41 protein-coding genes are annotated in these 56021 nt (G+C 68.8%); 20 read left to right on the forward strand and 21 right to left on the reverse strand.

The features are described 5' to 3' along the window. From VN779_RS17810 to VN779_RS17845, 8 genes are all read right to left on the reverse strand, one after another. The coding region (locus tag VN779_RS17810; protein ID WP_325724737.1) for a beta-ketoacyl synthase N-terminal-like domain-containing protein at nucleotides 1-2338 on the reverse strand (2338 nt) is incomplete at its 3' end. Nucleotides 2339-2429: 91 nt separating this feature from the next. Continuing rightward, on the reverse strand, nucleotides 2430-8750 hold the full coding sequence (locus VN779_RS17815; protein ID WP_325724739.1) for a type I polyketide synthase: 6321 nt from the start codon (nucleotides 8748-8750) through the stop codon (nucleotides 2430-2432). Nucleotides 8751-8774: 24 nt separating this feature from the next. Continuing rightward, nucleotides 8775-10058: an FAD-dependent monooxygenase gene (locus tag VN779_RS17820; RefSeq protein ID WP_325724741.1), complete on the reverse strand. Its 1284-nt coding sequence runs from the start codon at nucleotides 10056-10058 to the stop codon at nucleotides 8775-8777. Next, the gene (locus VN779_RS17825; RefSeq protein WP_325724743.1) at nucleotides 10055-10834 is read right to left on the reverse strand and encodes a 2-oxo acid dehydrogenase subunit E2; all 780 of its coding nucleotides are present in this window, start codon (nucleotides 10832-10834) and stop codon (nucleotides 10055-10057) included. Before VN779_RS17825 ends, VN779_RS17820 begins: the two co-directional genes overlap by 4 nt. Next, complete coding sequence (locus VN779_RS17830; RefSeq protein ID WP_325724746.1) at nucleotides 10831-11088, reverse strand: acyl carrier protein; 258 nt, start codon at nucleotides 11086-11088, stop codon at nucleotides 10831-10833. Before VN779_RS17830 ends, VN779_RS17825 begins: the two co-directional genes overlap by 4 nt. Beyond that, nucleotides 11078-13042, reverse strand: coding sequence for an HAD-IIIC family phosphatase (locus VN779_RS17835; protein ID WP_325724748.1), 1965 nt, complete (start codon nucleotides 13040-13042; stop codon nucleotides 11078-11080). The genes VN779_RS17830 and VN779_RS17835 overlap by 11 nt, the downstream gene beginning before the upstream one ends. Next, on the reverse strand, nucleotides 13039-14100 hold the full coding sequence (locus tag VN779_RS17840) for a 3-oxoacyl-ACP synthase III family protein (protein ID WP_325724750.1): 1062 nt from the start codon (nucleotides 14098-14100) through the stop codon (nucleotides 13039-13041). The genes VN779_RS17835 and VN779_RS17840 overlap by 4 nt, the downstream gene beginning before the upstream one ends. Before the next feature lie 181 nt (nucleotides 14101-14281). Next, nucleotides 14282-14620: a DUF2568 domain-containing protein gene (locus VN779_RS17845; RefSeq protein WP_325724751.1), complete on the reverse strand. Its 339-nt coding sequence runs from the start codon at nucleotides 14618-14620 to the stop codon at nucleotides 14282-14284. A 210-nt stretch (nucleotides 14621-14830) separates the two neighbouring features. Between VN779_RS17845 and VN779_RS17850 the strand changes: the two genes are divergently transcribed. The 4 genes from VN779_RS17850 to VN779_RS17865 all read left to right on the forward strand — a co-directional run bounded on the left by VN779_RS17850 (nucleotide 14831) and on the right by VN779_RS17865 (nucleotide 22845). Next, a complete protein-coding gene (locus VN779_RS17850; protein WP_325724753.1) occupies nucleotides 14831-15883 on the forward strand; it encodes an AfsA-related hotdog domain-containing protein in 1053 nt (350 codons plus the stop codon). A gap of 31 nt (nucleotides 15884-15914) precedes the next feature. Beyond that, nucleotides 15915-18620, forward strand: coding sequence for an AfsR/SARP family transcriptional regulator (locus VN779_RS17855; RefSeq protein ID WP_325724754.1), 2706 nt, complete (start codon nucleotides 15915-15917; stop codon nucleotides 18618-18620). A gap of 112 nt (nucleotides 18621-18732) precedes the next feature. Next, entirely contained in the window at nucleotides 18733-21189 is a 2457-nt protein-coding gene (locus VN779_RS17860) for a cytochrome P450 (protein WP_325724756.1), read from the forward strand. A gap of 153 nt (nucleotides 21190-21342) precedes the next feature. Beyond that, nucleotides 21343-22845, forward strand: a complete 1503-nt coding sequence (locus VN779_RS17865; RefSeq protein WP_325724758.1) for an MFS transporter — start codon at nucleotides 21343-21345, stop codon at nucleotides 22843-22845. Between the two features lie 110 nt (nucleotides 22846-22955). On the opposite strand, the gene VN779_RS17870 is transcribed toward VN779_RS17865, so the two are convergent. The 9 genes from VN779_RS17870 to VN779_RS17910 all read right to left on the reverse strand — a co-directional run bounded on the left by VN779_RS17870 (nucleotide 22956) and on the right by VN779_RS17910 (nucleotide 32011). After that, nucleotides 22956-23963: a TauD/TfdA dioxygenase family protein gene (locus tag VN779_RS17870; protein ID WP_325724760.1), complete on the reverse strand. Its 1008-nt coding sequence runs from the start codon at nucleotides 23961-23963 to the stop codon at nucleotides 22956-22958. A gap of 24 nt (nucleotides 23964-23987) precedes the next feature. Beyond that, nucleotides 23988-25394 (reverse strand): LLM class flavin-dependent oxidoreductase, encoded by a 1407-nt coding sequence (locus VN779_RS17875; RefSeq protein WP_325724763.1) that lies wholly within the window; start codon nucleotides 25392-25394, stop codon nucleotides 23988-23990. Between the two features lie 2 nt (nucleotides 25395-25396). Beyond that, the gene (locus VN779_RS17880; protein WP_325724765.1) at nucleotides 25397-26161 is read right to left on the reverse strand and encodes an ABC transporter ATP-binding protein; all 765 of its coding nucleotides are present in this window, start codon (nucleotides 26159-26161) and stop codon (nucleotides 25397-25399) included. After that, complete coding sequence (locus VN779_RS17885; RefSeq protein WP_325724766.1) at nucleotides 26137-27039, reverse strand: ABC transporter permease; 903 nt, start codon at nucleotides 27037-27039, stop codon at nucleotides 26137-26139. Before VN779_RS17885 ends, VN779_RS17880 begins: the two co-directional genes overlap by 25 nt. 5 nt (nucleotides 27040-27044) lie before the next feature. After that, nucleotides 27045-28085 (reverse strand): ABC transporter substrate-binding protein, encoded by a 1041-nt coding sequence (locus VN779_RS17890; RefSeq protein WP_325724768.1) that lies wholly within the window; start codon nucleotides 28083-28085, stop codon nucleotides 27045-27047. Nucleotides 28086-28337: 252 nt separating this feature from the next. Further along, on the reverse strand, nucleotides 28338-28499 hold the full coding sequence (locus tag VN779_RS17895) for a hypothetical protein (RefSeq protein WP_325724770.1): 162 nt from the start codon (nucleotides 28497-28499) through the stop codon (nucleotides 28338-28340). A gap of 84 nt (nucleotides 28500-28583) precedes the next feature. Next, nucleotides 28584-29846, reverse strand: a complete 1263-nt coding sequence (locus VN779_RS17900) for an ROK family protein (RefSeq protein WP_414639703.1) — start codon at nucleotides 29844-29846, stop codon at nucleotides 28584-28586. 294 nt (nucleotides 29847-30140) lie between these two features. Further along, nucleotides 30141-31067, reverse strand: a complete 927-nt coding sequence (locus tag VN779_RS17905) for a glycosyltransferase family 2 protein (protein ID WP_325724774.1) — start codon at nucleotides 31065-31067, stop codon at nucleotides 30141-30143. Nucleotides 31068-31078: 11 nt separating this feature from the next. Beyond that, nucleotides 31079-32011: a glycosyltransferase gene (locus VN779_RS17910; RefSeq protein ID WP_325724776.1), complete on the reverse strand. Its 933-nt coding sequence runs from the start codon at nucleotides 32009-32011 to the stop codon at nucleotides 31079-31081. Between the two features lie 263 nt (nucleotides 32012-32274). Between VN779_RS17910 and VN779_RS17915 the strand changes: the two genes are divergently transcribed. From VN779_RS17915 to VN779_RS17970, 12 genes are all read left to right on the forward strand, one after another. Then, the gene (locus tag VN779_RS17915) at nucleotides 32275-33744 is read left to right on the forward strand and encodes a sugar transferase (protein ID WP_325724777.1); all 1470 of its coding nucleotides are present in this window, start codon (nucleotides 32275-32277) and stop codon (nucleotides 33742-33744) included. A gap of 39 nt (nucleotides 33745-33783) precedes the next feature. Continuing rightward, a complete protein-coding gene (locus VN779_RS17920; RefSeq protein WP_325724778.1) occupies nucleotides 33784-34860 on the forward strand; it encodes a Gfo/Idh/MocA family oxidoreductase in 1077 nt (358 codons plus the stop codon). A gap of 6 nt (nucleotides 34861-34866) precedes the next feature. Further along, the gene (locus tag VN779_RS17925; RefSeq protein ID WP_325724780.1) at nucleotides 34867-35880 is read left to right on the forward strand and encodes an NAD-dependent epimerase/dehydratase family protein; all 1014 of its coding nucleotides are present in this window, start codon (nucleotides 34867-34869) and stop codon (nucleotides 35878-35880) included. Continuing rightward, complete coding sequence (locus tag VN779_RS17930) at nucleotides 35880-37043, forward strand: DegT/DnrJ/EryC1/StrS family aminotransferase (RefSeq protein ID WP_325724782.1); 1164 nt, start codon at nucleotides 35880-35882, stop codon at nucleotides 37041-37043. The genes VN779_RS17925 and VN779_RS17930 overlap by 1 nt, the downstream gene beginning before the upstream one ends. Nucleotides 37044-37054: 11 nt before the next feature. After that, nucleotides 37055-37738 carry an acetyltransferase gene (locus VN779_RS17935; RefSeq protein WP_325724784.1) on the forward strand — a complete coding sequence of 228 codons (684 nt, stop codon included), beginning with the start codon at nucleotides 37055-37057 and terminating at the stop codon, nucleotides 37736-37738. Nucleotides 37739-37741: 3 nt separating this feature from the next. Continuing rightward, the gene (locus tag VN779_RS17940) at nucleotides 37742-38881 is read left to right on the forward strand and encodes a DegT/DnrJ/EryC1/StrS family aminotransferase (protein WP_325724786.1); all 1140 of its coding nucleotides are present in this window, start codon (nucleotides 37742-37744) and stop codon (nucleotides 38879-38881) included. 42 nt (nucleotides 38882-38923) lie between these two features. After that, the gene (locus VN779_RS17945) at nucleotides 38924-40012 is read left to right on the forward strand and encodes a hypothetical protein (protein WP_325724788.1); all 1089 of its coding nucleotides are present in this window, start codon (nucleotides 38924-38926) and stop codon (nucleotides 40010-40012) included. Between the two features lie 266 nt (nucleotides 40013-40278). Beyond that, nucleotides 40279-43977: a DUF4082 domain-containing protein gene (locus VN779_RS17950; protein ID WP_325724790.1), complete on the forward strand. Its 3699-nt coding sequence runs from the start codon at nucleotides 40279-40281 to the stop codon at nucleotides 43975-43977. A gap of 51 nt (nucleotides 43978-44028) precedes the next feature. After that, a complete protein-coding gene (locus VN779_RS17955; RefSeq protein WP_325724792.1) occupies nucleotides 44029-45078 on the forward strand; it encodes a glycosyltransferase family 2 protein in 1050 nt (349 codons plus the stop codon). Next, nucleotides 45048-45512: a DUF1992 domain-containing protein gene (locus VN779_RS17960; RefSeq protein WP_325724794.1), complete on the forward strand. Its 465-nt coding sequence runs from the start codon at nucleotides 45048-45050 to the stop codon at nucleotides 45510-45512. The genes VN779_RS17955 and VN779_RS17960 overlap by 31 nt, the downstream gene beginning before the upstream one ends. Before the next feature lie 32 nt (nucleotides 45513-45544). Beyond that, the gene (locus tag VN779_RS17965; protein ID WP_349260841.1) at nucleotides 45545-46075 is read left to right on the forward strand and encodes a DinB family protein; all 531 of its coding nucleotides are present in this window, start codon (nucleotides 45545-45547) and stop codon (nucleotides 46073-46075) included. 92 nt (nucleotides 46076-46167) lie between these two features. Then, nucleotides 46168-46791, forward strand: a complete 624-nt coding sequence (locus VN779_RS17970) for a hypothetical protein (RefSeq protein ID WP_325724798.1) — start codon at nucleotides 46168-46170, stop codon at nucleotides 46789-46791. Between the two features lie 71 nt (nucleotides 46792-46862). On the opposite strand, the gene VN779_RS17975 is transcribed toward VN779_RS17970, so the two are convergent. Genes VN779_RS17975 through VN779_RS17985 form a run of 3 tightly spaced genes read right to left on the reverse strand, consistent with a single transcriptional unit; the run spans nucleotide 46863 to nucleotide 51769 of the window. Next, the gene (locus tag VN779_RS17975) at nucleotides 46863-47663 is read right to left on the reverse strand and encodes a glycosyltransferase family A protein (protein ID WP_325724800.1); all 801 of its coding nucleotides are present in this window, start codon (nucleotides 47661-47663) and stop codon (nucleotides 46863-46865) included. A 48-nt stretch (nucleotides 47664-47711) separates the two neighbouring features. After that, a complete protein-coding gene (locus VN779_RS17980) occupies nucleotides 47712-50888 on the reverse strand; it encodes an oligosaccharide flippase family protein (protein ID WP_325724802.1) in 3177 nt (1058 codons plus the stop codon). Continuing rightward, nucleotides 50888-51769, reverse strand: coding sequence for a hypothetical protein (locus tag VN779_RS17985; RefSeq protein WP_325724804.1), 882 nt, complete (start codon nucleotides 51767-51769; stop codon nucleotides 50888-50890). The genes VN779_RS17980 and VN779_RS17985 overlap by 1 nt, the downstream gene beginning before the upstream one ends. Before the next feature lie 215 nt (nucleotides 51770-51984). Here VN779_RS17985 and VN779_RS17990 point away from each other — a divergent pair, with 215 nt between their 5' ends. The 4 genes from VN779_RS17990 to VN779_RS18005 all read left to right on the forward strand — a co-directional run bounded on the left by VN779_RS17990 (nucleotide 51985) and on the right by VN779_RS18005 (nucleotide 55364). Continuing rightward, the gene (locus VN779_RS17990; protein ID WP_325724806.1) at nucleotides 51985-52686 is read left to right on the forward strand and encodes a hypothetical protein; all 702 of its coding nucleotides are present in this window, start codon (nucleotides 51985-51987) and stop codon (nucleotides 52684-52686) included. Continuing rightward, nucleotides 52683-53333, forward strand: coding sequence for an acyltransferase (locus tag VN779_RS17995; protein ID WP_325724808.1), 651 nt, complete (start codon nucleotides 52683-52685; stop codon nucleotides 53331-53333). The genes VN779_RS17990 and VN779_RS17995 overlap by 4 nt, the downstream gene beginning before the upstream one ends. A 41-nt stretch (nucleotides 53334-53374) precedes the next feature. Next, complete coding sequence (locus VN779_RS18000; protein ID WP_325724810.1) at nucleotides 53375-54520, forward strand: glycosyltransferase; 1146 nt, start codon at nucleotides 53375-53377, stop codon at nucleotides 54518-54520. Between the two features lie 97 nt (nucleotides 54521-54617). Then, entirely contained in the window at nucleotides 54618-55364 is a 747-nt protein-coding gene (locus tag VN779_RS18005; protein ID WP_414639704.1) for a YqjF family protein, read from the forward strand. A gap of 65 nt (nucleotides 55365-55429) precedes the next feature. On the opposite strand, the gene VN779_RS18010 is transcribed toward VN779_RS18005, so the two are convergent. Continuing rightward, nucleotides 55430-55801, reverse strand: a complete 372-nt coding sequence (locus VN779_RS18010; RefSeq protein ID WP_325724814.1) for a VOC family protein — start codon at nucleotides 55799-55801, stop codon at nucleotides 55430-55432. Nucleotides 55802-56021 lie beyond the last annotated feature (220 nt).

Genomic DNA, 56021 nt, shown 5'->3' on the forward strand with positions numbered 1-56021 from the left:
GGCCGGGCAGTCCGGAATCGGCGAACGCCCGCACTGCGCTGGTGACCGACGCGCACAGTTCAGCGCCTGCTGCGGTGGTGCCTGAGACGTCAGGGGCGTCGGACGACTCTGGTAGCGCCGTCGCCTTCTGAACCAACACGAGACTGACCGGCTTTGCGACGCCCTCAGTGTCCTGAGCGCCAGCCTGCGACCGCTCCGCCCAGACCGCGGACCAGTCGGGGTCCGTCGGGGCGATAATCGCATGTGTTAATCCATTTGCCTCAGCGCTGGCAGCCAATAGCTCAATCAGCTCGGCATCGTCGCCCGCCAGGACGATTTCCCGGGCCGCGCCATCCACTTGCCCCACTGAGCGGGACAGTTCGCGCCGGTCCGAGCCTCCTGCGACTTGCAGTTGTCCCACTGAGCGGGACAACTCCTGCCATCCCAGTTCGTACATGGGGACTGCGGATGTCTCGCTGAGCTGGACAGCCAACTCCGCATCCGCCAAGACCGCCGGTTCCGGCGCGGCTGCCGCCACGTCCAGGTGACCGGCACCGGCACCGCCGCCGCTGATCAGCAGCGGCACGCCTTCCGGCCCCAGGATCTCGCGCTGCCACGGATAGCTCGGCAGCGTGATCACCTGGCGCGGCAGCTCGGCCAGCCCCGCCACCTCCGGCAACTGCGCCGCCGCCGCACCCTCGCCGACCGTCACCGCCTTCGAGTTCTTGCCGGCCGCGAGCGCCCGCAGCGCGGTCAGTGCCTTCGCCGGAGTCGTCGCAGCGATACGCGCCACGACCGGGTGACGGGTTCGGCCGTGTGTGCTCGTGTATGCGAACGCCGCATACTCGTCACTCGGCAGATCTGCGAGACGTTCGGCCAGGCGGCCGGCGAGATCACGCAGCGCGCCCTCACTCTTCGCCGAGAGCTCGAAGCCTGCGACGCCACCTGTCGCGCCGCCAGCCCCGGATCGGGCGGCAGCCGGACCCGCCGCGTCAGCCGGGCCCAGGATCACGTGCGCGTTCGTGCCCACGATGCCGAACGAGCTGACGCCCACATGGCTTCCTGCTGCTGCGCGCTCCCACGGCTGCGCGCTCGCCGAGACAGTGACGCCCGTGCCGTCGAGATCGATGCGCGGGTTCAGGGTCCCGAAGTGCACCAGCGGCGGGACGATTCCCTCACGCAGCACGAGGATCGCCTTGAGTATCCCGGCGATCCCCGACGCGGCCTCCAGGTGACCGATGTTCGCCTTCACCGAGCCCACATGCAGCGGCGCGCCGCCGTTCTTGCGGCCGAGCGCCGCGACGATCGCGTCCATCTCGATCGGGTCGCCGAGCGCCGTGCCGGTGCCGTGCGCCTCGATCAGGCCGATGTCGGCCGCAGTCAGCTCGGCGTCCGCGAGGGCCGCCTCCAGGACCGCTATCTGCGCCAGCACATTCGGCGCGGTGAAACCCGACGAGCGACCGTCCTGATTCGTCGCGGAACCCTTGATCACCGCGTGGATACGGTCGCCATCGCGTATTGCCTGGTCCAGTCGCTTCAGCGCGATGACGCCGGCGCCCTCGCCGCGCACGTAGCCGTTCGCGCGTGCGTCGAAGGTCTTGCATCGGCCGTCGGGAGCGAGCGAGCGGGTCTGCGCGATGAGCTCAGTGGAGCCTGGCGAGAGCACGAGGTTCACGCCGCCGGCTAGCGCGACGTCGATCTCCCCGTGTCGCAGGGCTCGCACTGCCTGGTGGATCGCGGTCAGTGACGAAGAACACGCGGTGTCGAGCGCTACGGCCGGACCAGTGAATCCGAGTACGTACGCGATACGGCCCGCCGCGAAGCTGTGGCCGTTGCCGGTCGCCCAGTACGCGTCCGGCCCGCTGCTCTTCCAGTCCTGATAGTCCTGTCGGCCGGTGATGCCGACGTAAACGCCGACCCGCGCGTCACGCAGGTTGTCCGGTGGGAGCGCCGCATCCTCCAGCGCCTCCCACGCGACCTCCAGCATCAGCCGGTGCTGCGGGTCGATCGCGCGGGCCTCCCGCGGGCTGATGCCGAAGAAGTCCGCGTCGAAGCCGAGCACCTCGTCGAGGAAGCTGCCCAAGTTCGGCAGTTTCGCCCACTGTTGCGCGAAAGGCGCGAGGCGCTGCTGCGGCCGCGGCCGGATCAGGTCTCTGCCTTCCTCCAGCGCGGCCCAATAGCTGTCGAGGTCATGAATGCCGCCGGGCAGCCGCAGACCGGCGCCGACGACCGCGATCGGCGATTTGCCACCCTGACCGGCGTCGAGCTGGGCGCGCAGCCTCTTTATGGTGTCCAGGGCGCGGGACAGCGGGGTGACGGCGCTCGCCGAGCCGTTCTCGGTGCTGGTGCTCGGTTCCATGGCTGACACAGTCCTCGTCTTCAGCGGTGCGGGTGCGGTGTGTCAGGCATCAGATGCCTGTTACGTCTTGAGCAGGTTCGGTCCGGCCCGGTCAGGCGGCCGCGGGTTCGGGCAGCCTTTCGCAGAGCACTTCGGAAAGGGCGCGGGTGCTGCCGTAGGTCCACAGCAGCGTCGGCGAGAGCTTGAGCCCGAACGCCGCCTCCAGGCGGTTTCGCAGCTCAAGGCCCATCAGCGAATCGAGGCCCAGCGCCTTGAACGGGGTCTCCCGGTCGATCGCGGCCGGTTCGAGCCGCAGCACGCGGCCGGCCAGCTCACGCACCTTGGTCTCGGCGAGCGCCGGCCGGTCCTCGGGGGCCGCCGCGAGCAGCGCACTCAGGAACTCGCTGCTGCCGCTCGTCGCGCCGCCGCCGTCCTGCGCCGCTTGGCGCAATGTGGACCAGCTCTTCTGCGCGGCGGTCTCGGGATAGGCGTCGAACCACTGCCGCAGGTTGAGCGGCACGTAGCCGACCACCTGCTGGTCGCGGTCGAGGAAGCGGGCAAGAGCGGGCCATGCTTCCTCAGCGGTGAATCCGCCCATGCCCCGATCCGAGAGCCGCGCGCCACGGTTGACGTCGGCGGCGGCCAAGCCGATGTCCTCAAACGGTCCCCACTGCACGCTCAAACCCGGCAGCCCGCGTCGGCGCCTCGCCTCCGCGAGTGTGTCCATGTACGCATTCCCGGCCGCGTAAGCAGCCTGACCCGCGTTGCCGATCAGCGCGGCGGCGGAAGAGAACAAGACGAATAGGTCCAGCGGGTCGGCGCAGGTGGCCTGGTCCAGATTGCGCGCTCCGTCGACCTTCGGCGCGATCACTCGGTCCAACTGCTCGGGCTGGAGGTTGAGGATCGTCGCGTCGTCGAGCAGGCCGGCCGCGTGGAAAACTCCGCGCAGCGGCGGCAATTCGGTGCGCAGTTCGGCAAGCGCGGCGTCGAGGGCAGCCGCATCGGTGACGTCGACGGCGACCGTTCGCACGTTCACGCCCCGCTCTCGCAGAGCGCTGATGCGCTCGGCCGCCTGCGCACTCGGCGCGGATCGGCCCAGCAGGGCGATGGCACCTGCGCCGCGGTCAGCCAGGTATTGCGCGAGCGAGAGACCGAGCGCGCCGAGTCCACCGCTGAGGACGTACGTGCCATCGGCGCGGAATCGCCCGGCCGGCAACGGCTCGGGCGCGACCGACGTCACCGTTGCGGGATCGACAAGCACGAACTTGCCGATGTGCGAACCGTGCGACATGGCCCGCAGCGCTTCGCCCGCCTCGGCAAAGCTGTACGGGATGGTCGGCAGTGGCTCGATGCCGCCGTCCGCGACGAGGTCCCACACGTCGGACAGCAGCCGGGCGAAGCGCAGCGGCCGGCGAGCCATCAGTCCGGCGAGGTCCACCGTGGCCAGGCTGAGCCCCTTCTTGAACGCGGTCAGCGCGATGGCACGGCCGTTGTAGATGTCTTTCTTTCCGACCTCGACGAAGCGCCCGTCCTCGGCCAGAACGTCCAGGCCAAGTGGGATCGCCGCGCCGGTCAGCGAGTTGAGCACCACGTCGACGCCTCGTCCGCCGGTCGCCGCGAGCACGTCCTCGCCCCAGTCCAGGCTGCGCGAGTCGAAGACATCTGCGATGCCGAGACCGCGCAGGAACTCGCGCTTGGGTTCACTGCCCGCGGTGGCCACAATCCGCGCGCCGATTCGCTGCGCGATGCGGACCGCGGCCAGACCGAGACCGCCCGCTGCCGAATGGATCAGCACCGACTCGCCGGGTTCCAGCCTGGCCAGATCGACCAGGCCGTACCAAGCGGTCGTGACGACCAACGGCAGCGCGGCGGCCTCGGCGTCCTGGATCCCCGCAGGGATGGGCCGCGCGTGGTCGGCGCGCACGGTGACGTGCGAGGCGGCGGCGCCGAAGGCGCAAGCGACGACTCGGTCACCGACTTCGAACTCGGATACGCCCTCACCGAGCGCGGTGACGCGTCCGGCGGCTTCGCCGCCGAGCAAGTCCGCACCGCCTGACGGGTCCGGGTACGTGCCCATCGCCTTCATCACGTCGATGAAGTTCAGCGCGGTGGCAGTGACTTCGACCTCGATCTCGCCCGGGCCGGGCACCCGCCGGGTCAGCGGCCGGTAGACCATGCCGTCCCAGAAACCAGGCCGCGACGCGGCAAGGCGGAAAGGTTGCGCAACGGTGCGCCACGGCACAGGCGGCGCGTCATCCTCGTCGTATGCCACGGCCTCGCCGCGCTCCAACCTGCCGACGTAACGCCGCTCGCCGCGCAACGCGATCTGGTCCTCACCGGAATCGGCGAGCAGCTCCGTCGCGAGGGCTCGGGCTGCGGTCTCAGCGTCATCGGACGCTGACACGTCAAGCAGGCAGGGTTGCAGCTCAGCGTGCTCGCGTCGCAGCACCCTGGTGAAGCCCCAGTACAGTGCCGCACCGGGGTCCGGTTGATCGGACGCGGTCACGGCTTGAGCATCAGTGGTGAGTACGGCCAGGCGCGGTGGGAGCGGCAGCTCAAGCGCGGCGCGGATCAGTGCCGTCAGCGCCAGCAGGGCTTTGCGTTGCTCGATCAGCCCGGCCGCGGCCGGCGGCGCGATGAATACGATGCCGCTCGGTTGACCGCTAGCGCTCAGCTTCTCGCTCCAGGCAGCGCCGTCCTGGGCACGCTCGCCGGTCAGTGCGACTACAACGGCGCTCTGTCCAGCAGCGGACAGCGCTGCGGCCAGTGGCGAGCCGAGACCAGCGCCGTCACAGACCTCTGCGACGCTCCAGTTGCCCGGTTCCGCAGGCCGCGCTTCGCTTTCCTCCGCAGCGGGCAGAGCGTCGGCTCGGAAAGCAAGCCGATGCACACGCTCGGCGTCGCTGTCATCCGAGGTCGCCGACTTCAAGGCCTGGAGCGTCAGACCCTCCATCGTGAGCAACGGCTGGCGGTTCGCGTCGTACACGAACACGTCGATATGCGTCTCGTCCCGGCGCACCGCATAGGACCACGCGTCCAGCACCGGCTCGGCCAAATCCTGGATTACATGTACGCGCTCGACCGCGACGGGCACGACCGTCGCATCGCCGTCAACCAACGCCAATGAGACCTGAAGCGCGGCATCCCACAAAGCCGGGTGCAGGTTGTGTGCGCGGGCGCCGGCGCGGCAGCGGTCGGGCAGCCGGATCTCGCCGAGCGCCACGCCGTCTGCGTCGTCAATCCGCAGGCTGTGCACGCCCTGGAACGCCGGACCGTAGTTGAGCCCGCGTGCAGCGCAGGCGTCGTAGAACTGCGTGACGTCGATTTCGGTCGTCTCGCCGCCACCTGCCAGTCGCTCGGGGAAGTCCCGGGCCAGGGGCGAATCGGATCGTGGCTGCCGGATTCGGGCCGAGGCGTGCTCGGTCCACTGCGCGGCACCCGGCGTCAGCGACTTGAGGATGAAGCTGCCACCTTCGGTCACGTCATCCCGCCACACCGCGCTGAGCTTCGCCGGCTCGCCCGCTAGTGTCAGATCACTGCGGAACGCGAACCCGTCCAGCGAGCCGGGAACTGATCCAGCCCTCGCGCGAGCCGCGCTCAACGCGAGCGCCATCATCGCCGCGCCGGGCACGACCACCGCGTCGTGCACCTTGTGGTCGCTCAACCATGGCTGCTCATCAACGCCGAGGTCCAGCGTGCCGTGCCAGGTGTCCTGCTCCGAGACCGCCGGAGCCAGCGCGAATTCCAGTGCGCCGGGCGCGCCGGCGCGCCGTCGTCCCGCCGCAACCCAGTAGCTCGACTTCTGCCACGGATAGGGCGGCGCCGGAATCGCTCGGCCGACCGGTACCGCGGCGAAAGGTTCGAGCCCTGCGACGTAGCCCCGCGCCAGCGCCAGCGCGAAGTCAGCCGCGGAACCGGTGTCCCGGCGCAGCGTGGACAGGACCGCCGGCGGCTCAGAGCGCAGTGCGGCCAGCTGCTCGATCGCCGGGGCCAGGATCGGGTGCGGGCTGATCTCGACGACGTGAGTTACCCCGTCGTCGAAGAGCTTCGCCATCGAGTCGGCGAACATCACCGGACGGCGCAGGTTGTCCGTCCAGTACTCGGCGTCCATCTCGGAGCCGTTTAGCATCTCGACCCTCACCGTGGACATCAGGGCTATGCCGCCCTTGCGCGGCCGCATCGGTTCGAGGGCCGTGAGCAGATCGGGCCGCAACTCGTCCATCTGCGGGCTGTGCGAGGCGTAGTCGACGTTCACCAGGCGGCAGAAGACGCCCTCGGCGTCCAGAATCTCCTTGAGCGTGAGCACGGCGTCGGTCTCGCCGGAGAGCACACACGAACTCGGGCCGTTGTTCACGGCGAGCGAGACCAGTTCCTCGAACCCTGCCAGAGCCTCGCGGGCACCCTTGACGTCCAGGTCGACCGCGAGCATCCGGCCCTTGCCCGAGGTGCGGCGCGCGATCGAGCTGCGCCGGGCCATCGCCAGCGCCCCGTCCTCGTAGGAGAGGATCCCGGCGAGTGTCGCTGCGGTCACCTCGCCCTGGCTGTGGCCGATCACGACGTCGGGTTCGACCCCTGCTTCACGCCACAGCTCGGCCAGGCCGAGAGACATCGCCCACAGCACCGGTTGGAGCATGTCGATACGCGTAAGCCATTCCTCATCTGACTCACCGGCGATGATCGCGGGCAGGTCCCAGGCGAAGTACGGCTTGAGCGCGTCGGCGCAGCGGTGAATCACGGCCTTGAACGTCGGGTTGTTCGCGTACAGCTCGCGGCCCATGCCGGACCATTGCGCGCCCTGGCCAGGGAATACGAACGCGACCTTGCCGCGCTCGCGGGCGCGACCGCTCACCACGGTCGGGATCTCGGCTTCCGGATCCGCGGCGAACCGCGCCAACGCCGCGCCGACGTCCTGAGCGGCGCCGGCGAAGGCGGCCCGCATCGGGAAGTGGTCCCGGCGGTGCGCGAGAGTGCCGGCCAGGGCACGCAGGTCCGCGGGCGTCTCGGGAAGCGTGGCGAGCAGGTCGGCGGCGCGCTGCTTGAGCACGTCCTCGCGCTGAGCTGACCACGGCAGCAGGACCGGCGCCTGCTTGTCAGCCCCCAGATCCACCTTCGGCACCGGCGTGACACTCGGCGGCGCGGTCATCAGCACTGCGTGCGCGTTCGTGCCGCCCCAGCCGAAGGAGTTCACGCCGACATACACGGGACCGTCCTGCGGCAACTCCAGCGGCTCGCGCACCACGCGCAGGTTCAGCTCATCGAACGGGATATCAGGGTTCAGCTCGTCGGCATGCAAGGTCGGCGGAACGACCCGGTGCTCCAGCGAGAGCACCGCCTTCACCAGGCCGGCCAGACCAGCCGAGGCTTCCAGGTGCCCGATGTTCGTCTTCACCGAGCCGATCCCGATCGGGCCGAGCGCGCGATCCCGGCCCTGTCCAAGGATTCGACCGACTCCGGTCGCCTCAACCGGGTCGCCGCGGCGGGTGCCGGTCCCGTGCGCCTCGATGTACGCCAGGCGGTCCAACGGGATCGCGCCATCGCCGTAGGCCAGCTTCAGCAGCTCTTCCTGGCCTTCGGCGCTCGGCGTGACCAGGCTTTCGCCGCCGCCGTCGTTGTTGACCACGGTGCGCACGATCACGCCGTGGATCCGGTCGCCGTCCGCCAGCGCTTGTGACAGCGTCTTGATGTAGAGCGCGACGACTCCCTCGCCGCGCACGAAACCATCGGCCTTCGCCGAGAACGCGTGGCAGCGGCCGGTCGGTGAGAGGCCGCCGAAGTGGGTGAGGTTGATCGAGACGAAGGGGTCGAGGATGAGGTTGACGCTGCCGACGATCGCGCCGTCGATCTCCTTTTGCCGCAATGCCTGCGCGGCCAGATGCAGCGCGACGAGACCGGATGAGCACCCTGTTTCGACCGCGAGACTCGGGCCGCGCAGCCTCAGGAAATAGGAGACGCGCGCCGCGGCCACGTCGAGCGCGTTGCCGACCGCGCTGTGCTGCGTCGCTCCAGCGCCGCGTTCCTTGCGCACGATCTCGTAGTCGTGCCAGGAGGCGCCGACGTACACGCCCGTCCTGGTCGCGCTCAACTTCGAGGCCTGCTGACCAGCGTCCTCAAGCGCCCGCCAGCTCGCCTCAAGCATCAGCCGGTGCTGCGGGTCGATATCCTCGGCCTCGCGCGGGGAGATGCCGAAGAAGGTCGGATCGAACCGGTCGACCTCCTCCAGGAAGCCGCCGACCGCCTGGATCGACTTCTCCGGGTCGAGTTGCGCCGCCGCGTCCCAGCGGTCGGCCGGGACCGGGCGGATCGCGTCGCCGCGCTCGGTCAGCAACCGCCAGAACGCGTCGGTGTCCGGGGCTCCGGGAAAGCGCCCGGCCACGCCGACGACGGCGATCAGCTGGTCGGGGTCGTGCCCGTCCACTACGGCTTCGGAAGTCATCTTCGCTCGGCTGTCCCCTCGGTTTCAGGCCACCGTCGCAGCCTGCTGATTCGCAGCCCGCAGGTCGATCGGATCGATGGTGTGCTGCGCGTTGATCACCTTGTCGAGCATCCGGTACTTGTTCGGCAAGGAGTTGAGAAGCTGGTACCGTGCGCGCCGGGCGGCCAGCGCCACGGCGCCGGTCTTGGACAGCGCCCGCTCCTGCATCCGCTGGTGCTTGGTGACCAGCGTCTTGTGCTGACGCCGCTCCTCCTCGAACGCGGTGAATCGCGCCGCCGGGACAGAGCCCTTAGTCTCGCTGAGCGCCCGGACGATCACCGGCGTCGCGCACACCACGTCCTGGATGGCCAGGTTCACGCCCTGGCCGAGGATCGGGGTGACGGTGTGCGAGGCGTCGCCGACCAGGACCAGGCCGTCCCGGGACCAGCGCGGCACCTGCGCGGTGAAGATCTCCAGGAAGCTGGTGTCATCCCACGAGGTCAGGTGCGCGCGCAGCAGCGGCCCGAGCCGGGGATCGATGGCTGCGATGCCGTCGCGGAAAGCCTCGAAGCCTTGCGCGCGCAGGTCACCGAGCCCGCGCTTGGGCAGGTTGTGGCCGATCCGCAGGAAGTCGGGGAAGGTGGGCACGACCAGCACGTGCTTGTCCGCGACCGCGACCAGTTCGGCGGCGTCGCCCCAGTGCGCGGGGCGCGGCAGCTTAAAGGAGAGGAAGTCGCGCTCCATCGGCTGGACGTCGGCGGCCAGCCCGGCGGCCTTGCGTACCTTGGAGAATCGGCCGTCCGCGCCGACCACCAGCCGAGCCCTGACGTGGGCGCGGCTGCCGTCCTTACGCTTGAGGACCGCGCCGCGTACCTCGCCGCCCTCCTCAATCAGGGAGCTGAAGGCGGTGCCGGGGACATAGGCGTGGTTGGGGAAGTTGGCCGCCGCGGCGTGGAAGATGCCGATCAGGGCCGGCTGCGGGATGTCGATCGGCAGCGCGCCGAGCGGGAAGCGGCGGTAGTCGATGTGGAAGACCGTCCGCCCCTCCATGCGCATGCTGATTCCGGAGGTCTCCAGGAAGCCGTGTTCGCGCAGCGCCGGGCCGAAGCCGAGCTTGCCGAGGGTGACCACGGAGGGGGCGGCCAGCGACTCGCCGCGGAATTCGCGCTCCAAGTCGGCCTGCTTCTCCACCACGACGACGTCGACGCCGCGCCGCGCGAGCAGGCAGCCGAGCAGCGCTCCGGCCGGGCCGCCGCCGACGATGAGGACCTCGGTCTCCCCCGGCACCTGATCGGTACTGTGCAGCGTGCCGGTACTCAGCGTGCTCATTCGCTTCCCCAGTTCTCCAGTACGTTCTTCGTCGCGGCCAGCAGTTCGGCGGCCTGCGCCCCGTCCAGCAAGCGGTGGTCGAACGCGAGCGAGAGCGTGAACAGTGGGGCGATCGCGATCTCGCCGCCGCGCACCACTGGGGAGTCCACGATCCGCCCGACGCCGAACCCGAGCGCGCCGTTGATCATCGGGAAGATCGCGCGCACCGGCTCCTGGCCGACCGAGGTGACCGAGAAGACGCCTTGCAGCGCGGTACGCCGCTCCGGCTTGCGGGTGACCGCGCGATAGGCCAGGCGGGCCACCGGCAATGGCAGCCGCTGCACCTTCGCCAGTTGCGCCCAGGGACCGCTTGGATCCTCCAGATCAGCGTTCTTGTACGTGTCGATGATCTGCTGGATCTCTTCGACTTCGGCCTGCTCGGCGCGAAAGACGGTCCCTGATACGACGCAGCGCTGGCCGTCCGCGGTCCGCTTGTCGAACAACACCTTCGCGTGCACGTCGCCGACGGTCGCGACCTTGAGCCGCAGGCCGGGCCGCAGCACGGCACGTGCCTCCGGGCTGCTCGCGATCACCTGCGCCGCGGCCTTGACCACGTAGCTGACGAAGCTGATCTTCGAGCCGGCATCCTTGCGCGCCTGCTTGATTCGTGTCGCGTCGACGTCGGTCATCAGGTACACGTGCGCGGTGCCGCGGGCGTCCTTGAGGAACGTGTACGTGCCCTTACGCGCTGCCGGGAACGCGGCGACGGTCGTGCCGTTAGCCGCTGCGGCGCTCATGCCGCAGCCGTCTGCGCGTCGTGCACGACCGCCGCCAGCTCGCCGACCGTGTCCGCCTTTGTGAAGCGCTCGAAGTCGACCGAGCCGCCGACCTCACGCTCCAAATAGACCAGGATGCGCAGAGCGTTGACGGAATCCCAGCCCTCGATCTCGGCGAAGCGCCGCTCGGCGGTCAGGGTGCCGGGCTCCACGTCGAGCAGCTGCCCGACGACTTCCTGCACAAGCTCCACAGAAGGCGCAGTCTCAGAAGGCATTGTCGATCTCCTCTTCCCGGGTGACGCCGATCCAGGTAGGCAGCTCGGCGAGGTCTCGCAGGGTGTGTCGGTACTGCGCCGGCCCCTGCCCATCTGCGTGTTGCTCCGCTGCCTCGACCCGCTCGAAACCGAGGGCGGGATAGAAACCGGCGAACTTCGCGTTCTTCGCCGTCGGAACGAAGGCGGCGCGCACCTCGCCGGCCCCGGCCGCCTTCGCGGCGCGCAGGATCAGCCCGACGACCGCGTCCTCGACATTGCGGGAGAAGACCCGGCAGCTCATCACGAAGTTCTCGACACCCCAGGCGCTGCCGCTGCCGCCGCCGTCGCGGGTCACTGCCCACGCGGCGATCAGCCCGTTGTCACCGAAGCGGTCCTTGAGCCGGCCCCCGAAGAACGCGGCCTCGCCGCTCTGCGAGCGCCGCCGCACCTCCTCCTCGGTGTAGCGGATGCCGGTCAGGTTGAACTGGTTGGTCTTCCCGAACAGCTGCACGATCCGCGCCGCGTTGAACTCGCCGAGCCGCTCGACGGTCAGCTGGGAGTGAAGCCCGAGCAGGTACTCCTCGAGGGTCCCGGACCCGCTTTGCAATTCCTCCCGCTGCACCTGCGCGCGGTACATCGCGGTGCGGTTCAGGTCCTCATCCGTGAGAGTCAGCAGATTGAAATCGCCGCGGCGCGCGACGGTCGCCGCGTAACCGGCCGGATCGTTCGGCAGCTCGACCGTCGTGACCTGTGGCAGCAGCTCACGCATGAGCCCGCGCTCCACCGGATTGTCATCGACGAAGACCATTGAGTCGACGCCGATGTTGAGCGAGGTAGCCAGCTGTCTGACATTGCCCGGCTTCGGATCCCAGTTCGCGCGCACCGCGACGAAGGAGTGCGGCCGCAGCGCCATCTCGGGGTGGTTGGCGATCGCGTCCAGCGCCACGTCCTCGTCGTTCTTCGACGCCACCGCGAGCATCACGCCCTGCGCGACCAGGTCACGGCCGTACTTTTGCAGCTCCAGGTGCGCGGAGCCCGGGTAGGCGCCGCCGATCTTGAGCGCGGCCGCGCCGTCGTCGCCGACGATTCCGCCCCACAGCGTGTTATCGAGGTCGAATACGAGGCACTTGGCGGCGCGGCCGAGCCCGGCTCGCACCACGCGCGCCAGCTCGGCTGCGTACTCGCGCTGGAATTCCGCGCTGAATATGTGCCCTGCGACGTGCCGCATCCGGTCTGCCGCGAATGTGGTGCTCACCCTGCCCTGGATCGCCGCCGCGGAAAGCACGGCCACGCCCTGCTTCTGCGCCGCCAGCCGCAGGATTCCCGCGTTCATCGCGTCCCAGGCGGCTTCCAGCCGGGCCTTTCGGCCATAGTCGATGACGCTGTCGCGCCGCAGCGCGCTGAGCGGGATCGTCGTGAGCACGATCAAACCGCCGAGCACCTGCCGGGCCGCGTCCGCCCACTCCCCCAAGCTCGTCGGGAACGCCGCGCACCGCGCCTCGACCTCGTCCAGATCCAGCGGATTGACGACCTCCTCGTACACGGCCGCGTCATCGAGCAGCAAAGCGCTGACACCCGGGGCAAGGTCGGCCAAGTTGGGCGCGCCAGCCCGGATCTCGAACTGCCACTGGTTGAAACCGGCCGAGCGGACCTCCGGCAAGATGCCACCGGCTATCAGCGCAGCGGTCAGCTGATGCGGAAGCGAGTCAAGGGTCGAACTGCCGAGCAGTGCGACCCGCTGCGTCAGGAACGCGCCGTCAGCCGCCGCCAACTGCTCACGTTGCGCCGCGCCGCCGAGCATCATCCCGGCCGCCTCGATGTCCAGCGGGTCGCCGGCCGCGAGCAGCGCGTCGAGCAGCTGCCGCACCCGCGCATGCTTGCCCTCAAGCCCTTCCCGCTTGAGTGCACGCAGCTCGCTCAGAGGACTGAGACTCTTCGCCGCCGTCTGCGACGCGTGCCCCACGTCGACGCTCATCCGACGCCCTCCCCCGCGAGGTAGCGCAGCGCCAAGCCAGCGATGATCCACTTCGACGACTCGATGGTGATCCCGAACACCCGCGCCGAGTCCGCGCCGCGTGCCCTAAGCCCCTGCACGGCGCGGTAGAGCTGGATGAAGGGCAGCGCGTTGCCGTTGTTCCCGGTTTCCGCGACGCACGAGACGGCCTGCTCCTCGCGCACGCCGAGCCCTTCGCGGATCTTCTCCGCCATGGCGCCGTTCAGCTGCGGAGTGAGTACGTGGTCGACATCACCGACGTTCCATCCGGTGACTTCTTCCAACTCCTTGAGGACCTGCGCCGACAGCTCCGGCACCCGCTGCTCGATGGCCTTGTAGTCCTCCTGGCCCATCGGCTCACGGACCGGCCTTCCGTCGGTCCCGGTCACGGTCGGCGCGCCGTCGGCCCCGTACCAGTGCACGACCTGCGCCGGCTTGAGCCCGCGCCCCACGGTCCGCAGCAGCAGGTGGTCCACGAGCAGGCCGGGCCCGTCGTCGTCGGCGTCGACCACGGCGGCCCCGGCGCCGTCGCCGAACAGCGCGAAGTTGGCCAGTTCGGCCGGATTGACCCTCTTGACGTCGTAGTCGGCGGGCCACAGCTTGATCACGCTGTCCGCGCCGATCACCAGGCCGCGGCTCAGGCCGCCGGCCAGCAGCGCCCGCGCGGTGTAAAGACCCTGCAACGCGCCGGCGCAGCCGGAGGTCAGCTGGAAGGTCGGCAGGTCGTTGATCCCGAGCCGATCGGCCACCACGTTCACGGTGGCGGGCATCAGCATGTCCGGCGACCCGGTGGTCAGGATCAGGAAGTCCAGTGACGAGGCGGGGACCCCGGACGCGGCCAGCGCGCGCAGCGCGGCCTCGGTGGCCAGGTCACCGGTGTTCTTCGGCGTGCCGTCAGCGCTCGAAGGATCGCAGAAGAACCGGTGCCGGTTGCCGGTCATCCGGTCCAGCCACTTCTCGTGCAGTCCGAAGCGCTCCGCGAGGTCCCGGTTCGTGACCGGCGCCCCCGGCAGCACCTCGCTCAGGCCGATGATTCTCACAGGGATCAGGTCCTTACTGGAGTCCACCTGCCCCGCACCCCGCGGGCCGGTGCAGACGGCGGCGGCGATCTACCGATGGACCCAAGCTAGGAACGCCCTCTTGCGCACGGCTAAACCGGGCACGGCGTGACGGATTAAGCCCCCTCGCCACGACGCCATCCGGCCATGCCTCGCAGCGCCCTTACTGATCCCAGGCCAGCGCCAGCCCCTTCGAGCCCAGCGTCAGCACGGCCAGCGCCGCGGCCCAGACCGGATGCCCGGCGGCGAGCAGCAGCGCGGCGCCGGCCGCGAACCAGAGCACTTCGAAGCCGGCCAGCCGCAGTCCGGCGAGCCGGTTCTTGGCGCGCGGCGCGGCGGCCAGTCCCCAGGCGGTCGCGAACACCAGCGCCAGCACGACGCCGATGGCGAGCCGCGCGGCGACCGGCGCGTGCAGGTGCCAGCCGAACGCCACGGCCGCGGCCAGCACGGCGAGTTCGATCACGAGCAGAACGAGCAGATTGAACGCCTTGAACGGAGCCACGACGGTTCGCCTTCCTCACCAGAGCGGTTGATGCGATCGGGCATTCCCGGGTCCCCGACCCGCGAATCGCGCCCTGGGCCCGGTCGGCGGCCCGCTTGGCCGCCGCTTGGTCGGCACTTGACAGGGCGCTGAGAGGATCGAATCGCCAGACCCTTCGGACCCACCAATCGCATTGATCACGGCGGGTTCGCGGTTCGTGAAGGAGACGACGTGTCGATCGAGATTTCCGCGAGGCAGTGGACCGACGCCGCCGATGCGGCGCCGGGCGACGGCGGCGGCATCGCCACGGCCGCACCACCGATCACCGTGCACGGCCTGGCTCACCACCTGCTGCACCGGCCGAGTACCGCCGAGGGCCTGATGCTCGGGACGGTCGCGCCGGTGCCGCAGGACTTCACCCTCTCGGCCGCGCTGCCCGACGCGCATCCGCTGTTCAACGACGGGCCCGGCGCGTTCCACGACCCGAACTTCGCCCTCGAGGCGATGCGTCAGTCAGTGCTCTTCGTCGCGCACCAGTACTTCCGGGTGCCGTCGCAGCGTCCTGTGGTGCTCGCCTCCAGCGAGGTCGGCATCACCGGCCTGGAGGCGTGGCGGCGTAACGGGCACACCGCGCACATCGCCGTCGACATGGCGCTGTACCCGGTCGACGTGGTCAACGGAGTGCCGCGCGGGCTGCGCTGCGAGGCCGAACTGGCGATCGACGGCCTGCGTTGCGGCACGGCGAAGGCGCGCACCGTGTTCCTAATGCCGAAGGTCTACCAGAACCATCGCGCCCGCGGACGGGCGGCGAGCCGCGCCGAGAAGTCCGGCGTGTTCAGCGACGGACACGGGCACGGCCAGGCACGGCCGCGGCCCGAGGCGGTCGGCCGCGCTGACCCGCACAACGTAGTCATCGGCCTGCCACAGGCGCAGGAGGATGGGACGCTGCGCGTGCAGGTCGTGCCCGACGCCGCGCATCCGGTCTTCACCGCGAACGCCACCGATCACGTGCCGCCGGTGGTGCTGCTCGAAGCGTCGCGGCAGGCGGCGTTCCTCGCCGCCGGGGAGCTGCACGGCTTCTCCGCCGCGACTTGCGTATTGACACAGTGGAACGCGCGGTTCCGCGGCTTCGCGGAAATCGACCTGCCACTTCACTGCACCATCGCCGCCGACCCGCTCGGACGCGGGCCCGGCGGCCATCCCGCCTTCCCGGTCACGCTGACCTTCGCACAGGGGTCCCGCGAGATCGCGACGGTGGGGGTCACGGTGCTGCAGGACTACTAACGGGGAAAGGCCCGGAAGGGAGGGCACCGACATGAGGTTCCGCGTGCTGGGACCGGTGACGGTGGCACCGAGGACGCCGACCGCCGCGAAAGTGCGGGTGGTGCTGGCGGTACTTCTGGTGCGGGCGAACGAGACCGTGTCCACCGAGAGCCTGATCGACGAGCTGTGGGACAACTCTCCGCCACGCACGGCGGGTACCACGCTCCAGGTCTACATCTCCCAACTGCGCCGCATCCTGCTGGAGGGGGATCCCGCGGCGGGGGCGCATGGCCGCCAGTTGCTCACGCTCCCGCCGGGTTACTGCCTCCAAGTCGCGCAGGACGACCTCGACCTGACCAGGTTCGAGGCCTTACACCGTGCCGGAAAGGCGGCTTACGAGCGCGGCGATTTCGCCACCGCGTCGAGCCTGCTAGAGGAAGCGCTCGGCCTGTGGAGCGGCGTCGCGCTGTCCGGTATCCCGCACGGCTACACGCTTTCAGCCGCCGCCGTGCGCCTGGAAGAGCTGCGCATGACAGCGCTCGAACAGCGGCTCACCGCCGATCTGCGCCTGGGCAGGCACAAGGAGCTGACCGGTGAGCTGATGGCGTTGACCAGCGAGCACCCACTGCGCGAGACCCTGCACGCGCACCTGATGGTGGCGCTGTTCCGCTCCGACCGGCAGTCGGACGCGCTCAAGACCTTCGCGCGCATCCGCCGCTCGCTCGTCGACGAGCTGGGTATTGAGCCGGGGCCCGGGCTGCGGCACCTGCATGAGCGGGTGCTGCGTAGTGACCCGAACCTGTTGTGGCGCGAGCCGGCCGCGGTCGCAGCGCCCTCAGTCACTCCGGTGGTGTGGCTTCCGCCTTCGCTGCCGGACTTCGTCGGCCGGGAGGAGGCGATCGCCACGGCGCTGCGGGCCTTCCCGGACCGCACCGGACGAGCCGCCGCACCGATCCTGGTGCTCGACGGCCGGGCCGGGGTCGGCAAGACGACGCTCGCCGTCGAGCTGGCGCGCCGGGCTGCCGACGTGTTCCCGCACGGCCGGGTCTTCGTCCAGCTGCGCGGACCGCAGGGCATGGCGCTGGAACCCGACGAGGTGATCGCGCAGGTGCTGCATCGCCTCGATCAAGCCGCATCCGCAGACGCGAACGCCTCCGCGACGCCCCCCGACGCCAACGCCGACGCCGCCGACGCCGGCCCTTCCACCGAACCGGCCGCCGATCGACTCCAGCGGCTCACCCGCGGTCGCAGAATGCTGCTGATCCTCGACGACGTCGCCACCGAGGAGCAAGTCAGACCCCTGCTCGCGGCGGTACCCGGCGTGTTCGTCCTGATGACCACGCGGCGCACGCTCGCTGGGCTCGACGGTGCTCGGCACCTCGTGCTCGATGTGCTCAAGCCGAAGGAAGCCCAGCAGCTGCTTGAGGAAATCGCCGGCTCGCGCATCACCGACGACCCGGAGTCCGCATTGGAGATCGCGCGGCTCTGCGGGTACCTGCCGCTCGGGTTGCGTGTCGCGGGGGCCGGACTCGCGGCCCGTCCGCACTGGACCGCCGCGGCGCTCGCGCAACGTCTCGACGGCGAGGGCGCCGGGCTCGCCGAGCTGGTGGCCGGCGACCTCGACGTGCGCGCCAGTCTGCTCGTCGGTTACCGCGAGGCCGATCCCGCGCATCAGTGGGCGTTCCGGTTGCTGGCGCTCGCGCCAGTTCCCAGCTTCGCGTTGTGGAGCGCCGCCGCATTGCTCAACGACACGCTGCCGCGCACCGAGCGCATCGTCGATCAACTGCTCCAGTCGTATCTGCTTGAGGTGCGGCAGTCAGCGCGCGAGTACCCGCTGCGCTACGGCTATCACAGGCTGCTGAGAGCGCTCGCACTTGAGCTACTCGGCGGGGACGACCCGATCACGGTCACCGCCGCCATCGAGCGGCTATGTACGGCCTGCCTCGCGGTCGCCAGGCACGCCGACGCGATGCTCACGCCGGGCCGGGTCCCATACGAGGCGCGATACGGCACGGTCGTATCCGAGTCCTTCGATAACGTCGCACAGTTGGTCGGTTCCACGCCGGTGCACTGGTTCCAGGAGGAGGGGCCTGGTCTCGTCGATGCGGTACGCCGCGCGCACGCCGCCGGCTTGTGGCCGCTGACCTGGCAGCTCGCCGAATGCCTGTCAGGGTACTTTGACGCGCGGGCGGCTTGGCCGGAGTGGTCCGAGACGCATACGCTCGCCCTCGACGCGGCGCGCCGCGAACGCAACGCGCTGGCCGAGGCGGCGGTGCTGCGCTCGCTCGGCGATCTGGCCTGGCAGCAGCAGCGGGTTCGGCAGGCCGCGATGCACTACGAGGTCGCGCGGACGCTGTTCCTCGCCGCACGCGATCATGGCGGCGCCGCACGCTGCCTTATCGGCCTCGGCGATGTGCAGCTGAGCGAGGGAGATCCGCAGTCGGCCGCGAAAACCTACGCGGACGCGCTCGGTCAGTGTGCGCAGACGGGCGATGAGCGCGGGCGCGCGGACGCGCTGCGCGGCCTGGCCGTGGTCGAACTGCAGTGTGGACGCGCCGAACAGTCGCTGCAAACTTTCGCGGCGTTCGCGGAGGCGGCCGAACAGCTCGGCGACCGGCGGTGGATCCAGTTCGCGCACCGTACCCGGGCCTGGATCCTAGAGCGCGCCGTCGACTGGTCCGACCCGCGCGAACAGTGGGCGCCGCAGGCCGTGGAGGCACGGCCGGGCATCTGGGTCGTCGGCTCCTTTGACGGCTGACATCCGCAACGATCCGGGCGTACGAGCGCTGACACGGACCAACCGAACAAGTCCCCCTTTAGCCGCCGAACCCACTCTGCCCAAGGACTGTATATAGCGAGAGGAGCGGGGAGTGAGCACGCGTATTCACACGGGGGTGTGCGTCGTCGGGGCGGGGCCCGCCGGGCTAACGCTGGGCCTGGAGCTGGCGAAGCTCGGCTGCGAGGTGGTGGTGCTCGAACAGAGCGGTCACTTCGAGCGCTCATTTCGCGGCGAGGCGATCTCTCCCGACTCGGTCTGGATCCTCGAACAACTCGGCATCTTCGAACGCGTCAAGGAACACACCCTCCCGACGCGGCGGATGGAGGTGCGCGACGGCGGCGACATCGTGCTCGCGACCGACTTCACCACCATCGGCTTCCCCTGCCCCTACCCGACCGAACTGCCGCAGCCCCCGCTGCTGACCGCGCTCGCCGAGGACGCCGCCCGGCTGCCTTCCTTCACGCTGGCACGCCGCACCACCGCCACCGATCTGCTGCGTGACGGGACCGGCCGGGTGATCGGCGTGAGCTGTCAAGGTCCTGACGGGCCGGTCGAGGTGCGCGCCGCGCTGACCGTCGCCGCGGACGGCCGGTTCAGCAAGATCCGCGAGCTCGCCGCCATCCCCTACCAGAAGCTGCCGCTGGAGCGCGACTTCATCTGGTTCAAAATTCCGCTGCCGTCCTCGTGGGATCCGCACACATACCGTGTCAGCCTCCTCGCTGGCCGTCACTGCGTGTTCATGCCGACCGTTCCGGACCAGATCCGCATCGGGTTCAACATCCCGAAGGGCGAACTCAAGGAACTGCGACGGCGCGGCATCGGCGCGCTGCACGAGCGGATCGACGAGTTGGCGCCCGAGCTGTCCGAGGCGGTGCGCGAGCACGTCACGAGCTGGTCGGGCACCTCGATGCTGGACATCTTCACCACGGTGGTGCCGCGCTGGTCAGTGCCGGGCCTGGTGCTGACCGGCGACGCCGCGCACACCCTGACCCCGATCCTCGGCCAGGGCGTCAACCACGCGTTGCTTGACGCGGTGACCCTCGCGCCGCTCGTCGCCGAGGCCGTCAGCTCCCCGAACCCCTCCCTCGCGCTGGACAACGCCACCCTGACCTTCCAACGACGGCGCGAGCCCTCCGTCAAGATCTCCCGCGAGATCCAACTGCGCCAGGAGCGCGCGTTCGCCATTTCCACGCCGCTCGGGATCGTGCTGCGCAAGGCGGCGTATCGGCTGGTCAACCGCAGCGATTTCCTGAAGCGGCGGATCATGACAGGCGTCTACTACGGTCTCCAGTCCGCCATCGCCACCGGCCAGGAATCACTCCAGCTCACCCCGACTCCCCCACTTGCTGTCTCTTCCGCTCCCCTCGCCTATCCCTTCGCCCGCCCCTCCGCCCTCGATCCCAGCCCCGAATACGCCGAACTGCGGTCCCGTTGCCCAGTCGCGCAGGTCACCATGCCGAGCGGTGACCCCGCCTTCCTCGTCGCCAGCTACGACGGCGTGCGCACCGCGCTGTCCGACCCCCGGTTCAGCCGCAAAGCGACAACCCGCCCAGACGCGCCCCGTATCTCCGCGGCCCCGCAGCAATTCAAAAGCCTGCTGAACATGGATCCGCCGGAGCACACCCGCGTGCGCAGACTCGTCTCCCGCGAGTTCACCTCGCGCCGAGTCGCCGCCCTGCGCCCGCGCATCCAGGAGCACACCGACGCCCTGCTCGACGCCATGGAAGCGGCCGAGACGCCCGTCGACCTCGTCTCGGCGCTCTCCTTCCCGCTGCCTATCTCAGTGATCTGCGAGCTGCTCGGCATCCCGTTCGAGGACCGCAAGCTGTTCACCGGCTGGTCAGCCGCGTTCCTGTCCACCACCGCACTGCCTGCCACCGAAATCCTGGCCGCGCAAGTCGCGCTGCGCGACTACATGGCATCCCTGGTCGCCGGCAAGCGTGACGAACCCGGCGACGACCTGCTCTCCGCCCTGGTCGCCGTGCACGACGAAGACGACGGCCGGCTGAGCGAGGAGGAACTGATCTTCCTCGGTATCAGCCTGCTGGTCGCCGGGCACGAAACGACCGCGAACCAGATCTCGAATAGCGTCTTCGCCCTGCTCGCTCGGCACGAATACCAGGACCTGCGCGCGGAATTGCAGAACCCGGAAACGGTCGAGCCCGCCGTCGAGGAACTACTGCGGATGTACCCTCCGGGCGATGAGGCGCTGCTGCGCATCACCCTCGAAGACGTGCCGCTCGGCGGCACCCTGATCCCGGCAGGCTCCGCCGTCCTACCCTCCCTCAGCTCCGCGAATAGAGATGGCGCTCAGTACCCTGACGCCGATAAACTGGATACCGACCGGGGGACGAATCCGCATCTGACCTTCGGTCACGGGGCGCACTATTGCCTCGGATCCGGTCTCGCCCGCGCGGAACTCCAGATCGCTCTCAGCTCCCTGCTACGCCGGTTCCCGTCACTGCGCCTGGCCGCTGCGGCCACCGAGATCAGCCGCCCCACCGGACGCCTCGTGCACGGCGTCAGCTCCCTGCATGTCACCTGGTGACACCGGTGGGACTCATGTTGCGGACGACGAATCATCCCCAAGCGACCTAAGCGCTACTAAAGCCGCCCCGCCTAGCGTCGTGCGCGAGGTGCGGCGACACCGCTCCCAACCTGCGGGACCGGCACCGGGCCGGTCTTCCGAAAAGGAGTAGCTGTGACTACTGACTCTGCCATGGTGCCACGCGCCGCAGCGGATCCGAGGCGCTGGTGGATCCTCGTCATCGTGTCCTTCGCACAGTTCGTACTCGCCATCGACGGGTCGATCGTGAACGTGATGGGCCCGCGGCTGAAGGAGGCCATCGGTCTTTCGACCACCGGCCTGCAATGGGTGATGAACATCTACGTGCTGCTGTTCGGCGGGCTGCTGCTGCTCGGCGGGCGGCTCGCGGACGTGATCGGCCGCAAGCAGATCTTCCTGATCGGCCTGCTGGTCTTCACCGCGGCCTCGTTCGCGGCCGGTCTCTCACACACCGAGTCCGAGCTGCTGGCGGCGCGCGCGGTGCAGGGCCTGGCCGCCGCGGCGCTGTCCCCGGCCTCGCTGTCGATCGTCGTGACGGTCTTCCCAGATCCGAACGAGCGCAAAAAGGCCTTCGGCGTGTGGGGCACGATCATCGGCGTCGGGGCGAGCATGGGCACGCTGCTGGGCGGCGCGATCGCCGACGCCGACTGGCGGTGGGCGTTCTGGCTGAACGTGCCGATCGGTGTGATCGTCGCGGCGGGCACCTTCGCCTGGGTGCACATCCCGCGGCCGAGCGGCAAGCGTCCGTCGACCGACCTGCTCGGCGCGCTCACCGCGACCGGCGGCCTGCTGCTGCTGGTCTACGGCATCATCAACAGCAGCATCCACAGTTGGACCGCGACCGCCACCGTGACCAGCTTCGCGGTCTCCGCGGTGCTCCTGGTCGCGTTCGTGTTCATCGAGAGCCGCAGCAAGGCGCCGCTGGTTCCGCTGAGGCTGTTCCGTTCGCGGGCGGTGCTGGCCGGCGGGATGGGCGAGTTCCTGACCGCGGCGCTGATGATGCCGCTGTTCTTCATGCTGCCGCTCTACATGCAAGAAGTGCAGGGATACAGCCCGCTCAAGACCGGTCTGGCTTGGCTGCCGACCAGCCTCGGCATCATGATCTTCGCGAGCTTCGCGCCGAAGCTGATCATGAAGACCGGCCCGCGCACGATGTACCTGGCCGGAACCGGCGTGCTGGTCGCGGTGGTCGCGCTGGCGATCGGCATCCCGCTGCACGGCGGCTACGCGCGCTTCATGCTGCCGCTCTCGGCGCTGTTCGGGCTGGGACTGGTGCTGTGTCTCATCCCGACCCCGATCGTCGGCACGTCTCAGGCCACTGAGCAGGACGCGGGCACGACCTCGGCGCTGCTCAACGCCTCGACGCAGATCGGCGCGGGCTTCGGCATCGCGATCAGCGTCACGGTGCTCAACAGCCGGGTCTCCCACCTGCTGGAGGCGGGCCAGCCGTACCAGACGGCGCTGGTCCACGGCCTGAGCCGCGCATTCATCGTCCTGGCGGTGTTCCTCGGCCTGAGCATGCTCAACGGTTTCTTCACCTTCCGCGGCCTCGGCGGCGCGCCGCAGGGCGCCCCGGATGCAGGCCAGGCGGAGGGCGCCGTCGTCGCGGCAGCCGACCCCGCCCTCGAAATCGGCTGACCGCCGCCTGTCCTAACGGTCGCCGAACAGGCCGCCGGCCGTCCGCTCTCCCCGGACGCCGGCGGCCTTAGCGACGGAATGCAGGTCCGCCCGCAAGAGGCCGGAGCCAGCTAAGCGGCGGGCCCGACCGCGGCCACTTCGGCGACGGGCGAGTAGTGCGAGGCGTCACCCTTGATCGAGTAGCTCGGCTTGCCCTCGATGCCGAATGGGATGTCGCCGGCGACCGTCACTCGGTTGAGGCGGCGGGGCAAACCGTCGTAGTTGTCCACCGCGTAGTGCTGCGTGATGCGGTTGTCGAACAGGACCAACTGGTTGGGCGACCACCGCCAGCGCAGGATGTTCTCCGGACGGGTGACGTATGCCTGCAGCAGGTCGAGGATCTTGCGCGACTCGCTGACCGAGAGGCCTACGATCCGCTGCGCGAAGCCGCCGATGAACAGGCCGCGCTCGCCGGTCAGCGGGTGCACGCGCACGACCGGGTGGGCCGTCTGGTACTTGATCGAGGTGAACACCTCGCGGCGCTGGCGGGCCTCTTCGTCGAGGGATTCCTGCGGCACGGCGTAGTCGTAGTCGTTGGTGTGCACGGCCCAGAGCGTGTCGGCGAACGCGCGCAGCGGCTCGGGCAGGTCACGGTATGCCGCCGCGGCGTTGGCGATCAGCGTTTCGCCGCCGTACGGCGGGACCACGATGCTTCGCAGGGTGCTGACCTGCGGCGGGTTGAGCACGAAGGTCACGTCCGTGTGCCAGTGGTTCGCGACGCCCTGCTCGCTGTCTACCGGTAGCACGTTCGGCGCGCCCTCGACGGCGGGCACGGTCGGGTGCGCCGTGGTCAGCTCGCCGAACTGCCGGGCGAAGCGCTGCTGGCCCTCGTCGTCCAGATCGACTCCGGTGAACACCAGCGCCTTGTGCTCGTTGAGTGCGGCGCGGATCGCGGCCACGGTCTCCGAACCGAGAGGCTGAGCGAGATCGAGTCCTGAGATCTCGGCGCCAATGTGGGCGGTGACCTTGCGGACGGTCAGGTTGGCGGCGGCCGCGGCAGCCGGGCCGGAGCGAGCGGAGGCGTCGGGAGTGGTTGACGAGAGGGCACTGCCGGTGGGGGTGGAAAGCGTGACAGTCATGGTCGGTTGATCCTTTCGGGCTGATCAGGCGGGAACAAGAGCGGGGTCGGCAGCACTGGTACCGATCGCCGCGGCTACCGGATCGCGGAGCGCGACGTGCTGGTTGACGGGGCGCGGCAAGCCATATCGCTCGCGCAGGGTTTGTCCGGGCACGTATTCGGTGCGGAACAGGCCGCGGGCACGCAGCAGCGGGACAACGTGATCGACGAAGAGTTCGAGGCCTGACGGAAGCACCGCCGGCATGATGTTGAAGCCGTCCGCGGCGCCGCTCTCGAACCAGGACTCAATGGCGTCGGCGACCTGCTCGGGCGTGCCGGTGAACGTACGGTGACCGCGGCCGCCGCCGAGCCTGCCGATCAGCTGCCTGACGGTCAGCCGCTCGCGGCGGGCCAGGTCCACGATCAGCGCGTATCGGCTCTGCGCGCCCTGAATGTGCGTCTCAGGCGGCAGGTCGGCGGGCAGTTGCGCGTCGAGAGCGAGCCGTTCGATCGGGACCTGGAGCAGTTCGGCGAGGCGGCGCTGAGCGTGCCAGGGCACGATCAGGTCATCGAGTTCCTGCTCGCGGCGGCGCGCCTCGGCCTCGGTGTCGGCGATGACGGGCACGATGCCTGGTAGAACCTTGATTCCCTCCGGATCACGGCCGAGCGCTCTGGTACGGGCTTTGAGGTCGGCGTAGAACGATTGGGCATCCTCAAGGGTCTGCTGCGCGGTGAACACGGCTTCGGCGTAACGGGCCGCGAAGTCCTTGCCGTCCGCGGAGGAACCTGCCTGCACCAACAGCGGATAGCCCTGCGGCGTACGCGGCACGTTCAGCGCGCCCTCGACCGAGAAGAACCGGCCGCGATGCCGAGGCGGGTGGATCTTGTCGTTCTCACCCCAGGTCCCGGTTTCCTTGTCGCCAACGTAGACGTCGTCCTCCCAGCTGTCCCACAGCTTGAGCGCTACGTCCAAGAACTCCGCGGCGCGCTCGTATCGCTCGGCGTGCGCGGGGGCGTCATCGAGCCCGAAGTTGCGCGCGGCGGCGGCTCCGGCGGTGGTCACGATGTTCCAGCCGGCCCGGCCCGCGCTGATGTGGTCGAGCGAGCCGAACCTGCGGGCCAGGTTGTACGGCGAGTTGTAGGACGTCGACGCGGTCGCGATCAGGCCGATGTGCTCGGTAGCCGTTGCCAGCACGGTGAGCAGGGTCAGCGGCTCGATCACGCCGGCGGGCCGCTGCGCCACATCCTCGAAAAGCACCGGACCGTCGGCGAGGAACAGCGAGTCGAAGGTTCCGCGCTCGGCGATCCGGGCCAGTCGTTTGTAGTGCTCGATGTCCACATTGGCATGCGGGTCGCTCTCCGCCAGCCGCCAGGACGCCTCGTGATGGCCGGTGCTCATCAAGAACGCGTTCAGGTGCAGGGAGCGGGAGGAGCGGGACGGGGATTCGGACACGGTCAGTTCTCCTTCACGCCGAGCGCGGCGAGCAACCGCTCGCGGTACTCGGCCAACTGCGGGTCGCGGTAGGTGCGCGGATGCGGGAGTTCGACGGGCAGGTCCAGGCTCAGGCGGCCGCGGTCAAGCACCAGGACCCGGTCGGCGAGCACGATGGCCTCGTCGACGTCGTGGGTTACTAAGAGCACTGAGGGCCGGTGCCGCTCCCACAATTCGCGCAGCAGGGCGTGCATTTTGATCCGGGTCAGTGCGTCGAGCGCGCCGAACGGTTCGTCCGCGAGCAGCAGTTCCGGCTCCCAGACCAGGGAACGGGCCAGGGCGGCGCGCTGAGCCTCGCCGCCGGAAAGCTCGCGCGGCCAGGCGCGTTCGCGTCCTGACAGGCCCACCTCGCTCAGCGCGGCGCGGCCGCGTGACGCCGATTCCCTGCCGCCGCCTGGCGCGCCGAGCACGACGTTCTCAAGCAGTCGGCGCCAGGGCAGCAGCCGAGAGTCCTGGAAGGCGACGGAAATGCGGTTTGGTGCCTGGATCTCGCCGGATCCGGTGACATCGTGATCGAGCCCTGCGATAGCCCGCAGCAGGGTGCTTTTACCCGAGCCGCTGTGCCCGAGCAGCGCGACGAACTGTCCGGCCGGGATGTCCAGGTCGATGCTGTCCAGCACCGTCCGGTCACCGAAGGCCCGGGTCAGCGCGCCGAGGTGTACGGCGGGCCGGTTCAGTTGCGCAGTGCTCGAAGTGCCGGGGTTCAACTGCTGAGCGAGCGCCGCCATGTCAGCACCCTCCGTTCGATGAGGCGGACGATGCCGTCCGAGACGAATCCGAAGAAGCCGTATATCAAGAGGCCAAGCACGATGACGTCGGTCTGTCCGTAGTTCTGCGCCTGGAACATCATGTAGCCGAGTCCGCTGGTCGCATTGATCTGCTCGAGCACGACCAGGGAGAGCCAGGATCCTGTGACACCGAGCCGCAGGCCGACGAAGAAACCGGGCAGCGCGCCGGGAATGACGATCTGCCGGATGAACTGCCATCGGCTCAGGCCGAGCACCTCGGCCAGTTCGACGAAGCGGCCGTCGATGCCGCTCAGGGCCGCGTGCAGGTTCAGGTAGATCGGGATGTAGACGACGATCGCGATGATCGCCACCTTGAAGGTCTCGCCGATGCCGAGCCACAGGATGAACAGCGGGATCAGGCCGAGGGTCGGCACCGAGCGGTTGATCTGGACGGTGCCGTCGATCACCGCCTCGCCGATTCGGCTGAGGCCGGCGATGAGCGCGAGGGCCACGCCGACGATGAGGCCGATCGCAAAGCCCTGAGCTGCTCGCCAGAGCGAGTCGGTGGTGTCGGCGCGCAGGGTGCCGTGCAGCCAGCGGTCGACGCCGGTGTGCACCACGGTCCATGGCGCCGGCAGCACGCGTGGGTCGAGCAGGCCCGCTCCGCTCGCTATCGACCAGACGGCGAGCAGCAGCAGCGGCCCGAGCAGATTGGCGTAGGGCAGGCGGCGTCCGGGGCCGAGGCGGCGTACAGACCGGGTCCGGGCGGGCCGGCTGGTGGCACTAACGGCGGCGGCGGACGAGGCGAGGTTAGCCGCAGCAGTGGCCGGGCGCGCGGTCGGCGGCGCGGCCAGTTGCGGGGAGATCAGTTCGGTCACGTGGATCAGCTCCGGTACTGGGCGGCGACGGCGTCGGACGCGAGATGCTCGAAGCGGCGGTCGAAGAGCACGTCCGCCTTGAAGGACTTGACGAAGCCGCCCTCGGCGAGCAGGTCGATGGTCTCCTGCTCCCAGGCGATGGCCTCGTCCCAGCTCGGCGGGAACAGTGGCTTGCTGGTCAGCGCGATGATCCCCTTGGCCTGCGCCAAGGTGATGTTCTGCGTCTTGACGTAGTACTCCTCCTCCCAGGTCTCAGGGTTCTCCCACGCCCAGACCTGGCCCTTGGCCCACAGCGGGATGTAGGCGGCGATCGCGGCGGCCTTGCCCTTGTCGGCCAGCACGGACGCCGGCGCCCACAGGATGTTGAGAAGGTCCACCACGTCGGTGGAGATGGCGCGAGCGCCGTCGGACGCGTACCGGCTCAGGTACGAAGGGACCTGAGAAATCGCCAACGGCGCGATGTCGACCTGCCCGGCCTGCAATGCGGTCAGGAACTGGTTGCTGGTCAGATTCACCAACGTGACGTCGGAGTACTTGAGCCCGGCCTTCTTCAGCGCGCGCAGCAACACGACGCCTTGTGCCTGGCCCTGGGAGAAGGCGAGTCGCTTGCCGCGGAAGTCGGCCACAGCGCGGATATCGCTGCCTGGCTTGGTGGCGAAGATGTAGGCCGGTTTGCGGGTCAGGTCGACGGCCACGATCCTCGCGTCAAAACCCTGATAGTGCGCTTGGATGGGCGGAATGCCGGCGTTGTTGGCCACTTCCAGCGACCGGGCGCGAAAGGCGTTGATCACGTCGGGTCCGGCGCCGATGCTCGGCCACGCGGAGGCGGTGAACGGCAGGTTGGTCAGCAGCCCGGCGAGCTTGAGCTGGAGCTGCTGCAGACCGGTGTAAGACGCGATGCTCAGGCTGGTTCCAGCCGGTACGGACGAGGCCAGCGGAGAGTTGGTGGCCAGCGGCGTTCCCTCGGCGGCGGCCACGGCGCAGGAGCTGAGGCTGAGCGCGGCGCCGGTTCCCAGCAGCGCCTGGAGGAAAGCGCGCCGTTGCATGATGCCCGGTTTCGGCGCGGCTGGTCGGGCCCCAGAAGGCCGGGTCGCAGAGATCTCGGAGAAGGCACGGCTCGACAAGGAAGGGTCCTTACGTGGACAAGTAAATGCAGCGGAGGGCATGCCGGATCCCGCGCCGCAGGGCGGCAGCGAGCAGGCGTGGAACCCGAACAAGTCGGGTGATGGGTGCGGCGAAGTACCGCGGCACAAGTGGATCAGGCTGAAGGTGACCCGATCAGACCGCGCAGAACGGGTTCAGCGGCAACAGAAGGTGCGGCCGACGCGCATCAGGTCGATGACACGGCGCTTGGTCAGGCCGAGCTGCCGGGGCGGGAGCGCACGCGACGGCGCGGCGGTCGGGAAACCGCGGCGCTGAGGCGCCCGGCCGACCGGCGAAACTGTCGTCACGCTGCTCATGTGACCATGCTCGCGGCCCTGGGACAAACCTGTCAACATTCGGTTCTCTTGAAATAAGTCAGTGCAGATCAAAGTAAGTCAGGTTTATGCATGAATACCGCTGCTTTGCGCGGATCGGGCATCTTCGCACGCTGCCAGGAGCGCGAGCGGATCGCGGTAGAGGGCGTCGAGAATCACCGAGCCGCCGGCGATGGCGAGGATTGAGTCGGGGGCGAAGCCAGTCGGCACAACGGTCTGTGTGACATCCGCCAGGGACGACCAGGCACGCGTGCGTACCTCGTCGCGCAGAACACTGAGGTTGCCGTCGAGGAGCATGACCCCGGGTTCGACGACCACGACGAGTTCGGGGCCGAACACGTCGGTGAGCATCGCCGTCGCTCGGCCGATGTCGCGGGCTCGCTCGGCGAACAGCCGCAGCGCGCCGGGGTCGCCGTATCGGGCCGTCTCCAGCAGGAGCGGGAACTCGGGCTCCGTGATGATGCCCTCGTCGAACGCGCGTCGCGCTAGGGTCGGCTCGGAAAGAGCCGCCTGAAGGCAGCCGGCGCGGCCGCAGAAGCAGGGTTCGGTGTTGCCCGCCAAAGGCAGGTGCGCGATCGCGCCGGCCTGCGAGCGCGGGCCGTAGTGCACCGACTCGCCCGCCGCGAACGCCGCGTCGACGACGTTCCCGATGAACAAATGCATCACGCTGTTGCGGCCGCGAGCGACGCCGAACAACCGCTCCGCCTGCAACAGTGCGCGCGAGTGCCCGTCTACTTCGACCAGCAGCCCGGTGCGCTCTGCGAAGAGTTCTCGCAACGGCACGTCCCGCCAGCCGAGTAATCGGTGCTCCACAAGTGTTCCGGCTTCGCGGTCGACCCAGCCCCCAGTGGCGACGCCGAGACCAAGCGGAACTCTGCCCGCCGAGTGCTCCTCGAGCAGCCGCGCGAGGATTTCGCTGGCCCGCGAGACTACGGCCAGTGGCTCAGCCTCCGAGTGCGGCTCCTGGTGTTGCACAAGTACGCGGCCACGCAGATCGAGCAGAGCGATGGTGGTGTGCGCTACCGCGACGTGCACGGCCGCGACCAAGTACCCAGATATGTCGAGGTCGACCGGCATGTGCGGCCGCCCGACGCCCTTGGACCGGGTGGTCTGCGGAAGCTCGCGGATGAAGCACTGTTGCGCGAGTTCCGCGGTGTGCCCGGTCACCGATGCGGGGGAAAGACCGGTCAGCCTCGCGATGGTGCTGCGCGCGACCGGGCCGTGTTCGAGGACGGTGCGCAGTATCGAACCTGCGCTCACGCCCCGGCGGTAGCTGGGATCCCGACGATTCATTTGGTTTGCCTCCGACTGTCGCTGCGGCGCCGACATGGTCGGCGGCCGAAGCCGGGAGGCTCCGGGCCGCCTAATTCGGAGGCGGACAGATCGCAGCGCACTGACGCCGAAAGTCGACGTAGCGCCGCGAAGTAAGTCTGGCGGCCTGGGAAACCATGCCCAAGACGCTAGCAGGCGCCTTAAGCGCTGCCTAGATGCGCAGCTCAGCCGCTCAATATGCGAGACAGCCGGTTACCAAACAATTCGGCGGGTGAAATGGATTGGCCCGGCAGTGGATCGGTGCGGGAAATAGCTCGGGTTGCGAATTAATCGACGCGGCGCGCGTGGTTGTCAGCCGCTCAGTACCTTCGTGTTTAGCAGAGCTTTGACGGCGCTACGGCTGCGTTGCTGCCCAAGCGCGGCGCGCGGGGCCTCGCGCAGCAGCGCCGCACCCCAATAGGCCACTGAGGCGGGCAGCGCGTGCCGGCGGCGGTAGAGCTTGACCCGATTGCTCATCAGCAGCGTCCACAACTCGGGTGACACCTTTGATTCACCGCCGATATGTGTCGCCGCCGCCTTCGGCGCGAGCCGGGTGAGGAACCCGCGATCCCTGGCCCGCAAGGCGAATTCCGTTTCCTCCGAATAGAGGAAGAAGGACTCGTCCCAGGACCCGCACGCGTCAAGACAGGCCGCTGAGATGAGCATGATCGCACCCGTCGCCCAGTCCGCCACCGCAGGACGCTGATAAGACGACTCGTCCATGACCAACTCTCCGAGCGGCGCGAACCGGCCGGCCCGGGCGCCGAGCGTAGCCTCACCAAGGGCGCGCAGCAGCGTCGGCTCGCGGCGCAGCGAGTGCGCGAGGTTGCCCTCCTCGTCCACGATGCGCGGAACCACGATGCCGGTGCGCGGCCCGGCCCCATCACCGGCCGACGCCGCACTATCGACGAACTCGTACATCGCCGCGACGGCGCCCGGATGCAAGCGGATATCCGGATTCAGCACCAGCGCCGCGTCGAATTTCTCGGACTGCGCCAGCGCCGCGTTGATCCCGCCCGCGTAGCCGAGATTTCCGCCGGTGTTCACGACCTGGCAGCGCAGCTCGCAATTCTCGTTCGCCCACCGCTCGACCCGCGCGGTGGTGTCGTCCGCGGAGTCATTGTCCGCGACCACCAAATGCCAGTCCAGACCCTCAAGTCCAGGCCGCAGCGACGCGAGCAGGCCGTCGATCACCTTCGCGCTGTTCCAGGTGACCACCAGGACCGCGATTGCCGGCATGCGCCGCTCCCCTATTTCCGTTCCGTCGCCGCGGCCGCCGCCGCGCGGCTGCTCTCGTCCCGCAGCCAGGTGGTGAAATCCCCGGCCTTGACCGCCCGCCGGGCGCGCGACCTGGCGATCGCCGTCACGATCACGAACCACGCCAACCGCGGTCCGTTGCGCAGCGGCGCCTCGCGAAGCAGATCTCTGAGATCCGCCTTGCTGGTGCGCGACCCGGGCAGCTGCGTCTGGTCGGCCGCCTGGGTGGTGACCGTCATCGAGCGCACCCGCCGCCGCAGGAGATCTCCAAGCGTACGCGGCGGATAGACTACAACTTGCGCACGCTCGACCACGCTGCGTTCCTGCGGCGTGAAGGACAGCGACGCGGCGAGATCATCGCCCATCAGTTCCGGCAACGCGGCGATCCGGGCGTGGCCCTGCGCGGACAACGCGATCACGCCGCGCCCGAAAAGTCCTTGCTGCACCACCGGTAACCGTTCCCAGATCTGGTAGTACCAGCGCACCGTCCACGGGCAACCGTCCAACGGCGTGATCCGCTTTGGTGCCGCAGCGTGAACACCCGGCTGCGAAACTGCTCTGGCCAGCGACAACACGGCATCAGTGGTTAACTCAACGTCAGCATCCACATACAGCCGTGGAAATCCGGCCGCGTGTTCGTCGCCGAGGCGCAGGGCGCGGTGCTTGTTCGGCACCGGTGTCTCGATTACCCGCACATTAGGGTATTTTGCGGCGACTTCCACCGTCTCGTCGCTGCAACCGTTAGCCACCACAAGGACTTCTAGGCCATCTGCCTGGGCAGACAGCTCCGACAGACTGTCGGCAACCAGACCCGAAAGGAGTCGTCCCAGCACTGCGGCCTCGTTGTGTGCGGGCACTACCACGCTTATCACAGAAGGCAGTATCAGTGGCGCGTCATGGCTTGTCCACGCGTTGCCGAAAATCACTGTGCGCTTGCCGGTCGGCTCCGGCGCGTGTCCGGCTGCGGCGCGCGCCCGCTGAGGTGCGGAGAACTTCCGGTCAATTTGCGGCGGGGACTACGAATTCTGTTCGATCACGCTATGTTGGGCATCGCCGGACCGAGGTTCGCTGAACCGGGGTTCGTGTAGGTGGGTGTTAGGTGGTGGGAGCCGGCAGGGCTTGCTGTGCAGTGTTCTTGACGACTGCGCGTGGCGATCGCCCGCGCTGAAGCATGTGTGGGGGGAGACCGGTGACGGTCCTGAACGTTTTGACGTCCGAGCGAAGAACCAGCCAGGACGTGCGTACCGGGCGCTACGAGCGCACCAGGGTCTATTTGAGGACCCTGCTTTTCGCGGATGCGGTCGCGGCGCTGGTGGGGGCGCTGGTGGCCTACGCGCTGCATCCTGATGGCAGCGACTCGGCGAATTTTTCCATACTCCCGCTGCGGCTCGCCGTGGTGCTGATGCCGGTGTTCTGGGCGCTGGCCCTGTGGCTGCAGCGCGCGTACGACCGACGGCGGGTCGGCATGGACGCGGAACTCTACCGAAAGGTGCTCGGCGCGTCCGGATTGCTGGCCGCCGGGCTGGCGGCCAGCGCGCTGCTGGTGGACAGCATGTCGTTGTTCCGCCAGGTGATCGTCGCGATCCCGCTGGCGGCGGCGCTGACCCCGATCGCCCGCACGGCGGCTCGGGCCGGTTTGTCCCGGGCTGGGCTGAATGTGGAGCAACGCAAGGTTCTGCTGGTCGGGCATGCCAGGTCGGTGGCCGGATTCGCGGCGCAGGTGCGGCCGAACCGGGCGCCCTGGCTCCGCATCGTCGGCGCGTGCCTGGTCGGTCCGACCGAGCCCGAGGAGGAGGAGAACCTGGCGATCAGCGTCCAGGGGGACCTCAGCTCGGTCATCGAGACCGCGACGGCGATGGAATGCGACGCGGTGGTAGTGCTCAACTGCCCGGAGGTGGACGGCCCGGCGCTGCGCGAGCTGTCCTGGCGGCTACACGATCAGGGCATCGACCTGGCCATGGTGCCGGTGCTCGTGGGCGTCGCCGCCGAGCGGATCCTGGTGGACAACGTCGACGGCCTGCCGCTGATGCACATCCGCGCGCCGATCCTGGCCGGCCCGGTGCGCGCCGTCATGGAGGGGATCGAGCGCGCGATCGCGGCCGTCGCCCTACTCTTGCTTTCGCCACTCATGCTGGCGCTCGCCGTCACGGTGCGGGTCACCAGCGCGGGTCCGGCCTTCTTCCGCCAGGTGCGGGTGGGGCTCAATGGCGCGGAGTTCGTCTGCCTGAAATTCCGCACGATGGTCGCCGACGCGGAGCGGTTGCGCGAGCAGCTCGAGCACCTGAACGAGAAAAGCGACGGCGTGCTGTTCAAGATCCGGCGCGACCCGCGGATCACCAAAGTGGGCCGGATCCTGCGCAAGTGCTCGCTGGACGAGCTGCCGCAGCTGATCAATGTGCTGCGCGGTGAGATGTCCCTGGTGGGTCCGCGCCCGCCGCTGCCCGAAGAGGTCGCGCAGTACACCGAAGAGGTGCGCCACCGGCTGGCGGTCAAGCCCGGAATCACCGGGCTGTGGCAGGTCAGCGGCCGCTCGATGCTGTCCTGGGACGAATCGGTGCGCCTTGACCTGAGCTACGTGGAGAACTGGTCGCCGCAGCTGGACGCCAAGATCCTGCTGCGCACGACCTCGGCGGTGGTGCGCGGCACCGGCGCGTTCTGACGCTGAAGAGCTGTTCCAAAATCCTTGGGGGGAAAGCTAGTGACCCGTTCCACCGGACAATCTGACACGCCGCCGGAGCCGCTTGGGGTCGCCGTGATCGGCGCCGGCTACTGGGGCCCGAACCTGGTGCGCAACTTCCAGGCCTCGTCCTCGTTCCGGCTGCGCTGGCTGTGCGACCTGGACGTCAACCGGGCGCGCAAGGTGCTCGGCAACTACTCGACGGTAGAGACCACCGCCGACTACGCGAAGGTGCTGGCCGACGAGACCGTCACCGCGGTCGCTATCGCCACACCCGCGGCCACGCACAAGGATCTCGCGCTCGCCGCGCTCGAGGCCGGCAAGCACGTGCTGATCGAGAAGCCCCTCGCCGCGACCTACGCCGATGGCAAGATCCTGGTCGAGGCGGCCGAACGGCGCGGGCTGACCCTGATGTGCGACCACACCTACTGCTACACGCCCGCGGTCACCAAGATCAGGGAGCTGATTCACGAGGGCTCCCTCGGCGAGTTGCACTTCTTCGACTCGGTGCGGATCAACCTCGGCCTGGTGCAGCGGGACGTGGACGTGCTGTGGGACCTGGCCCCGCACGACCTGTCGATCCTGGACTCGGTGCTGCCCGAAGGCGTCGAGCCGGTGGCGGTCGCGGCGCACGGCGCGGACCCGATCGGCGCCGGGCGCGCCTGCGTCGCGTATCTGACGCTGCGCCTGACCGGCGGCGCGATCGCGCACGTGCACGTCAACTGGCTCTCGCCGACCAAGGTGCGCACCACGATCATCGGCGGTTCGAAGCGGACGCTGGTGTGGGACGATCTGAACCCCGCGCAGCGCGTCGCGGTCTTCGACCGGGGCGTGGACCTGGCCAATGTCAGCGAGATCGGCGCCGAGGCGCGGCGGGAGATGCAGATCTCGTACCGGGCCGGCGACATGACCGCCCCGGCGCTGCTGGAGCGCGAGGCGCTGGGCGCGATGGTCGAGGAGTACGCCGCCGCGATCCGCACCGGACGCCGGCCGCTGACCGACGGCCGCGCAGGCCTGCGGGTGCTTGACGTGTTGGAAGCGGCCTCGCGCAGCCTGGAGTTCCAGGGCGCCGTGATCGGCCTCAAAGGGTGGGAGTAGAACAACGTGACGCAGCAAGAAGCGCTCGGCCGGGTCCTGGTGACCGGCGGCGCGGGCACGATCGGGTCAAACCTGGTGGACCTGCTGGTCCGGGAGGGCGCCAGCGAGATCCGGGTGCTCGACGACTTCACCCGCGGCCGCCGGGAGAACCTGGCCTGGGCGATGCAGAACGGCGCGGCATACCACAGCTCAGTGCGGGTGATCGAGGGCGACATCCGGGACGCGAAGCTGGTTCACGAGTCGACTCAGGGCGCTGACCTGGTCTTCCACCTGGCCGCCATCCGGATCACCCAGTGCGCGCAGGAGCCGCGGCTGGCCAACGAGGTCCTGGTCGACGGCACGTTCAACGTGCTCGAGGCCGCGGCGGCCTACGGCGTGCGCAAGGTGATCGCCTCGTCCTCGGCCTCGGTGTATGGGCTCGCCGAGTCCTTCCCTACGGCCGAGAACCACCACCCCTACAACAACGACACCTTCTACGGCGCGGCCAAGGCCTTCAACGAGGGCATGCTGCGCAGCTTCCACTCGATGTACGGGCTCGACTATCTCGCGCTGCGGTACTTCAACGTGTACGGCCCGCGGATGGACGCGCACGGCAAGTACACCGAGGTGCTGATCCGCTGGATGGAGCGGATCGAGGCCGGCCAGCCGCCGTTGATCTTCGGCGACGGCGAGCAGACGATGGACTTCGTGGACGTGCGGGACATCGCGCGGGCGAACCTGCTGGCCGCCCGCTCCCCGCTGACCGACGAGGTCTTCAACGTGGCCCGCGGCGAGGAGACCAGCCTCAAGGAACTGGCCGCCGCGCTGCTGCGCGCCATGGACGCGGACGGCCTCGACGTCGAGCACGGCCCCGAGCGCGCGGTCAACGGCGTGACCCGGCGGCTGGCCGACATCTCGGCGGCCGAGCAGAAGCTGGGCTTCCGGGCCGAGATCGGTTTGGATCAGGGCCTGCGTGACCTGGTCGAGTGGTGGCGGGCGCAGCGATCATCGGAAGCTCAGCGATCGACGGAAACACCCTGATGACCGGCGCAGCGGCGGGCGACCGCATCCCGGTGATGATCCCCTGGCTGGGCAAGGCCGAGGCCGACGCCGCGGCTGAGGCCGTGCTCTCCGGCTGGGTCGCGCAGGGGCCGCGGGTCGCGCGCTTCGAGGTGGAGTTCGCGGCGCGGGTCGGTGCGCGGCATGGTGTCGCGGTCAGTTCGTGCACCACGGCGCTGCACCTGGCGCTGGTGGCTTGCGGGATCGGGCCGGGCGACGAGGTGATCGTGCCCTCGTTCTCGTTCATCGCGACGGCCAACGCGGTGCGCTACGTAGGCGCCACCCCGGTTTTCGCCGATGTAGACCTGGAAACCGGCAACCTGACGCCGGAGACGGTCGAGCCGGTGCTCACCGACCGTTCCCGCGCCGTGCTGCTGGTGCATCAGGGCGGCATGCCTGCCGACGTGGACGCGATGCGCACGCTGTGCATCCGGCACGATCTGGAGTTGGTGGAGGACGCGGCCTGCGCGATCGGCTCGCAGTATCTAGGCAAGCCGGTCGGCGCCGGTTCGGCGATCGCGGCCTGGTCTTTCCACCCGCGCAAACTGCTGACCACCGGCGAAGGCGGCATGCTGACGCTGGATCGGGAGGACTGGGCGCAACGCCTGCGCCGGCTGCGTGAGCACGCCATGGATCTGTCGGCCGCGGCTCGCCACGCCAGTGCGGGTCCGACGTTCGAGAGCTACCTGGAGACCGGCTTCAACTACCGGATGACGGACATTCAGGCGGCGGTCGGCCTGGTGCAGTTGGAGAAGCTGGACGCCATGGTCGAGCGCCGCCGCCAGCTGGCGAGTCGCTACTACGAGCTGCTGGCCGGCATCCCGGGGCTGAGCCCGGTGCGCGATCCGGAGTACGGCCGCAGCAACTTCCAGTCGTTCTGGGTGCTGCTCGATCCGGCGCAGTTCCCGGGCGGCAGCCGCGACGCCACGCTGCACCGGCTCGCGGCCGCGGGCGTCTCGGCGCGGCGCGGAATCATGGCCTCGCACCTGGAGCCCGCGTATCAGGGGGCTGATCACATCCCGCTGCCGAACACCGAGCGGCTGACCCGCGACTCGCTGATCCTGCCGCTCTTCCACGCACTGACCGAGGCACAGCAGGAACACGTCGTCGACGTGCTGCGCAAGCCCGCGGACGACGCGGCATAGGGATCAAGGCCATGACCGCCACCAGTGAATTGTTGATCGTCGGCGCCGGCGGCTTCGCGCGGGAGACCGCGCAGGCCGTGGCCGCGATCAACGCCGTGCGGCCGACTTGGCGGCTGCACGGTTTCCTGGACGACGACCCGCTGCTGCACGGGCGGCGGGTCGACGGGCTGCCGGTGATCGGTGGCACGGATCTGGTGTACTCACTGCCGAATGCGCGCGTCGTCGTGTGCGTCGGCAATCCCCGCAACTACCTCACCCGTGCCCGCATCGTCGAACGGCTCGGTCTTCCGGCCGATCGCTATGCCACGATTCTGCATCCTTCCGCCGATATCTCGGGCGACAGCGTCATCGGCCCCGGTAGCGTGCTTCTCGCTCAGGCGGTGTTGACCGCCGCAGTCACTGTTAGCGCGCACGTCGCCGTCATGCCGCACGCCGTCCTCACGCACGACGTGACGGTAGACGACTTCGCGACGATCGCCTCGGGCGTGCGGTTCGGCGGCGGCGTGCGCGTGCAGCGCGGGGCGTACCTCGGTTCCGGGGCGCTGATCCGCGAGCAGGTCAAGATCGGCGCCTGGTCACAAGTCGGCATGGGTTCGGTCGTCCTGCAGGACATCCCGGACGGACAGGTGTGGGTCGGCAACCCCGCACGCAAACTCCGCGACATCGCGGTCGACATCCCCGAAAGGCTGGCTTAGGCGATGGCTCAGGCAGACCCGATCCCGTTGGTGGATCTCAAATCGGCGCATGCCGAGATCGCCGACGAGGTCGCGGCGGGCTTCGAGAAGGTGCTTGCCACCACCGGTTTCATCGGCGGGCCGCAGGTCGCGGCCTTCGAAGAGGAGTTCGCGGCGTTCAGCGGGGTGCGGCACTGCGTCGGCGTCGCCAACGGCACCGACGCGGTCGAGCTGGCGTTGCGCGCGGCCGGCGTGCGGCAGGGCGACGAGGTCGTGCTGCCCGCGAACACCTTCATCGCGAGCGCTGGCGCGGTGGCGCGGGTCGGTGCGGTGCCGGTACTCGTGGACTGCGATCCGGACAGCTATCTGATCGACGTGCAGGCCGCGGTCGCCGCGGTCGGCCCGCGCACGGCCGCGGTCCTCCCGGTGCACCTTTACGGCCAGCACGCGCCGGTCGAGGAGCTGACCGAGAAGCTGGCCGGCAGCAACGTGCGCGTGGTCGAGGACGCCGCGCAATGCCAGGGGGCGACCCGCGGCGGGCGGGGCGCGGGATCGGGCACCGGCGCGATCGCCGCGACGAGCTTCTATCCCGGCAAGAATCTCGGCGCGTATGGCGACGGCGGCGCAGTCGTCACCGATGACGCCGACATGGCCAAGACCGTCAGGGCAATCGCGAACCACGGCGGCCTAACCAAATACAGCCACGACCTGGTCGGCTTCAACAGCAGGCTCGACGCGCTCCAGGCCGTCGTGCTGCGCCTGAAGCTGCGCAAGCTTCCAGCTTGGAACGCCGCCCGCCGCGCCGCCGCAGCGCGTTACGCCGAGCTGCTTGCGGACGTGCCCGGCATCGCGCTTCCGGCGACCTTGGCAGACAACGAACACGTCTGGCACCTCTACGTCGTGCGCATCGACGCTTTCGACGGCGACCGCGACCGGCGCGACGCCCTCGTCGCGAACCTCAACGCCCAGGGCATCGGCGCCGGCGTGCACTACCCAGCCGCCCTGCACCTGACCCCGGCCTTCTCCCATCTGGGTTATCCGGTCGGCAGCTTCCCCAACGCGGAAGCCGCCGCCGCACGCATCGTCTCGCTCCCGCTCCATCCGCACCTCACCGCCGCACAACAAGAACGCGTGGCCGAGGCCTTCACGGCGGCGCTGGGCTAATTGGATCGCGCTGAATCGGATCGGCTGAGGAGACAAGCAGTGGTGAGTACGCACAGGCGGCGGTTAGGGCGTAAGCGAGTACTGATACTCGTCGTCGCGGGCGTCTTGATCGGTACCGGCGGCGCCCTCGCCGCGACCCTCGGCTCCGGCGGCGGTGGCACCACGCCGATCGCCGCATCGACGGCGTCGGCCGCCGCTCACACCTCGTCGCCCACGCCGAACCCGCCGCGCGCGAGCTCGCCGCGATCCCCCTCCGCCCACGCCGCGCCCAAGGTTTCCGGTTCGGCGACGCTTGGCGCCGGCAAAGCAGCGGGGGCCGGCTGCACCAGCCCCGCCGCGTGCGGATTCCCGGCCGCTGCCAACACCGGACCGCGCACCGCGTCGTTTTCCTCGCATTCCGGCAACATCTCGATCCGGGACAACGGAACGACCATCAGCGGCTGGAATCTGAACGGCTCGCTGGACATCTACGCGGACAACGTCACCGTCATCGACAGCAAGATCGACACGACCAACTGGTGGGGCATCAACCTGCGCCCTGGTCATAGCGGCCTGCGTATTCTGCACACCCTCATCACCGGTACTCCCGGAAAAGGTCCTGACAACGGCGGCGAGGACTACGCGGTCTCGAACATGAGTGACGGATCCGTGGAAGTCGGCTGGAGCAACCTGTCGGTTATGGGGAACACACTTTCGGTTGGCCACGGCTATATCCATGATAATTATGTGCACGACCTGGTGCCGTTCATCGCCAGGAACGGAAATTATGAGCACACTGACACGATAATCAGTGAGGGCGGCGATACCGGCGGCCTGCGCATCGAGCACAACACGCTGCTCAATCCGATCGACGTCAACCACGGGGCGTCCTCGGTCATCGGCCTTTACTCGGACTCCGGCGCGGTGACCGACACCAGCATCAAGAACAACTGGATGGCGGGCGGCGCGTACGCGCTGTACGCCGGCGGGAACAGCTCGGCGCGAATCACAGTCTCCGGCAACGTCTTCTCGGACGAGTACTGGCCGGAGTGCGGCTACTACGGCGCCATCACTTATTGGAACGCCGCCGGATCCGGAAACGTGTGGGCCGGCAACACGTTCCGTAACGGCTCGGCGGTAGCGCCCGCCTAGCCCTCATCACTCAAAGCGACTGATAACGGTCACCGGGCACACCCACGGTGACGAAATCCAAGCACCAGATGAAGGTCTCGCAACAATGTCCGCGTTTGGCTGTCAATATCGAAAACCGTCGCTATCTTTAGCACTGTATGTGTGTGGCGAGGACCTTCCATTCATCTTTTCTAGGCCCGGGGTGGGCAATGCACGCTAAGCTATTATCAGTATTCTTCGAAAAGTACCGTCGCGCAAGGGCCAGAAACAGAATTCTGATTCCCGCGGTGATCCTCGGCGTGCTGGCCGCGCTGGCCGGACCCGCGATCGTGGCGCAGGCGACGGACCCCTGCGGCTCCGGCTCGAACCCGATCGTCTGCGAGAACTCGCAGCCGGGCACGCCGATGAGCCAGTGGTACTCCCCCAGCGCGTATGGCGACATCCAGGGCTTCTCGACCGCCGAGAGTGTGCAGCCGGGGCAGACCATCAGCTTCAAGGTCAGCTCGCCGGCCAGCTACCAGGTGGAGATCTTCCGGCTCGGCTGGTACGGCGGCGACGGGGCCAGGCTCATGCCGTCCTCGCCCACCACGGCCTTCCCGGCGATCACCCAGCCAACCTGCGCCCGCGAGTCCGCCACCGGGCTGACCGACTGCGCCAACTGGACCGTAACCGCGACATGGAACGTGCCATCCGACGCGGTCTCCGGGGTGTACCTGGCTGAACTCGACCAGACCGACGGCAAGGGCCTCATGCCGTACCCGTTCGTGGTCACGAACCCCAGCAGCCACTCCAACATCGTGGTGCAGACCTCGGACCAGACGTGGCAGGCGTACAACATGTACGGCGGCGACGACCTGTACCAGGGCAACGGCCCGGCGCCCGACGGCCGCGCGTACGCGGTCAGCTACAACCGGCCGCTGAACGTCTCCGGCTCGAACGGGATCTTCGGGTCCGAGTACCCGATGCTGCAGTGGCTGGAGCGCAACGGCTACGACGTGAGCTACCTGAGCGGCGTCGACGTGTCCACGCAGGGCAGTCTGCTGCTCAACCACAAGGTCTTCATGTCCTCTGGCCACGACGAGTACTGGAACCAGGCGCAGTGGGACGCGGTGACCGCGGCCAAGCACGCCGGGGTCAACCTCGCCTTCTTCGCCGGCAACGACGTCTTCTGGAAGACCAGGCTCGCGGCCAGCAACGTGGACAGCGCGGCCAACCGCACCGTGGTCTCGTACAAGATGACCAAGATGGAGTTCCCGCAGCCGGACGGCATCGCGGACCCCAGCGGCCAGTGGACCGGAACCTGGATGGACCCGGCGGGGGCGGGCATCGGCGGCAACCTGCCGCAGAACCAGCTGACCGGCACGCTGTTCGACGTGAACGGCTACAACGCCGAGGCGATCACGGTCGCCTACCCGTACAGCACCGACCGGTTGTGGCGTAACACGCAGGCCGCGTCGCTCCAGCCAGGTCAGACCTACACGATGCAGACCGGAACGCTGGGCTACGAGTGGGACAGCGACGTACAGAACTCGGTGCGGCCGTCCGGCGAGATCGACATGTCCTCGACGACGGTCAACCTCACCAACGGCACGCTGCTGAAGGACTACGGCAACGTCTACGGCAACGGCACCGCGACGCACAGCCTGACCGAGTACCGCGATCCGTCCGGCGCCCTGGTCTTCAGCTCCGGCACCGTGCAGTGGGCCTGGGGTCTGGGCACGACGCACTTCGACCTCGCCACTAACGAGGACCCGGTGCAGGAGCAGGCGACCGTGAACCTGCTCGCCGACATGGGCGTGCAGCCGGTCACCTTGCAATCCACTCTGGTCGGGGCGAGCCAGTCCGCTGACACCTCCGGCCCGACCGTCAACGTGGCCTCGCCGAGCTCCGGCTCCACCGTCCCGGCGATGTCTCCGGTTACCGTCAGCGGCACCGCCACCGACAACGGCGGCGGCGTGGTCGCGCGGGTCGAGGTCTCCGTCGACAACGGCACCACCTGGCTGCCGGCCACCGGTCTCGGCAACTGGAGCTACAGCTGGACGCCGACCCAGACCGGCAACTTCACCATCCAGGTACGCGCCGAGGACGACAGCGACAACGTCGGCAGCACGGTCAACATCCCGGTGACCGTCGGCCCGCAGAGCTGCCCGTGCTCGATCTTCCCGAACTCCGCCACGCCGACCAAGCCGGACAGTGGTGACGGAACCTCGGTCAACGTCGGCGTGAAGTTCGCGACCACCGTGTCTGGCGCGGTGACAGGTGTGCGCTTCTACAAGGCGAGCACCAATGTCGGCACGCACACCGGCAGCCTGTGGACCTCCACCGGCACCCTGCTCGGCAGCGTGACGTTCAGCAACGAGACGGCCTCCGGCTGGCAGACCGCCTCGTTCGGGCAACCGATCCCGGTCAGCGCGAACACCACGTACGTGGTCTCCTACCTCGCGCCCAGCGGGCACTACTCCGCCGACGCGAACTACTTCAGCAACCAGAACGCCGGCCTCGCGCCCATCACGGCGCTCCAGGCCACCGGCCCGTCACCGAACGGCATCTACAAGTACGGCGCCGGCACGGCGTTCCCGAGCACCGGGTTCAACAACACGAACTACTACGTAGACGCGGTGTTCCAGTCGAACGTCACCAGCACCACCCCGCCGACGGTGACCTCGACACAGCCGGCTTCCGGCGCGACGGCGGTCCCGGTCAACGCCCCGATCACCGCGTCGCTGAGCGAGGGCATCAACGCCAGTACGCTGAAGTTCACGCTCAAGGACCAGAACGGCGTGACGCAGTCCGGCTCGGCCAGCTACGACCCGGTCGGGCACGTGGCGACCTTCACGCCGAACGGCCAACTGGCGATGAGCACCACGTACACGGCCACCGTGAGCGCCACGGACCTGTGGGGCAACGCGATGACGAGCCCGTACACGTGGTCCTTCACCACGGCGAACACGCCGCCGGCCTTCACCTGCCCGTGCTCGATCTTCAACGGCGCGGGGGCCCCGGCGAACGTGAACACCAGCGATGCCAAGTCGGTCGAGGTGGGCGTCAAGTTCCAGTCCGCGGTCGCCGGCTACGTGACCGGGGTGAACTTCTATAAGGGCTCGAAGAACACCGGCACGCACACCGGCAGCCTGTGGAGCGCCTCCGGCAGCCTGCTGGCGAGCGGCACCTTCACCGGTGAGTCGGCCTCCGGCTGGCAGACGCTCACGTTCTCCTCGCCGGTCGCGATCACGGCCAACACGACCTACATCGCGTCCTACCACGCACCGGTCGGCTACTACTCGTCGAGCGGCGCGTACTTCACCTCGGCCATCACCTCCTATCCGCTGACCGCCCTGCAGTCCACGTCGACTTCGGGCAACGGTCTCTACCTGTACGAGGCCGGCTCGACTCAGCCGCCGAGCAACAGCTTCAACGCCACGAACTACTGGGTGGACGTGAGCTTCACGACGACGCCGCCCAGCGGTTCCAGCGGTGGTGCCTCGACGGCGGCGGCAACGTCCGACGGCTCGGTGACCCCGGCGGTAGATGCGCTCGGCCCGGACAAGGACGACATCGTCACCTCGACGACGGGTGTCGCAGACGCCGTACACCCGCCGACGGTGACGTTCGCGGAGCCGATCGCGCCGCAGAGCCTGCGGATCAAGGTGGTCACCACCGAGGGAACGCAGGGCACTGAATCGCCTGCGGGCACGTCGGTAGCCGGTACGCTGTCTTACAACCCGGCGACTCAGACGGCTTCGTTCCGGCCGGACGCGCCGCTGCGTCCCGGTGCGATCTACCGGGCGGTGGCGACGGCGAACGGCTTGACCGGCAAGGCGATCGCGCCGATCGACTGGACCTTCCGCCAGGCTGTCCCGGGCAGCGCGGCTCCGGCCCACCTGCCGAAGATCCCGCCGAACGGCCAGGTGCCGCAGGTCGTCGCGCTCAGCACCGAGGGCGACAGCTGGCGGCGCACCGACCCGGTGCCCCCGACCGATGTCTAACCGATAAGAACACGAAGACAGTGTCAGATTAGGAGCAGGAGGCCCCGCCCTATGAGCTCGGTCAGCGTCGTCATCCCCTGTTACCGCTACGGGCATTTCCTGGAGCAGTCCGTGGGCAGCGCGCTGACCGAGCAGGACGGGGTCGACGTCAAAGTCCTGATCATCGACGACGCCTCGCCCGACGACTCCGCCGAAGCCGCCCACCGGCTGGCCAAGGCGGACTCGCGGGTCGAGGTCCTGGTCCACGAACGCAACAAGGGCCACCTGGCGACCTACAACGAGGGCCTGCTGGAGTGGGCGGACGGCGACTACACCGTGCTGTTGTCCGCCGACGACAGACTGACCCCGGGCGCCCTCGTCCGCGCCGCCGCCCTTCTCGACGCGCATCCCAACGTCGGCTTCGTGTACGGCCATCCGCTGCGTTTTGCAGCGGACCAGCCCCTGCCTCCCGCGCGAACGGAGGGCGGGGGCTGGTCCGTCTGGCCGGGCAAGTGGTGGCTTGAGCGACGCTTCAAAGCCGGCCACGGCTGCATCACCTCCCCCGAGGTGGTGGTCCGCACGGACCTGCAGCGCAAGCTCGGCGGATACGACCCGCGCCTGCCGCACTCCGGCGACATCGAGATGTGGATGCGGTTCGCGGCGCACGCGGACGTCGGCTACCTCAAGGGCGTCGACCAGGCGTACTACCGCGTGCACAGCGCGAGCATGTCCCAGACGGACTTCTCCGGTCAGCTCGACGACCTTCGCCAGCGCAAGGCGGCCTACGACGCAGTGCTCGAACATGCCGCGCAGTTGCCGGCCGCCGACCGCGACCGCCTCGCCGCCACCGTGAACCGCAAGCTCGCCCGCCAGGCCCTCTGGCGGGCCGCGCGCGCCTACGACCGCGGCCGCACCGAGCAGGTCCCCGTCGACGAACTCGTCGCCTTCGCAGCGGCCTGTCACCCGGCCTACCAGCGCCTGCCGGAATTCGCCGGCCTCTGCGTACGCCGCCGAATCGGCACGAAGACCATGCCGTACCTCCAGCCGCTCGTCGTCACCGCGTATGCGCATCACGCTCGCGAACGCCTGTGGTGGCGCAGCTGGCGACGTACCGGCATCTGACCGATCTTGCCTATCTCGCGCTCCCCCGCGACCATGGAGAGATGAGTGGCTTCGAAACCCGCTTCGAGACGCTGATCGAAAAGAAGATCCGCGAAGCCGCCGCACGCGGTTCCTTCGACGAGTTGCCGGGCCGCGGAAAGCCGCTCGCGGACGCCGGCCCGTACGACGAGGACTGGTGGCTCAAGGAACTAGCCAAACGCGAGGAAGTCGGTCCGTACGCGCTCCCCGTCCCGCTGGCGCTGCGCCGCGAGGCCCAGGACCTCACCGCGGGGCTGACGAAGGCGCGCAGCGAGCGCGAGCTGCGCAAGATGGTCGCGGACTACAACGCGCGCGCGGAAAAGGCCCGCCGCCGCCCGCACCCCGGCCCGTCGGTCGTCATTCCGAGCGTTGACGTGGAGCAGGCCATCGCCGCCTGGCGAGAGCGCCGCACGTGACGACGGACACGCCTGCCCGACAGCGCGCGGAGATGTTCCTGCCGACCGATCAAGACCCTCGCGAAAACGGCCCGCAACCGAGCGGCGAACGCTCGACGCTCGCCGAGTTTCTGCGGCGCCAACGTGAAACGCTCAAGCTCAAGTGCGCCGGCCTCGACGCCGAGCAGCTCGCCCGCCGCGCCGTCGAGCCCTCCACCCTCTCGCTGCTCGGTCTGGTCCGGCATCTGGCGGAGGTGGAGCGGATCTGGTTCCGCCGCTGCCTCGCCGGGCAAGACGTGCCGTCCCTGTACCGCTCAGCCGAGGCGCCGGACGGCGATTTCGATGGCGCGACACCTGATGCCGCCGCCGTCGCCGAGGCGTGGAAGGCCTGGCACGCGGAAGTCGCCTTCGCAGACCACTTCATCGCTACCGCGCCGGATCTCGAAATCACCGGGCCGGATCCGAACAAGGACGGCCGCATCTCCCTGCGCGAGATCCTGATCCACATGGTCGAGGAGTACGCGCGCCACAACGGCCACGCCGACCTCCTGCGCGAACGGATCGACGGCCGCATCGGCATGTGAGAGCACAGAGATGTGGCCACGGCCTGCAAATCCGTGCTGCGCTGTGCGAGACTTTCAGCCCTCTGGTTTCCAATCCCTGGCGGAGCGGGCGGATGTCAAACGGGGCGAGCGACGGATCCGGACCGGACGCGCCCGCGAAGCGGGCCACGTGGGCTCAGCGGATACGCCGATTCTTCACCACCCTCCCCGGCTTCATGACCGGGCTGGCCGCCGTGGTTACCGCGACGGCCACGATTGTGGCCACGTTGAGCGGCGGCGGCAGCGGCGGTAACGGCGGTGGATCGGCCAGCTCATCTGGCTCAGGATCATCGGGCACGCCGACGAGTGCGACGAGCACGGGCGTGACCGCGGCCGGACCACGCATCCAATGGGGTCCCGGTGCGATGTTGATCACGAACAACGGCACTGATCTAGGCAGCATCCCGCCGAATGACGACGCAGGACCGGGCGACGTGTTCGACGGCGGCGGCCTCTCCGGAGTCGGACCGTCGACGAAACTCGCGCTGTGGCCGAACACCGGAACGCCTACCCCGCAGCAGTGTTTGACGTTGGATCAGACCCAATCAGTCACCGGGGGCGTCTCAGTTCATCCCGGATCGGTCGTGTGCGTGGAAACGTCCAGTGGCCTGATCGCGATCATCAGCGTCACCGCCGTCGACGACGGCAACCTGATCATCCACACTGAGACCACGGTGTGGATTATGCCGGGTAGTTAGCTGGCGAAGAGGCGCGGCAGCACTGCCCCGGAATCAAACGAGGCGTCGCACGGGGAGCACTCCGGCAAGGATCAGTCCCAGACCGTGTAGTACGTGTCCGGATTCACCAGGTAGCGCACGGTCGGGACGGGCACGTGCGCGATGCGGTGGTGGCGCGCGTACCGGTAAAACGAGGCCCAGTCTTCACGCGGGAGAACGCCCTTATCGCGTCGCAGACGGCTGAATCGCAGCGCTCTGGATCGTCGCGCGACGAACGCATTCGCGTCGAGGAATGCCTTTTCGCGGGCCAGTTTCCGGTCGTAGGGCACTGACAGGACGTCCATCTCGCGGCCGTCCGGCGTGACTCGGCGCAGGGCTGTGTACACACCGTCGAGGCGGTAAGAGGGCTCTTTCGGCCGGGCTTCGAGGGCTGCGAGCGCCGTGGCGAGGTGTTCCGGCTCCCACGTGTTGTCGTCGTCGAGGAACGCGACGAAGGGTGATCTGGCCAGGCGCACGCCGACGTTGCGCACGACGCCGAGGACCGCCGTGTTCCTGCGGAGGCTGACCGCGACGACTCGGGGGTCGTCGGGGAGCGGTGGAACCTGGCCGCCGCCGTCATCGACGACGATGACGAGGTTGTCGGCGACCGTCTGCGCGAGCGCCGATTCGACCGCGGCGCGCAGCGCGTCAGCCCGCTTATAGGTCGGGATTACGGTGGTGACAAGCGACGACGGCGCGGCTTGCAGCAGCTTTCGCAGACGGCGTACTTCCGAGGTCTCGAACAGCCACACCTTCGGCACGGTATGCGACAGCAGCACCTTGTTGCGCAGCTCGTACAGCGGCAGCCAGCCGAATTGCCGCCGCAAAATCCGCTTGGCGGTTCGCCGGATCATGACTCGCCTTTCCTTGCTGTCGCGGTTCTTAGTGCGGTTGATGGTGCCTCAGGAGACTCTGACGGGGTCGTCGGCCTCGGCTGCTACGGGTTCGACGCACGATGCGGGATCCGGCTGCGGCGGGCTCGGCTTGGCTAGGTGCCGCAGTGGCCAGACGATGGGTACGTACACTGCGAAGGCCGCCGTCCCAGCCACGAAAAGGTACGCGATCTGCGGCAGGTGCAGTTCGCCGAGCGCCAGCGCGACGCCGACCATGAGCGCCCCGCCGAGGAAGGGGCGCGCGCAGGCCTTCGCGATGACAAGCGGCGAGATGCCGGCTTTGGACAGCGCCCACAGGAATATCGGGGCGACAAGTGGGCCGGCGACCAGGATGTGGCCGAGTCCGACACCTGCGATACCACGCGCTCTCGCGGTGAAGATCAGCGTCGGGATGAGGGCGATCAACCACCAGCCCTGCACGGTGATCAGGGCTTTGCGACGCCCGGACGCGACCATGCAGTCGTAGGCGAGTTCGAAGGCGACGCGCAGGAGGCCGAGCAGGGCGAGGAAACGCAAGGCGCCCGAGGCGGCGGTCCAGCGCTCGCCGTAGATGGCGTAAATCAGGGGTTTGGGCATCACCGCGAGCAGCGCGCATGCCGGAACGGCGGCCGCCATGAGGAGTGCCAGACCCCGGCCGAAGCTGTCGGACAGGGCCGCTTTCGAGTTGGCGACGCGGGAGAAGCCGGCGAACGAGACCCGGCGGGCGATCTCCGAGACGCTGCGCACCGGCCAGCTCGAGATGTTGAACGCGATCTGGTACAGCCCGAGCTGGATCGGTCCGAGAGTCGCGCCGACGACGATGGAGTCGACGTTGAGCATGGCGAGGACGAGCAGGCTCGCGCCGGCCAGCGGCACGCCGAACGCCAGCAGTTTGCGCGCCTGCTCCCGGTTCCAGCCCGGCTTGAGGAACCCGGGCGCGGCGATCGCGCAGCCGACGAGGGCGACCACGTTCCCCGCGATCGAGCCCCAGGCGAAGCTCATCGCGCCGAATCCGGCCACCGCGAGGCCGATCGTCAGTCCGGTGCTGAGGATGAAGTTGCCCGCGTCGATGTACAAGCGCTGGCGTTGGGCGAAATTGCGGGTGAGCACTCCGGCCGGGACGCAGGCGATGCCGTCGATGATCACCGCGATGCCGAGCACACGCAGCATCGCGGTCGCGTCGGCGGCGCCAAGCAAACGGGCGAATTCGGGCGCGGCGAAGAACAGGACGAGATAGAGCAGGACGCTGGAGACGACCGAGAGGGTAAGGACCGTGGGCGCGAACCGCTTGGGGTTCTCGTCCCAGCGCACGATCGCCAGGCTGACGCCGAGTTCGTTGGCGGAAAGGAGCACGGCGAGCGCGACCAGGCCGATGGCGTACAGGCCCCAGTCGCGCGGTCCGAGCAGTCCGCGGGCCAGCACGACGCCGGTCAGGAAGTTGCCCAGCCGCATCACCACAGTGTTGACGAAGCTCCAGCGCACGCCCTTGCGGATCTCGCCGCCGATCTTGGCGTTCGGATCCGCGGTGGCCTTCACGGCCGGAATCTCGCCGGTCTCGGTAGGCAGCCGAGTCTGCACGCCGACCGCCCGGAAGATCGGCAGGACGAGCGTGTCGTCCTCCATCGGCGGGAACCACGGCCGCAGCGTGGCCGCGATCGCGTGCGGAGTGCGGGTCAGGCGGGTCATGTCGAGCATGTACGCGTTCGGAGTGCTCGCGGCCGCAGCGGGCTTGCGCAGCGAGAAGAACGCGGGCGGTATGCCGGCGAGCACTGCGGCCGGGTCGCGACGCGGCACCAGGTCGCCCTCCCGCCGCGAGATGCCCAGGTACGCGCCTGAGCAGCCCAGCAGAAGGAACATGACCCCGGCGAACATCGGGAAGCCGAGCGTGTCGAAGGTCGCGCTCATCACCAGCGCGGCGGCCATCGCGGCGACGAAGCTCTGGCCGAGTTCCCGCGTCGGCTCGTCCTTCCACAGCTTCCGGCCGAGCCGGCCGCAACGGATGCCGGTGAAGTACAGCACGATGATCGAAAGCGCGCCGATGATGCCGATTTCGACGACGGCAAGCAAGTACTGGTTGTCCGTGTACCGGTAGAGCGACGGGATGAAGGTCCGGAATCCGCGGCCGAACAGCGGCCGTTGCGCGACGTACTGCGCGACGCCCGCGTAGTCCATAGTGCGCGCCTGCGTGCTGTTGTCGCCGCCGCCGAGGAACGCGCTGAAGAGGTTCAGGACCGTGGTGAGCAGTCCGTGCGTGACGAGTTTCAGTGCGCCGGCGCCGAGGACGATGAATCCGAGCGCGGCCCAGCGCCGAGCCGGTTTCCAGGTCGGAATCAGCACGACCAGGACCACGACCAGGCCGATCATCGAGGTGCGCGACACCGTCATCGGTAGCGCGCCGCCGATCAGGATCACCGGCAGCCAGCGGCGCGCCCAGCTACTCTCCCGCCGCGCCGGGTCGAGCGCCTGCTGGATCGCGAACGGCAGCAGCATCGCCAGCACACCGGCCAGTTCCAGCGGATGCGCGGCGGTGGAGGTGGGCCGGGTGAACGCTCCCCGCGTCATCAGACCACTGATGTCACTGCTGACGCGCAGCCCCGGCACGTGGATGTTGGCCAGCAGGTCCTTGCGGGTCATGAACTCGAGGATGCCGAGCGCGCCGACGAAGCTGCCGAAGACCACCATCCTGCGCAGCAGCGTCTTGAGCCGGTCGAGGTCGGTGATCGCCCCCGAGGAGACCACCACGACCCCGGTCCAGGCGACCAACCCGATCAGCCCGCGGTCGGCGGCGCTGGTCTCCAGGGTGATCGGGGCGCGGCTGCTCTCGGCGAGGGCGGTGTACGAGATGAGGATGCAGACGCTGAAGAGCAGGAACGCGATGCGGACCGCGCGGGTGCCTCGCGCCGGCAGCAGCCGGCCGCCCAGCCACGAGGCGATGTACCACATCAGCATCAGCAGTGCGTAGATGTTCGCCGGCGTACCGGCCGCTCCGAGTGACGGGACGGTCCAGCTCGACGGGACCAGCTCGAGCAGCGTGACGTAGACGGTGAGCACCGCGACGGCGTCGAGTCCGTGGCGCCGGCGACGGGGCTTGGGCCGGGGATCGTCCTGCCGGGCACGTGGCCGCAGGTTCATCCCCAGCCTGGCGTTGCGGACGGCGGGGTCGGCCTCCGGACCGAGTCCGCGCAGGCCGAGGGTCGGCGCGGACACTAGTCGCGGGTGCCCGGTGCCCGGCCGCTCAACTCCGGGTGCGCCGGCTCGAAGGGATCACGGTCGAGGTCGGCTGCTCCGTCCATGCCGTACCAGCGCGAGGCGGAGGTCTGCGCGGCGGTGGCGGGGCGGCCGTTGCTGTCGCCGTTGGTATGCGGGCGGTCGTCCACCTCGTCGCGTGCGGTCTCGACGGCGGCCGACTCGGGGTCGGCGTCGAAGCCCTCGTCGCTGTCCGCGCCGAATGGCACCCGGCGGCGACGGCGACGGCGCGACGCGATGATGCTCTCGACGACGAAGGTGGCCAGGAAGGCGATGACCAGTCCGCCGATCGCGGTACCGAGCACGTCCTGGGTCTTGGTCTTCGTCTGCGCGGCGGGGGCGCTCGGCGACACGATCACGATGGAGCGGATCATGTCCACGGGCTTGACCCCGGCCTGTTCCTGCACCTTCGCCAGCTGCTGCACCGTGTAGTCGGTGAGCGTGTTCATCGAGGTCAGGATGTGCTCTGGGTTCGACCCGGTGACCGTGAGCGTGATGAACGGCCCCTGCGCCGCGGCGGCGAGCGCGACGGCGTAGGACTCGGTCACGCCGAGCTTGGCCAGGTCGCTGGCCGAGTCGTTCGAGCCGAGGCGGCGCACCAGGAAGTCGGCGGTGTCGTTGAGCGAGGAGCCGTAATTGAGGAACGGATTGCCGGTGCCCGGCAGCTTGTCCGTGCCGGCGATCGCGGACTGTGAGGCGAGCAGCGAGATTTCACTCGTCGACTGGTACTTCGCGGGTATGGACCGGTCCACGCCAACGGTCAGCGCGACGGTGAGCAGCAACAGCGGCACCATCACGTACCAACGTGTGCGTATGACTCGGATGACCTCTGCCAGGTCCATGAACCCCTCCCCTTGCGTGCGTCGGTGCCACCGCCCGGTCTCCCTGCCGAGCCGGTGCCACACGCACCGTCCACGGGTAGAGAATAGGGCCCGTAGCGGCAATGCATCCACCGCTTCGGGCGACTTGGGTTCTTGTTCCGCACTTTCGTGCGCGCCCGGCCCGTTCGGCTATACGGTGTGGGGCGGGAGGGACGCGGACCAGGGGAGGGGCTGCGGTGTCGTTTCGCGAAGTGATCGAGACGGTGCTGGCGCGGTGGTATGTCGCCGCGGTGGCGCTGTTGCTGACGCTCGCCATGGGGTGGAAAGTGGACCACCCAGCACGGGTTTTCCAGGCCACCACGGTCTTGCTGCTGGTTCCGCCGCAGGCGCCCAGCTCGCCGAACACGCTGGCCGCGGTCACCCCGTCGATCGCGGCAACCGGCCTGATGGTGGACACGATCCTGAGCGACGGCACGTCGGCTGACCGGCTGCGCAAGGCCGGGGTGACGAACGATTATTCACTGACGCCGCGTAACAACGGCACGGTGCAAACCCCGAAATACTCGGTGCCCGCTGAGCAGTTGAGCGTCACCGGGCCGGATCCGGATGCCGTGCTGACCAGCGTGACGAAGCTGTCCGCGGTGTTCGTCGCGGAGCTGGACGACATGCAGGCGCGCGCGGATGTGCCGGTATCGATTCGGATCACCGCACAGGAACTTGTTCCTCCGGCGGTAGTGCAGGTGCACGGTTCGAAGCTTCGGGGGCTCGCCGGGGTCGCGATACTCGGAACGATCGCGATCGTCGTGCTTCCGAATTGGTACGACCGGTACATGGGGCGCAGGATCCGGCGCGCGCGCAGAGCAGCCGCGAACGGCACCGGCAAGCGACGTAAGGCAAATACGGACAGAGCGGACAGGTCGGAGAAGGTGCCCGTATGAGTGCGGCAGAGAACGATGCGAGGACGGGCACCCGTATCGCACCCGACGCGGATGTACACGCAACTGCGGTGTTAGGCGAGGGAACGTCCGTATGGCATGGCGCCGCTGTGCGTGAGGACGTCGTACTTGGACGCTCATGCATCGTAGGCAGAGGCGCGTATCTCGGGCCGGGCGTTCGCGTCGGCGACAACGTCAAGATCCAGAACAATGCTCTTGTATACGAGCCGGCGGTGCTCGGCGACGGCGCGTTCGTCGGCCCGGCGGTGGTTTTCACCAACGACCTCAACCCGCGCTCGGTGACTCCAGAGGGGCGGCTGAAGAGCGCTGACGACTGGCACGCGGTCGGCGTGACCGTGCTGGAGGGTGGCTCGGTCGGGGCGCGGGCGGTGTGCGTCGCGCCGGTGACCATCGGGCGGTGGGCGATGGTCGCGGCGGGCGCCGTGGTGACCCGGGACGTGCCTGATTTCGCTTTGGTCCTCGGGGTTCCGGCGCGGCAGGTCGGCTGGGTGGGCCGGGCCGGAGTGCGGCTGGTCGAGGAAGGCGAGGGTGACGAGGCAGGCCGGGGTTCGGGACGGTTCGTGTGCCCGGAGACTGGCGCTGTGTACCTGGAGAAGGATGGCGTGCTGTCGGAAATCGACGCGCCGTGATGATGCGAGCCGTTGCGCGGGCGGGCGCTGCGCCGCGTGCCGTGATCGTCGTACTCAACCTGCCGGTGCCTGATGACCACCGAGTGTGGGCTCAGGCGCAAGCCTTGCGCGATGACGGCGTGACGGTGACGGTCGTGTGTCCGGCAATTCGGGACAAGCGGCCTGGTACGGTCAAGATCGACGGCATAGACGTGGTGTACTTCCCGTCGTTCGAGGGCGCGGGGCGACTTGGCACGATTGTCGAAGGGGCGTGGACGACGTTCGCCTCGACGCGTGCAGCGCGGCGTGCGTTACGGCAACCGGCGAGTACACGCATGGTTCAGGTGTGTAATCCGCCGGACATGCTGTTCCGGTTGCTGCGTTGGGCGCGGCGGCGCGGCTGCTGGACGGTGTATGACCAGCACGACGTGGTGCCAGCGCTGGCAGGTTCGCGGCCCGCGTTCCAGAAGCTCGAGCCGCTGTTTCTCGCATGTGAGCGCAAAACCGTCGCAGCGGCAGACGTGGTCCTGACGCCGAGTTCGGCGCAGGTCGAGCGGCTGCGGAAAATGTACGACCGCGACGCAGTGGTGGTGCGTACCGCATCGGTTGTTGCCGGGGAACGCACGGAGGTGCGGCAGGACGGAAGCGCGACCGTACTCGGGTATCTCGGCGTGATCGGCGAGCAGGATGGCGTCGGAGATCTGGTTGAGGCGGTCGACATGCTGCGTGAGCGCGGTGTCACCGGGTTCCGCGTGGAGATCGCGGGCGACGGTCCCGCGCTGGCTGGCGTGCGTGAGCAGGTAACGCAGCGCGGGCTCGATGAGTTGGTGCGGTTGCGCGGCTGGCTCGGTCCGGAGCAGATCGGCCCGTTCCTCGATGAGATCGACGCGATGACGGTGCCGGATCCGGATATCGAGTTCAACCACTACTGCGCGATGAACAAGGTCACGCACGCGATGGCGCGCGGCATCCCGGTCGTGTTGCGGCCGCTGCGCGAGAACTCGCGGCTGGTCGCGGATTCCGGGGTGGTCGCGAAAGACCTGAGCCTGCCGGCTTTCGCGGATGCGCTGGAGACGATGGTCGGATTGCCGGAGAAGGAGCGCACGGCGATCGGCGAGCGGCTGCACGAGATCTTCGAGGCGGAGCTCTCGTGGGAGAAGTCGTCGGCGCGGTATCTGGAGGCTGTCTCGCCCGCGCGGCGCACGTAGAGGCAGGGCAGAGGCAGGGCGTAGGCGGCAGCGGAGTCAAGATCGATTTGGAGTCTGGTTGCCTGCGGTGAGCAGCGGCCTATGCGATGCTGGCTCGGTGCCTCTACCTGCGGTAATCGAACCAGTTACGCCTGATGCGGCTAGGGCAGTGCGGCGCGCTCTGTTGACGCAGTCGTGGCTGGACCTGACATTCCTGCATTGGGCCGTCGCGCCCGAGGTGGTACAGCCGTTTCTGCCCACGGGTACGCAGGCGGACGTGATCGACGGCCAGACGTACATCGGGCTCATCGCGTTCCGGATGTACCGCATCGGCTGGCTGGGGCTTCCGGGGATGCCGTGGATCGGTACCTTCCCGGAGACGAACGTGCGCCTGTACTCGGTGGACGAGGCAGGCCGACGAGCGGTCGTGTTCCTGTCGTTGGACGCGGCGCGGCTGCTGCCCGTGCTCGCCGCGCGGATCGGCTTCAAGTTGCCGTATGTGTGGTCACGCATGTCGGTGCGGCGGCGCGGGGACGATGTGTTCGAGTACGCGAGCCGAAGGCATTGGCCGGGTAAGTCATCGGCGCGGTCGCAACTCACGGTGAGGATCGGCGAGCGCGTCGAGGAGCCGACCGCGGCCGAGCACTTCATGACCGCGCGCTGGGGTCTGCACTACGCGCCGCTCCGGCGCACGTTGTACCTGCCGAACGAGCATCCGCGCTGGTCACTGCATCGTGCCGAGATTCTGGACCTGCGTGAGAACCTGGTCGCGGCGGCCGGACTTCCCGCGCCGATCCGGCCGCCGGACAGCGTCTTGTACTCCCCCGGCGTACCGGTGAGGTTCGGCCCGCCGTTGCGGGATTGAGATGTGAACTAAGTCAGGGGACTGTGTCTCGTCCAAACGGACAGCGCGCTACGTCTTACCGACGCTTAGCCGCGGCTGGTGTCGATGACGCAGAACCGGTTGCCGTCCGGGTCCGCCAGCACCACGAAGTCCGGATCTTCCGGGTACATGTCCCAGTCGACGCGTTGCGCGCCGAGCGAGACCAGCCGCTCGACCTCGGCTGCCTGGTCGGCCGCGTCGCCGGCGTACAGGTCGAGGTGGATGCGCGGGTGATGCTCCACCGGCGCCTCGCTCGGCTGGAGTCCCAGTCCGGGTCCTGATTTACCGCTCGGCGGCACGAGGAACGTCCAGCCGTCCGTCACCTCGTCCCGCGGCTCATAGCCGAGAGCCTTCGTCCAGAATTCAACCGCGCGACGCATATCCGACACGCCCACGACTACGGTTCCGATGCTCAACATGCTTCGATTCTCGCGGATCATGTCCGCAGAACCGGCCTCAGCGCACCGCAAAACCATGCACTTGGCGTATCGCCGACGGCTAGGCCGTGTGTAAGAAGTAGCGTCGGACAAGGCCGCGGCGTCTGGCGCGTGCGATCGCAAGGCGGCGGAGCGTCCTCATATCGGGCATCTGCGGACGCTTCGCCAACGCAGCGAGCGTGCGTGGCAGGCGTCGCGGCCC

The organism is Actinocrinis sp., from assembly GCF_035605935.1.
Lineage (GTDB): Bacteria > Actinomycetota > Actinomycetes > Streptomycetales > Catenulisporaceae > Actinocrinis.

Bases quoted from the DNA above. Each gene is read 5' to 3' on its own strand.
- VN779_RS17955 (WP_325724792.1), top strand. From the start codon at position 44,029: ATGAGCTCGGTCAGCGTCGTCATCCCCTGTTACCGCTACGGGCATTTC.
- VN779_RS17820 (WP_325724741.1), bottom strand. From the start codon at position 10,058: ATGAGCACGCTGAGTACCGGCACGCTGCACAGTACCGATCAGGTGCCG.
- VN779_RS17830 (WP_325724746.1), bottom strand. From the start codon at position 11,088: ATGCCTTCTGAGACTGCGCCTTCTGTGGAGCTTGTGCAGGAAGTCGTC.
- VN779_RS17870 (WP_325724760.1), bottom strand. From the start codon at position 23,963: ATGACTGTCACGCTTTCCACCCCCACCGGCAGTGCCCTCTCGTCAACC.
- VN779_RS17930 (WP_325724782.1), top strand. From the start codon at position 35,880: ATGACCGGCGCAGCGGCGGGCGACCGCATCCCGGTGATGATCCCCTGG.
- VN779_RS17965 (WP_349260841.1), top strand. From the start codon at position 45,545: ATGTTCCTGCCGACCGATCAAGACCCTCGCGAAAACGGCCCGCAACCG.
- VN779_RS17900 (WP_414639703.1), bottom strand. From the start codon at position 29,846: ATGTCGGCGCCGCAGCGACAGTCGGAGGCAAACCAAATGAATCGTCGG.
- VN779_RS18010 (WP_325724814.1), bottom strand. From the start codon at position 55,801: ATGTTGAGCATCGGAACCGTAGTCGTGGGCGTGTCGGATATGCGTCGC.
- VN779_RS17815 (WP_325724739.1), bottom strand. From the start codon at position 8,750: ATGACTTCCGAAGCCGTAGTGGACGGGCACGACCCCGACCAGCTGATC.
- VN779_RS17905 (WP_325724774.1), bottom strand. From the start codon at position 31,067: ATGCCGGCAATCGCGGTCCTGGTGGTCACCTGGAACAGCGCGAAGGTG.
- VN779_RS17835 (WP_325724748.1), bottom strand. From the start codon at position 13,042: ATGAGCGTCGACGTGGGGCACGCGTCGCAGACGGCGGCGAAGAGTCTC.
- VN779_RS17880 (WP_325724765.1), bottom strand. From the start codon at position 26,161: ATGGCGGCGCTCGCTCAGCAGTTGAACCCCGGCACTTCGAGCACTGCG.
- VN779_RS17895 (WP_325724770.1), bottom strand. From the start codon at position 28,499: ATGAGCAGCGTGACGACAGTTTCGCCGGTCGGCCGGGCGCCTCAGCGC.
- VN779_RS17970 (WP_325724798.1), top strand. From the start codon at position 46,168: ATGTCAAACGGGGCGAGCGACGGATCCGGACCGGACGCGCCCGCGAAG.
- VN779_RS17995 (WP_325724808.1), top strand. From the start codon at position 52,683: ATGAGTGCGGCAGAGAACGATGCGAGGACGGGCACCCGTATCGCACCC.
- VN779_RS17940 (WP_325724786.1), top strand. From the start codon at position 37,742: ATGGCTCAGGCAGACCCGATCCCGTTGGTGGATCTCAAATCGGCGCAT.
- VN779_RS17825 (WP_325724743.1), bottom strand. From the start codon at position 10,834: ATGAGCGCCGCAGCGGCTAACGGCACGACCGTCGCCGCGTTCCCGGCA.
- VN779_RS17855 (WP_325724754.1), top strand. From the start codon at position 15,915: ATGAGGTTCCGCGTGCTGGGACCGGTGACGGTGGCACCGAGGACGCCG.
- VN779_RS17985 (WP_325724804.1), bottom strand. From the start codon at position 51,769: ATGGACCTGGCAGAGGTCATCCGAGTCATACGCACACGTTGGTACGTG.
- VN779_RS17890 (WP_325724768.1), bottom strand. From the start codon at position 28,085: ATGCAACGGCGCGCTTTCCTCCAGGCGCTGCTGGGAACCGGCGCCGCG.
- VN779_RS17935 (WP_325724784.1), top strand. From the start codon at position 37,055: ATGACCGCCACCAGTGAATTGTTGATCGTCGGCGCCGGCGGCTTCGCG.
- VN779_RS17975 (WP_325724800.1), bottom strand. From the start codon at position 47,663: ATGATCCGGCGAACCGCCAAGCGGATTTTGCGGCGGCAATTCGGCTGG.